We start from the raw sequence: 56239 nt of genomic DNA, 5'->3' as shown, positions 1-56239 counted from the left end.
GTTCGGCGGCCCATCGCACGATCAGCTCCCGATGCTCGGGGACCCACTGCAGGGTGGCGTTGCTGATGACGACGTCGGTGTCCGGCGCCGGGGTCCACTCCCGCACATCGCCGACCTCGGCGGCCACCCCGCGCTCACGCGCCGCGGCGACCATCTCCGGGGAAGAGTCCCAGGCCTCGATCGTCGCGCCCGGCCAGCGGGTGGCCAGCGTCTGCGTCAGGTTGCCCGGACCGCAGCCGAGGTCGACAACGCGGCGCGGCTCCGTGGCGGCCACGCGGGAGGTCAGGTCGTAGAACGGCCGTCCGCGGTGGTCGGCGTAGGCGAGGTACACCTCGGGATTCCACATGCGGCCAGTCTGGCAGGCGGTGGGCAGTTAAATTGGCAACCGTGGATTCACCCGTCGCGATCGAGGAACCCGACGAGTTGCCGCTGCCGGTTCCCGACGTTCCCGGCGCCGACGCCACCGCGCGTGGGCTGCCGCGCAGGGTGGATCTGACGCTGCGCCAGCGGGTCATCGTGGACTCCTCGGCAGTCGCCGATCTCGCCCTACGCACCTCGATCGCGTCGCTGCTCAGCGTGACCATGGCGCCGTCGGTGCTCGGCGCCCTGCGTCGGTCACGCTCGGCGGCCGAACAGCAGCAGCTGGAGTTCTACGCGGAGCTGGCAGCGATGAAGGATCCGGCCGTCGCGTTCCCGGCCCCCGAGTCACCGCCGCGCGTGTCGTCTCGGCCGGCCAACCCGGTGGCCGAGTGGGTGGCGCGCGGCAACGTGCGCAACATCCGGTTCGAGAGCAGCTTCACCGCGGTGAATCCGGCGATGCGCAAGCAGTGCGCCGGCTTCGTTCGCAACAACGTCGTGCACGCGCAGCACTGGCGCCATGACGACGGCCCCCGTCCCACGCTGTGCCTCATCCACGGGTTCATGGGCTCGGCCTACCTGTTCAACGGGCTGTTCTTCGCCCTCCCCTGGTTCTACCGGTCGGGGTACGACGTCGTGCTGTACACCCTGCCGTTCCACGGCCGCCGTGCCGAGCAGTACTCACCGTTTTCCGGGCACGGCTACTTCGCGCACGGGTTCTCCGGCTTCTGCGAGGCGATGGCGCAGGCGGTGCACGACTTCCGTTCTGTGCTGGACTATCTCGAGTACACCGGCGTGGATCGCATCGCGCTGACCGGCATGTCACTCGGCGGCTACACCTCGGCGCTGCTCGCCAGCGTCGACGACAGGATTCAGGCCGTGATCCCCAACGTTCCGGTCGTCACACCCGATCGCACGGTCGACGAATGGTTCCCGGCGAACAGGGTCGTGGCGCTCCGGAACTGGTTGTCCGGAGCGGACAACGAGTTGGTCGACGCGGCGACGATGTATTCCTCTCCGCTGAACTACCGGCCGCTGCCGGCCAAAGAGCGGCGCCTGATCATCGCCGGCCTCGGCGACCGTCTCGCACCGCCCCAGCAGGCCGAAATGCTCTGGAGACACTGGGATCGCTGCGATTTCCACTGGTTCCCCGGTAACCACGTGCTGCACGTCAGCCAGCCCGACTACCTGCGGCGGATGACCCGGTTCCTGGGCCCGGTCATGTTCGACTGAACCGCCTCAGACCAGGGGTCGCCCGGTGCGGATGCGCCGGTCGACGTCCTTGAGCAACACGTTGAACGGGAACTCCCGCACCACGCGGGGCGAGCAGGTGTTGACCGCCCGCAACACGCGGATGATCCGATCGAATCGTCTCTGCTGCTTGGCATTCCACTCCAACTGCATTTCGTCGCGGAAGCGTTGCGGCAGGAACCCGGTGGTGATCAGCAACGCGGTCTGTTCGGCTCGGCGTTGCAGCGGGCCTGGCAGTCGCACACCACGCACTCGCGACACCGCGATCGGGTACAGGTAGTCGCGAACGGTGTCGTCGATGTGCACCTTGTCAAGCGATTCCTGCCAGTAGCGGTCGAAGGCCGCCGGATCGGCCGGCCACATGTCCTCGGGCACCTGCAGCATGGTGCCGAGTTTGCGGCCCTGCTCGAACAGTCTGGCCTCGGTGTCGGCATCCACCTCGCCGACGAAGAGGCGATACACGTCGAGGACGCCCTTGTACAGACAGGCACCCACCCACAGTTGCAGGTCTTTGTCGAAGGCATTGTAGGAGACCGGACTGTCCTCCAACGAATACACCTGGGCGTGAGCACGATTCACCGCGCGGCGGAACGCGTCCTTCTGTGCGTCGGTGCCGCTGGTGGACACCGCCAGGTAGGTGAACGTGGTGCGGGCCCGTTTGATCGGGTGCAGATCGACCCGGCCGCTGTCGACACGGCTTTCGAGCACTCCGTAGCCGACGCCGGGTCGCGCCAGCTGCATGATCACGTTCGCCGGGCCGGCCAGCAGCCCGAGGCCCAGCATTCCCTCGTCGGGCTTCGCGCCTCCCGGCGCGCCTCCCTTCGCGCCTCCCGACGGCGATGTCGTCCTCGAGTCCTGTACCGCCACGAGCAGCTCCTCTCGCGCCGTCGCCCAAAGTTGCGAACGTGCGTTTCCTGATTGTGTTGCCGCGCCGCACGGGTGTCAAGATGGGGTATGGCCCAGGTCCGTCCGTATCGCGGCGTCGATGCGTCGCAGCGGATGGCCCAACGCCGCCGGAAGCTCCTCGAGGCGGGACTCGACCTTCTCGGCGGGGCGCCGGTCCCTGCAGAGCTCACCGTGCGCGCCCTGTGCGCCCGATCGGGCCTGGCGGCCCGGTACTTCTACGAGAGCTTCGCCGACAAGGACGCCTTCGTCGCCGCACTGTTCGACCAGGTTGTCTCCGACATCGCCACGACCACCCAGGCGGCGATGGCCGCCGCGCTCCCGACAGAGCAGACGCACGCCGCGATGCAGAACATCGTTCGGGTGGTGTCCGAGGATGCCCGGCTCGGACGCCTGCTGTTCAGCGCGCACCTGACCAACCCGGTGGTGGTGCGCAAGCGCGCGGAGTCCGGCGCGCTGTTCGCCCTGCTGTCCGGCCAGCACGCCCGGGCCGCGCTCCATCTGGACGAGAACGAGAGGATCGCCGCGGCGGCGCATTTCGTGGTCGGCGGGGTCGCTCAGACGTTGAGCGCATGGTTGTTCGGCGAATTGCGGCTGCGCCCCGCCGAGCTGGCCACACAGCTCGGCGCCCTGATCGATCAGCTCGGCGATCCGCGCCTGTACCGCACCGACGGCTGATCTTCCCGCTAGCGGTAACCATCGGAGGCGGCCAGCTTCCATGACAGGAGCCCGCCCATCGATGAGAGTAGGTGCCGAGGACACCCACGCAGGAGGACACCATGGGCATCACTTCCACATCGGCGCCGTTCACGACATCACTGCACGACGGCGAGATCGTCGAGGAGAACGACTTCGGCTCGATGCGGCGGGTCACCGCCGACAACCTGCCGACGCTGAAGAACCTGTCGATCAAGCGCGTGGTGCTCGCGCCGGGCGCGATGCGGACTCCGCATTGGCATGCCAACGCCAACGAACTCACCTACTGCGTGGCGGGAACCGCGCTCGTGTCGGTGCTCGACGACCACAGCCGGTTCGCCAACTTCATCGTGACCGCCGGCCAGATGTTCCACATCGATTCCGGCGCACTGCATCACATCGAGAACATCGGCAACGACACCGCGGAGTTCATCATCGCGTTCCGCAACGAACGGCCCGAGGACTTCGGCCTGGGGGCGACGTTCGGGGCGTTCACCGATGCCGTGCTGGGCAACACCTACGACCTGCCCGCCGCGGATTTCTCGACGATCCGGCGCAGCACCGTCGACCACAAGCTCGCCGGCCGCACCGGCGAACCGGAGATCCCCGCCTCGGCGCACTTCAGCGATCCGCACAAATTCGACATCGAGGCCCAGGCCCCCGGCCTGAACTACGCCAGCGGCAACGCCCGCTTCGCCCGCGATCAGTTCTGGCCCGCCCTGAAGGACATGTCGATGTACAGCCTGCGCGTCACCGAAGACGGTATGCGCGAACCACATTGGCATCCGGTGACGGCCGAGATGGGGTACGTGCGGCACGGGAAGGCCCGCATGACGATGATGACCCCCGACGGCCACCTCAACACGTGGACGATGACTGCCGGTGACATGTACTTCATCCCGCGGGCCTACCCGCACCACATCGAGAACATCGGCGCCGACCCGTGGCACTTCTTGATCTTCTTCGACCAGCCGTTCCCTGCCGACATCGGCTACAAGGCCTCCGCGAGCGCCTACAGCCGTGAGGTGCTGGCGGCGACGTTCCAGACGCACATCGACGATCTGCCGACGTTCCCCTTCACCCCGGCCGACCCGTTGATCGTCAGCCGAGTGAATCCCGTCGACGCCTGACGACCCACCCCACGACCCCGTAGGCTCGACGAATGCCTGAAACGAAGATCACGGTCATCTACGACAATCCGGCCGACCCGGCGGAGTTCGAATCGGCCTATCCGGAGCAGCAATTGGAGGCCGCCAAGCGCATTCCGGGCTGGGTCAGGATGGAGACTTCGCGCGTGTGGCCGAAAGAGGACGGCAGTCCGACACCGGCCTACCGGATGATCGATCTCTACTACACCGACTACGACGCCGCGAGCGCCGCCGTCGCGACACCCGAGGCCGGCGCGTTCTTCCAGGCGATGGCGCAGGTGTCCACCGGCGGTGTCCGGGTGTTGTTCTCCGACATCGAGATCGCGCAGCACTGACGGAGATCACCGTGCCGCCGATCAAGGTGCTGGCGCACTTCGTCCCGGGTGAGCGGGTCACGGCTTTCGTTGCCCCACACAGCGACTGGCTCGATGTCACGTTCTGTGCCGAGGACGACGACGCGACGTTCTATCGCCTGCTTCCTGAGGCCGAGGTGCTCTGGCATGTGCTGCGACCGCTGTCGGCCAGCGATATCGAGCTGGGCAGCCGGCTACGCCTGGTGCACAAGCTCGGCGCCGGCGTCAACACCATCGCCGTCGACACGGCCACGGAACGCGGCATCGCCGTCGCCAACATGCCCGGCGCCAATGCGCCCTCGGTCGCCGAGGGCACGCTGCTGCTGATGCTCGCGGCACTGCGCCGGCTGCCCGAGCTCGACGCCGCGACCCGCGCCGGCCGGGGGTGGCCACCGGACCCCGGCCTCGGCGACACCGTGCGCGACATCGGCGGCTGCACCGTCGGGCTGATCGGCTACGGCAACGTGGCGACCAGTGTGGAGCGCATCGTCACGGCGATGGGCGCCCAGGTGGTGCACACCAGTACCCGCGACGACGGCACGCGCGGTTGGCGGACACTCGCCGAGCTGCTGGCCGAGAGCGACATCGTGTCGCTGCACCTGCCGCTGACCGACGCCACCCACGGTCTGCTCGGCCGCGAGGCGCTGGCGGCGATGAAGCCGGGCGCAGTGCTGGTCAACACGTCGCGCGGGCCGATCGTCGACGAGTCGGCACTGGCGGACGCCCTGCGGTCCGGGCACCTCGCAGCAGCGGGTCTCGACGTCTTCGGGGTGGAACCGGTGCCGCCGGACAACCCACTGCTGGCGCTGCCGAACGTCGTGCTGACCCCGCACATCACCTGGTACACCGCCGACACCATGCGTCGCTACCTGGAGGTGGCGCTCGACAACTGTGAACGACTCCGTGACGGAAAAGACCTAGCGAACCTGGTGAACCAGGTCCCGGGGTAACCTCGACCCAACCAACCGGTTAGCCAGCCCAACGGAGGGTTCCCCCCATGCCCATCGCCATCCTCGAAGAGCACAACGACCTGGCCGATTCGGTGCGGTCCTTCGTCGCGCGCGTCGCGCCGTCGGAGGCACTGCACGAAGCGCTGGAAACTCCGATCCCCAACCCACCGTCCTTCTGGCGTGCCGCCGCCGAGCAGGGGCTGCAAGGCGTCCATCTCTCCGAGGACGTCGGCGGCCAGGGCTTCGGCATCCTCGAACTGGCGATCGTCGCGGCCGAGTTCGGCTACGGCGCGGTCCCCGGCCCGTTCGTGCCGTCGGCCATCGCGAGCGCGCTCATCGCCGCCCACGACCCCAAGGCCGAGGTGCTCGGCGGCCTGGCAGCCGGCGAGGTGATCGCCGCCTACGCCATCGATTCCGGCTTGACGGCCACCCGGCAGGGCAGCGGGCTCGTGGTCCGCGGCGAGGTACGGGCGGTACCGGCCGCCGGGCAGGCGTCCGTCCTCGTGCTGCCGGTGGCGATCGAATCCGGGGAGGAATGGGTCGTCCTCGACGCCGACGCCCTCGAGATCGAGGCGGTGCCCAGCGTCGACCCGCTGCGTCCCATCGCCCACGTGCGCGCCAATGCCGTCGAGGTCGGCGACGATCGGGTACTGAGCGGTGTGAGTCGCGACCTGGCCCGCGCGATCATCACCACGGTGCTGTCCGCCGAGTGCATCGGCGTTGCGCGCTGGGCCACCGACACCGCGTCGGCCTACGCCAAGATCCGGGAGCAGTTCGGCCGGCCGATCGGCCAGTTCCAGGCCATCAAGCACAAGTGTGCCGGGATGATCGTCGAGACCGAGCGAGCCACCAGTGCGGTGTGGGACGCTGCCCGCGCGATCGACGAAGAGCTGCAAGGCAATTCAGAGAAGGCGAGCTCGTACGAATTCGCGGCGGCCGTCGCGGCCACGCTGGCGCCCGTGGCCGCACAGCACTGCGCGCAGGACTGCATCCAGGTGCACGGTGGCATCGGCTTCACCTGGGAGCACGACACCAACGTCTACTACCGGCGAGCCATCGTGCTGGCGGCCTCGTTCGGCCGGCACGCCGACTACCCCCAGCAGGTCGTCGACACCGCGACCACGACGGGGATGCGCTCGATCGACATCGACCTGGACCCCGACACACAGAAGCTGCGCGAAGAGATTCGCGCCGAAGTCGCTGCGCTGAAAGCGATTCCGAGCGGAGCGGAGCGCAACACCGCGATCGCCGAGGGCGGCTGGGTGCAGCCGCACCTGCCGACGCCGTGGGGCCGCGCATCCAACCCGATCGAGCAGATCATCATCGCCCAGGAGTTCTCCACCGGCCGGGTCAAGCGCCCACAGATGGGCATCGCCGCCTGGATCATCCCGTCGATCGTCGCCTACGGCACAGACGCTCAGCAGCAGCAGTTCCTCCCGCCCACGTTCCGTGGCGAAATGATCTGGTGCCAGCTGTTTTCCGAGCCCGGTGCGGGATCGGATCTGGCCAGCCTGACCACCAAGGCCACCAAGGTCGACGGCGGCTGGCGGATCACCGGACAGAAGATCTGGACCACCGGCGCACAGTTCTCGGCGTGGGGCGCGCTGCTGGCGAGAACGGACCCGAGCGCTCCCAAGCATCAGGGCATCACGTACTTCCTCCTCGACATGAAGTCCGAGGGCGTGGAGGTCAAGCCGCTGCGTGAGCTGACCGGAAACGCGATGTTCAACACCGTCTTCATCGACGACGTGTTCGTCCCCGACGACATGGTGCTCGGCGAGGTCGACCGCGGCTGGGAGGTCAGCCGCAACACGCTGACCAACGAGCGCGTCTCGATCGGCAGCAGCGAGCCGCCGTTCCTGGCCAGCCTCGACCAGTTCGTCGAGTTCGTCCGCGACGGCCACTTCGACCAGATCGAACAGAACGAAGCGGGCCGGTTGATCGCCGAGGGCCACGCCGCCAAGCTGCTCAACATGCGGTCCACGCTGCTGACACTGGCCGGCGGCGATCCGATGCCCGCCGCCGCGATCTCCAAGCTGCTGTCGATGAAGACCGGCCAGGGGTACGCGGAGTTCGGGGTGAGCTCGTTCGGCACCGACGCCGCCATCGGCGACCAGGGTCAGCTCTCGGGCAAGTGGGCCGAATATCTGCTGGCCGGCCGCGCGACGACGATCTACGGCGGCACCTCGGAGGTGCAGCTCAACATCATCGCCGAGCGTCTGCTCGGACTGCCGCGCGATCCGTAACTGCCCGGACCGCGGTCCGGTGGCTCTCGAAGTGAGACGCTGCTAACACTGCGTGCTTTTGCAAGCGGCAGTGGGCACCCTGCTAGCAGGCCCGCCCCACACCCTCGCCGCACCGCAGATCGGGCCCGCTCGTGACCTCGACGGCGCGGCGGAACGAAAGGAACGACCATGGCAGACAGCACCAGCGGTCCCATCGCAGCACTTCGCGCGCTCGTCGACGGCAGCATCGGCCTGTCCAAGCAGGTGATCGGCATCCTGCTCGACAACGACCGGCTGCAGGAGCAGGGCGAGGCTCAGCAGCAGAAGGCCCGCGCCCTGAAGGACGTGGCGCAGAAGGAAGCCGAAGCCGAGGCGGCTCGTGCCGAGGCGAAGACCCAGGAGGCCCGCCAGAAGGCCGCCAGCAAGTCCTGATCCTCACGTGACGTCAGCGGCCCCCGATACAGATCGGGGGCCGCTGACGTTTTTGGCGGGCCCCGATACAGATCGGGGGCCGCTGACGTTTTTGGCGGGCCCCTGCGGGAACCCGCCTGACATGTCCAACGACCGTGACTTCGCAGAGAAGCGGTTCGACAAGCCGGGCACGGCGCGCGCGGCGGTCACCTATGCCGCCGTCGTCGTCGCCGTGGCCGCCTTGGCCTTCGCGTTCTACGCCTTCGGCGCACGCGACTCCGTCTATGCCGCGTCACTGGTGCCGCTGTTCCTGTTCCTGGGCGGAGTGGGCGCCTTCGTGCGCACCTATCGCGAGTGGAAGGCAGAACGCGGATGGGCGGCCTGGCAGGGTGCCGGCTGGTTCTTGATGCTGGTGATGCTGTTCACGCTCGCCGTGCCCGGGTCGGCGATCATGGCCGGCGCAGTGGAATAGCCGACTCAGGGCAGGATCGCGTCGACGTACCCGCCGTCGACCCGCAGCGCTCCGCCCGTCGTCGCCGACGCGAGCGGCGAGGCGAGGTAGACCACCATGTTGGCGATCTCCTCGGGTTCGATCAGCCGCTGGATCAGCGATTGCGGGCGGTGCAGTCGCATGAACTCTCGCTGCGCCTCATCCCACGGCAGCGACTTGTCGACGAGTTGGTAGACGAAGTCCTCGACGCCTGCGGTGTGCGTGGGGCCGGCGATCACCGAGTTGACCGTCACCCCGCTGCCCGCCGCGTCCTTGGCGAACCCGCGAGACAACGCCAGCAGCGCGGTCTTCGAGACGCCGTAGTGGATCATCTCCGCGGGCGTCACGATGGCGGAGTCGCTGGCGATCTGCAGCGCGCGCCCCCAGCCGCGGTCCACCATCCCGGGTAGATAGAGCCGAATCAGTCGGGCCGCGGCCAGGACGTTGACCTCGAAATAGGTACGCCACTGCTCGTCGGTGATCTCGCGGGCGGGCACGGCTCCGAAGATCCCGAGGTTGTTGACCAGGATGTCGACATCGGGCACCTCGTCGAGCAGCGCCTGAGCACCCGCGGCGTTTGACACATCGGCAGCGATACCGATGACATCACCGTCGATGCCGGCGACGGCCGCGTCGACGCGGTCCTGGCTCCTGCCGTTGACGATCACTCGCGCCCCCGCCGAGGCGAGGCCCTGCGCGATGGCCAACCCGATGCCCTGGGTCGAACCGGTGACGAGTGCGGACTTTCCGTGGAGATCGATGTTCACGCAGGGGTACTACCACCGGCGCGGCGCGACTATTCCACCGTGCTCACTCGACGTCCATCTCCCGCAGCTCACGCTTGAGGATCTTGCCGGTGGGGTTGCGCGGGAGTTCGTCGAGGAAGACCACCTCGCGTGGCACCTTGTAGCGGGCCAGGTTCTCCTTGACGTACGCCTTGATCGCATCCTCGTCGATCGCAGCACCTTCGGCCTTGACCACGAAGCAGCGCAGCCGGTGGCCCCACTCCTTGTCCTCGACGCCCAGCGCGGTGGCTTCGATGACCTCGGGGTGGCCGCTGACGAGATCCTCGACCTCGGCGGGGAAGACGTTCTCTCCACCCGAGACGATCATCTCGTCGTCGCGGCCGCTGACGTAGAGCAGGCCGTCCTCGTCGAAGTAGCCGACGTCGCCGGAGGACAGCAGCCCGTCGATGATCTGCTTGCCGCCACCACCGGTGTAGCCCTCGAACGGGAAGAAACTGCCGACGAAGATGCGGCCGACCTCACCTTGGGGCAGCTCGTTGCCGTTGTCGTCGAAGATCTTGACCTTCATCCCCTTGACGACGGGACCGACCGTCGACGGGTTCTTCGAAAGATGCTGCGGCCCAGCAATTGTCGCGAAGGACACCTCGGTCGAGCCGTAGAGGTTGTAGATCACCGGACCCAATGCCTTGAGCGCCCGGGTGGCCAGTTCGGCGCCGAGCTGGGAGCCGGAGACGAACACGATGCGCAGCGAGGACAGGTCGGGTTTGGGGGAGGTTTTGTCGAGCTCGTCGAGCATGCGGGACAGCATGACGGGGACCACCACGACGGCGGTGGCCTTGTGCTTCTCGATGTCGGCGAGCACGGTGGCCGGCTTGAAACGCCTGCGCAGCACCAATGTGGTGCCGAGCATCATCGCCACGGTGGCGTGCAGGAAGCCCAGCGCGTGGAACATCGGCGCGGGCAGCGAGGTGACCTCGCCGCCCTTGAACGGCACCGAGGACAGCACACCGCCGATGGGCGCCAGCGACGGCGGGGCACTGCGGTTGGCGCCCTTGGGCGTTCCGGTGGTGCCACTGGTCAAGATGATGATCGACGAGTGCTTGGTGACCTTCGGCGGCGGTGTCGACCCGGTGCGGGCGATCAATTCCTCGAGGGTCTCGTCGGTGCTGCCCGACGGCTCGTCCTTGTCCGGATTCACACCGAGCGCGCGCAGCTTGCCCAGCGCGGGTTCGGCCTGTGAGACCGCGGCGGTGTACTCGTCGTCGTAGATGACCAGCTTGGCGCCCTCACGCTCGGACACCTCCTTGATCTGCGGCCCGGAGAACTCGCTGTTGAGCAGGATGATGCGCGCACCCGTCTTCGCCACCCCGAACCACGACACCAGGAACCAGCGGTGGTTGCGGGCCAGGATCGCGACGCCGTCGCCCCCTTTGACACCCTTGGCGAGCAATCCGTTGGCCACCGCGTTGGCGGCATCGTCGAGCTCTTTGAACGTCATCTCACCGAAGTCGTCGATCACCGCGACGGCGTGCGGGGTGCGCCGGGCGTTGAGCGCCGGGATCATGCCGATCTCACCCCACCGGCGGATGTCGCCCAGGAACGCGGCGATGTCCTGCGGCGGTTCGAGTTTCAGCGCACCCGCTTCGAACATCTTGCGGGCGTAGTGCAGCTCCGCGGTGCCGCGATCCCAGTAGATCTCCGCGGACTGGGTGATTTTGCCGAGCGCCTGGGCGGCCAGGTCGGTGAGCGTGGACATGGGTCAACTTTATGTGACGCCGATCGCAGAACGGTCTGGAACCTACGATGAAGGAATGGCTGCTCGGGAGTCTTTCGAGATCGGCGGGCAGCAGGTGCCGATCACCCATCCGGACAAGATCGTCTTCCCGGATGCGGGGGTGACCAAGGGCGCGTTGATGGAGTACTACGCGGCCGTGGCCGACGGCGCGCTGCGCGGGGTCGCCGACCGCCCGATGATCCTCAAGCGATTCGTCAAGGGCATCACCGAGGAGGCGGTGTTCCAGAAGCGAGCTCCGCAGAAGCGTCCCGACTTCGTCGACGTCGCCGAGCTGAAGTACGCATCGGGGACGTCGGCCGCCGAAGCGGTGCTCAACAGTCCGGCCGGCCTGATCTGGGCGGTGAATCTCGGGTGCGTCGACCTCAATCCCCACCCGGTGCGGGCGGACGATCTGGACCACCCCGACGAACTGAGGGTCGACCTCGACCCGATGCCGGGTGTCGGCTGGCGGCAGATCCTCGACGTCGCGTTCGTGGCCCGGCAGGTCCTCGAGGACCACGGTCTGGTGGCGTGGCCGAAGACCTCCGGCTCCCGCGGTTTCCACATCTACGCGCGCATCCACCGTCGCTGGCCCTTCAAGCAGGTGCGGCTGGCCGCCGAGGCCGTGGCCCGCGAGGTGGAACAGCGCGCCCCCGAATCCGCGACCGCGCGGTGGTGGAAAGAAGAACGCCACGGCGTCTTCGTCGACTTCAACCAGAACGCCAAGGACCGCACGGTGGCCTCGGCCTACTCCGTGCGTGCCACGCCGGACGCCCGGGTCTCGACGCCGTTGTTCTGGGACGAGGTCGCCGACTGCCGCCCCGAGAGGTTCACGGTCGCGACCGTGCCGACCCGGTTCGCCGAGCAGGGGGATCCATGGGAGGGAATGAACGACACCCCGGGCGGACTCGAGTCTCTGCTGGAGTTGGCCGAGCGGCTCGGCCCCGCGGAGAAGGCTCCGCGCGGCACACACCGCGTCACCGACGGCCGGCGCCACTCGACGAAACCTCTGATCGAGATCGCCAGGACCAAGACCAAGGACGAGGCGATGGCCGCACTGGCGCGGTGGCAGGACATGCATCCTGCGGCGGCTGAAAAGCTCACTCCCACAGACATTCTGGTGGACGGAATGCGGGGGCCGAGTTCGATCTGGTACCGCATTCGCATCAACCTCGAGCACGTGCCCGAATCGGCCAGACCGGATCAGCAGGAGCTGCTGGCCGACTACAACCCCTGGGCCGGTTACACCGGTTCGCAACAGCAGCGCCGCGGCTAGAAGTTACCGGCGAGTTTGCTAGCGGGTCTGAAAGCAGTTCTTAGCGAAGTATTAGTCGTTACTCCCCACGGCCTTAAATTGGGCCCCTACCTTGAGACATGTCCGGTTCGAACGAACCCGACATCCAGCACATGATCGAGGGAGGCGGCAATGTACGGCAATCCGACGTTCGATTGCGGTGGCGCCGAGATTCGTGCGCACTGCCGCCAGTTGGCCACCGTGGTCACGGTCACGGGTGCGCTCGGCGACGCTGATATCGCCCGAGCCACCGAGTACACGCGCCGCTTCGTCCTCGCGGAGAAGCCGTTCGTGCTCGACCTCAGCGGCGTCACATCCTTTGACGCTGAGGCGCTTTCACTCCTGTTCGTCGTGGACGACGCATGCAGCGCGGCCGGCGTGGAATGGTCGATGGTGGCCAGCCGCCCGGTCGAGCAGACCCTGCGGGCCCACGGCATCGACTTCGACGCGGCCGGCTCTGTGCCCGAGGCCCTCAACCGCTTCGCCGATGCAATGGTCGCTCGGCGTCAGCTCCTTCCCCTGCTCACCAAGACTGCGTAAGGATCACTGTGTTAATCGATGTTCGGTGGCTCCGTTACCTCCTGCAGCGTCATCACCGGTCCGACCTGGACCGCCCCGCGCTCACCGCTGGCTAGACGGACAGCAGTCGCCGGTTAAGGTGCTCGTATGGGCACTGCCGTCGATGCTGACCGGGTAGCCGAGGCCGCGCACCGGGTGATGCGCGAGCACGATCCACGAGCGGTGCCCATTCCGGAATTCCTCGGAGCCTGCTTCGACGCGGGGCTGTCGTGGGTCCATTTCCCCGAAGGATTCGGCGGGCTCGGCGTGTCCCGTGGCATGCAGGCGGTCGCCGATCGCATCCTGCAGGGCGCCGGCGGACCTGTCCCCCTCGGCCTCAATCCGATGGGCTACGGCATGGCCGCGCCGACCATCCGTGAGCACGCCCAGACCGACGACGTGCGCCGTGAATTGCTCCGGCCGCTGGCCACCACCGAGCACATTTGGTGCCAGTTGTTCTCCGAGCCGGGCGCAGGCTCCGATGTCGCCGGGCTCGCGACATCCGCGGTGCGCGACGGCGACACCTGGGTGATCAACGGTCAGAAGGTGTGGACCAGCCTGGCGCACCGGGCCCGGTGGGGGCTGTTGCTCGCCCGCTCCGACCCGGATGCGCCCAAGCACAAGGGCCTGACCTACTTCGTCGTCGACATGCACGGTCCGGGCGTCGAGACCCGCCCGCTGCGACAGATGACCGGCCACGCCGAGTTCAACGAGGTCTACTTCAACGACGCTCGGATTCCCGACACCCACCGGCTCGGCGGAGTCGGTGACGGCTGGCGCGTGGCGATGACGACGCTGATGAACGAGCGCAGCGCACTGGGCGCCAGCGGGAGTCGGCGCGGCGCCGGGACGATCGCTGACGCGGTGAACCTGTGGTCGTCGCGGCCCGAACGGCAGACTGCCGTGCTCCGCGACCGCCTCACCAGTCTGTGGCTGCGGGCCGAGGCGCAACGGCTGACCTCGGAGCGGTCGCGCGCCTCGGCCACGGTGGGCGGTCCGGGCCCGGAGGGGTCGATCGGCAAGCTCGTCGGCGCGGAGCTCAATCAGCACATCTACGAGTTCTGTATGGACTTCCTCGGCCCCGAAGGCCTGCTCTACGGCGGGTACGGCGCGGGGGACGGCGATCCCGACGATCACCGCGGCCCCATTCAGCAGCGCTTCCTGCGCAGCCGGGCGAACACGATCGAAGGCGGCACATCAGAAGTGATGCGCAACATCCTCGGCGAGCGGGTGCTCGGCCTGCCCGGTGATCTGCGGGCGGATGCGGGAATGGCGTGGAAGGAGATCCCGCGTGGCTGAGGAGCTTGCGGATCAGCCCAAGGGCACAGCTGAGGAGCTTGCGGATCAGCCCAAGGGCACAGCTGATGCTGAGGTGTCGCCGGGTGATGAGTTCGTCTTCACCGACGAGCAGCAGCAGCTGCGCGCCGCGGTGCGGAAGTTCTGCGCCGAGCGCATCGACGAACGCGCGATCCGCGCTGTCATGGAGTCCGATCCGCCGTATGACCCGGCGGTGTGGACGCGGCTGGGCACCGAGCTCGGTGTGCTCGGGTTGGCAGTGCCCGAATCCGCCGGCGGCGCGGGCGGGACGCTGATCGATCAAGCGGTCGCCATCGAGGAACTCGGTGCGGCACTCGCGCCGGGCCCGCTGGTCGGCACCGTGTACCTCGCCATCCCGGCGCTCGTCGCGGCATCGGCGCCGTCTGCTCTGCTCGACTCCCTCGCCGATGGCACACGCACCGCCGCGTTCGCGATCGGCGATGTCACCGCTGCGCCCGCGGGTGAGGGATGGAGCCTCACCGGGACGGTGGACGGGGTGGTCGACGCCGGAGCCGCTGACCTCATCCTCGTCGCCGCCGACGGCCCGGACGGCACCGCACTGTTCGCCGTCGCCACGGATTCTGCTGATGTGCAGCGGGTTCCGCTGACGACGCTGGATCCCACCCGTCCGCAGGCCACCGTGACGCTGTCCGACGCGCCGGCACAGCTGATCGCCGACCCGGAGGACGCCGACCGGGTGATCGCCCATGCGCTGCACGTGGGTTCGGCACTGCTCGCGGTCGAACAGGTGGGGGCGGCACAGCATCTGCTGGATCTGAGCGTCGACTACGCGAAGAACCGTCTGCAGTTCGGCCGCCCGATCGGGTCGTTCCAGGCGGTCAAACACAAGCTGGCCGACGGCCTGGTCGCCGTCGAGCACGCTCGCTCGACCGCCTATCACGCGGTCTGGGCGCTGGCCCACGGCACCGACGACCCGGCGCTGGCCGTGAGCATCGCCCAGGCAGTGTGCTCGGCGGCCCTCACCCGGGTGGCCAACGACACCATCCAGGTGCACGGAGGTATCGGGTTCACCTGGGAGCACCAGGCCCATCTGTACTACAAACGGGCCTACACCAACGCCGCGCTGTTGGGCAGCGCAGAAGACCACCGGGCTCGGGTCGCCGAACTCGTGCTCGACGCCGTGACCGACACACCGGGACCACGCGTCGCCACCGGGAAGCCACGTTGAGAGGGGACGAGAATGGCTCGTAGACAACGACTTCTGGGAGCGGCGATGATCACCGCAGCCCTTGCCGTGCCGGTCGTGGCTCTCTCCGCGGCACCGAGCGCCGTCGCACAGCCCCCCGGCTCGTGCCCGCCCGGCCAGACCGGCGTCGTCTACGGATGCACGCCGTTCTGCCTTCCGGGCAAGGCACTCGACCTGAACACCGGTCTGTGCATGCCGGTGGCCCCGCCGCCGGCTCCGGCTGCAGCTGCGTCCCCGACATCGCAGTACTGAGCCGCCGATGAACCGAGTGGACCGCTTCTTCGAGATCACGGCCCGCCAGTCGACGCTGGACACCGAGATACGCGGTGGCGTGGTCACGTTCATCGCGATGGCCTACATCATCGTGCTGAACCCGATCATCCTGTCGAGCCCGAAGGACGTCAGCGGTCAGTCGCTGAACTTCGCGCAGGTGTCGGCCACCACCGCGCTGGCAGCGGGCGTGATGACGATCCTGTTCGGTCTGATCGCACGGTTGCCGTTCGCGTTCGCCGCAGGACTGGGCATCAACTCGTTCCTTGCCACCACCGTCGTCGGTGAACTGACCTGGGCCGAAGCGATGGGCCTGGTGGTCATCAACGGTGTGATCATCGTGTTGCTGGCGGTGACCGGATTGCGCCGGCTCATCTTCGATGCGGTCCCGATGCCGCTCAAACTGGCCATCACCGCCGGTATCGGGCTGTTCATCCTGTTCATCGGGCTGGTCGACTCGGGGTTCATCTCTTCCACCAAATTGCCCTCTCCCCCAGTCGGATTGGGTAGCGGCGGCCTGGGATCGCTGACGACCGTACCGACGCTGGTGTTCATCCTCACGCTGCTGCTGACGGGCATCCTGGTCTCCCGCCGGGTGCGGGGCGGCATCCTGATCGGCCTGGTTGCCGGCACGGTCCTGGCCGTCATCATCGAAGCCATCTGGCACCTCGGATCGGCCACCGACAAGCCCGGCGGGTGGTCACTGTCGGTGCCTGCACTGTCCGGATCTCCTTTTGCGATGCCCGATCTCGGGCTCGTCGGAGAGTTCAGCCTGGGCAGCTTCAGCCGTATCGGCGTGATCGCCGCGGTGGTCCTCATCTTCACGCTGGTGTTCGCGAACTTCTTCGACGCGATGGGGACGATGACCGGGCTGTCTCGCGAGGCCGAATTGTCCGACGCGCAGGGCAATTTCCCGCGTCTGCGGGCCGCGCTGGTGGTCGAGGGTGCCGGCGCGGTGGTCGGCGGCGCGACGTCGTCGTCGTCGAATACGGTGTTCATCGAGTCCGGAGCGGGCATCGAAGAAGGCGCTCGCACCGGACTGGCCAACCTGGTCACCGGCGTGCTGTTCTTGGCGGCCATGTTCGTGTCTCCGCTGGCATCCATCGTGCCGACGGAGGTGGCCGCGGCGGCACTGGTGATCGTCGGCGCGATGATGGTCTCGCATCTACGCCACATCGACCTCTCGGAGTTCTCGGTCGCGCTGCCCGTCGTCCTCACCGTGGCCGTGATGCCGTTCAGCTACTCCATCGCCAACGGCATCGGCGTCGGGTTCATCTCGTGGGTGGTGATGCGAACCGCCGCAGGCAAGGCACGCGAGATCAGCCCGCTCCTCTGGGTGGTCGCTGCCGGGTTCGCGATCTACTTCGCCCGCACGCCACTGGAATCGCTGCTCGGCGTCTGACGTGCCGCGCGCTCGGCCGCCACGCCCGTGATCACGGCGCGGATCTGGCGCTCGATGTCTTGCCGTGTCAGCACGTCGGGAGAATCGTTGGCCATGGCGAACGTCTGGCCGCCCAGGTAGGCCATCAGCACCGAAGTCTGCTCGTCGCACAGCGCGTGATCCACGTCGAGACCGTTGTCGTGGTGCAGGGCGAGCACCAACCGCTCGGCCAGTGCCCGATGGCTCTCCGAGATCTGCCGAAAGCCCGAAGCGATGCCAGGATCGCGGCGCGCCGACATCGTCAGTTCCAGACGGGCCCGCGTCCGTGACAGCTGCGGCTCATGTCTGACGGACAGAAGCTGATCGGCCAGCATTCCCGCGATGACTCGCCCGGTGCTGTTCGGGGTGTCCTTGAACAACTCTGTGAACGTCTCCGCGTCATAACGCGCCAATTGGTCGGCGACTCCGTGCAACAGCGCAGCGCGGGTGCGGTAGTAGAACGACGTGGTGCCGTCGGGCACGCCGGCCTGCCGGTCCACCTTGAGGTGGCTCAGCCCGCGTGGTCCCTGTTCGGCCAACAACGCGATGGCGGCGTCGCACAGCAGGCGACGTCGCTCGGCAGCATTGTGCTTTCGCCTGGTCTCGACATGGTCGATCGTACGCGGCGCCGCCATCCCGCAATGGCGTCACCGGTACTTCTCCACGTACTCGGCCATCGTTTTCAGCTGGTAGCGCGACACCTCGTGGGCCGTTTCGTCTTCGGCGAACACACTCGACACCATCACGGAGTCGTCTCTGTCGTAGAAGCCGAGCCGGCCGAGGCCGCTGAAGAATCCGTCCCAGTCGACGTCGCCGTCACCGATCCTGAGGTGCTGATGCACTCGGACGGGGTTTCCTGGCGGATTCGTGATGTAGCGCAGACCGTGCGAGCGGTGGTGGTCCATGGTGTCGGCGACATGCACCAGCCGCAGCAGGTTTCCCGCTTCCGACATGATCTCCGCCATATTGCCGCCCATATGGAACGAGTGGCATGCGACGTAGACCATCCCGACGTGCGATGAGTTGACACCCCGGATGATGCGTATCGCCTCCAGGCCGTCCTCCACGAAATCGTCGGGGTGGGGATCGATTCGCACGTCGATGCCCTCCCGCTCGAAGAGCGGCAGCAGTTCCTCCATCGAGCGGAAGAACGCCCGCTCGGATTCCTCGGCCTTCTCCGGGCGTCCGGAGAACTCGGTGTTGATCACGTTGACACCGAGATCCACGGTGATCTGCACGACGCGTTTCCAGTTCCGCACCGCCGCCTCACGGGCGTCCTCATCGGGGCCTGACCACCGCAGAACCGGCAGGACCGAGGCGATGCCCACCCCGGCATCCGCGCAGGCCTTCCGGAACTTCGCCACCAATCCGTCATCGGCGCGCGGGTGGTTGAAGAACGGGATGAAGTCACGATGCGGGGTCAGCTGTAGGTGTTCGTAACCCAATTCGGCGACGAGCGCGGGAAACTCGAGCAGCGAGTAATCGTGATGGAACGGGGTGGGGTCCAGCGCGATCTTCATCGGTGCCACGCTTCCTGGATCGACGCGCGCTCGACCATGCTCACCGCGACGGGTTGTCCGGACTGCAGAGCCTGCACTCCGGCTTCGCAGACGGCGGTCGCGGCATAGCCGTCCCAGGCGCCTGGGCCGTCGACGTAGGTTCCCGTGGTGCCGCCACGGTGGACGGCATCGACCCAACGCTGGAGCTCGACGTCGTAGGCGCGGCCGAAACGCTCTGTGAAGCTCGGGCTGATGGTTCCACCCCAATGACCGGGGGCACTCTTGCGCACCAGACCGACATCGAGACCGATCATCGCGCTGCCCTTTTCGGCGACCAGCTCGGTGCGCACCTCGTACGCCACTCCGGTGGTGACGAACAGCTCGACGTCGACGTGTTTGCCGCCGGCGGTGCGCAGAATCGCGATCTGCGGATCGAACAATCCCTGGCGCGCGGCGGGATTCGGTGTCGGTGTGACGATCTGGATCGAGGTGACCTCCTCGCCGAGGAGGAATCTGGTGACATCCACCTCGTGGACGAGCGAATCGCGCACGGTCATCGCCGAGTCGAAGTTGTCAGGCACGGCGGGGTTGCGGTGCACACAGTGCAGGAGAAGGGGATCGCCGAGCTCGCCACCGTCGATGAGCGCTTTCAGTTCGACGTACTCGTCGTCGAAACGTCGCATGAAGCCGACCTGGATCAGCTGTACGCCGAGTTCGGCTTCGCGGCGCACCACTGCCAGTGAGGTCTCGACGTCGGTGGTGAGGGGCTTTTCGCACAGCACCGGCTTGCGATGCTCGAGGCAAGCGAGCAATTGTTTCTCGTGCGTCGGGCCCGGGGTCGCGAGCAGTACCGCGTCGACGTCGGGATCGGCGATCGCATCGAGCGGATCGACGATCGCGCGACAGCCGGGGATGCCGGCGGCGAGCTGCTCGGCCTTGTCGGTCACATAGTCGTTGACCACGGCCACCCTCGCTCCGGAGATGCGGGATTGGATACGGGCGACGTGGTCAGCGCCCATCAGGCCGACGCCGAGGACGGCGATTCTCAAGTCGGACATTGCAGGCGCTCCTAACGGAAGGTGACGGACGGGATGCCGCAGGACCCGAGGTATGTGCGGGTGCGCTGGGCGATGGGCAGCGGGGCGTCGACCTCGCACGGGTACATGTCCTGCTCGACGATCGCGAACACGTCGATGCCGAGACGCTCGATCTCGGCCAGCAGGGGCGGCATGTCCGGAATCCCCAGCGGTGGCTCGATCATCGCGCCGAGTTTGACGGCCTCGCCGAACGGCAGGTCCTCGGCCTCGACTTTGGCTCGCACTTCGGGATCGACCTGCTTGAGGTGCAGATACCCGATGCGTTCGGGCGCGCGGCGGATGATCGCGATGTTGTCGCCGCCGCAGTAGGAGATGTGACCGGTGTCCAGGCAGAGATTCACATAGCGACTGTCCGTCCCATCGAGGAATCGGTACACGTTGTCCTCGGTGTCGACATGGGAGTCGGCATGCGGATGGTATTGCGCACGGACACCGTAGGTTTCGAACATCGCCTTGCCGAGTGCGTTCATGCCCTCGGTCTTCTTACGCCACTGCTCGTGGGTGAGCACCCGGTCTTCGAGCACCGCCCCGGTCGACGGATCACGCCACATCTCGGGGATGACAACGACGTGCGTGCCACCCACTGCGGCAGTCAACCGCGCGACGTCCTCGATCTGCGTCCACACCGCTTCCCATGCATCGTCTTTGTGCAGATGTTCGAAAACCGTTCCGGCGGAGAGCTTCAGCCCCCGTGAGTCGAGCTCCTCGCGCAGCGTGGCCGGATCGGTCGGCAGGTAGCCGTAGGGGCCGAGTTCGATCCACTCGTAGCCCGATGCGGCGACCTCGTCGAGGAAACGGCGATACGGCGTCTGCTGCGGATCGTCGGGGAACCAGACTCCCCATGAATCCGGCGCGGAACCGACGCGAATGCTGCTCATACGGATGCCCCTCTCATCGGTTCTCTCTGCCACTTCGCCTAACGCGCGTTAGTAACGCGCGTGAGGTCTACTATGGGCGTCAGCCCGCAACTGTGTCAACCGTCACTCCCCCGAAGGATCTCGCCTGTGAGCACCGCGCGTCAGCGTCGCCCCACGATGGCTGACGTCGCCGAACGCGCCGGGGTGTCCCGCACGCTGGTCTCCTTCATCCTCGACGGCAAACCAGGCGCCAGTGACGAGACCCGCCAGCGTGTTCTCGCGATCGCCGAAGAAATCGGCTACCGGCCCGATTCTGCGGCCCGACTGTTGGCGCAGGGGCGCAGTCGCACCCTCGGCGTCATGATCGACGTCCGCCAACTCTTCCAAGCCGAAATGGTCACGTCGATCTATCCCGCCGCGGAACGCCTCGGTTACGAGGTGCTGCTCTCGGCCAATCTCCCGGACCGCACCGAAGGGGCTGTCGTGGAGTCGCTGCTCAGCCATCGTTGCGGCGCGCTGCTCCTGTTGGGTCCGTACGCCGCCCAGTCCGACTTGGTGCGGATGGCCGAGCGGGTACCGGTGGTGGTGGCGTGTCGCCGGCTGCCGGGGCTGACCGACGATGTTCCGCTCGCGACGGTACGCACCAACGACGGCAGGGGAATTCGGCAGGCGATCGACTATCTGGCGAGCCTTGGCCACCGCCGCATCCACCACGTCGACGGCGGCTCCGATCCGGGCTCGGCCGACCGCTCCCGCGCCTACCGGTCCGCGATGCGCGCCCACGGCCTGGCCGCGGAGACCGCCGTGATCGCAGGCGCTCACAACGAAGAAGCGGGTGCAGCAGCAGCCCACGCCATGCTGGCCGCGTCCGAACTCCCGACGGCGGTGCTGGCAGGCAACGATCGTTGCGCCCTGGGCATCCTCGACGTGTTCACGCGTTCAGGCATCTCTGTGCCGGAACATGTTTCGCTTGTCGGCTACGACGACAACCGGATCTCGGAGAACCCTCGCATCGATCTGACCACGATCCACCAGGATGCGCCCGACATCGCCTGCCGGTCAGTGGAACTCGCGGTGGCGATGCTCACCGACGCGCCGGTGCCCAGCAGGGACGTCGTGCTGGAGCCCACACTGGTGGTCCGCGGCACGACGGGCCCACCACGCACCTGATCGAATCCGGGTCACCCCGTCGCGTCCGAGCCGGCAAGGTAGGCCACGATCGCGCTCGTCAAACCATCCCGCGCGACATCGAGATCGTTGAAGCTGCCCAACTGCTTCTCCGAGACCAGCCCGCGCATCGCACCCGGGATGAACATCGCGACCTTGTGCACCCGATCGGGATCCACGTTCAGATCGGCGAACGCCCTCTGGCACATGTCCGCCCAGGTCTGCCCCCACGAACGCAATTCGGCCGCCGTCGCCGGGTACAGCCGGTCGAGCTCGGTGGGGTCACGAGGCAGCGCGGCCCGAAGATTCTCGATGGCGCGGGAGTCGGGAGACTCCAGCCCGTCGTAGAGCGTGTCGACGATGCCCGCGACGCGAGCGCGCAGCGAGGCGCCGCTGTCGGACGCCGTGACGGTGTCGCCGCGGCGTTCCGCGGTGTGGTGCAGCACCGCGGCCCAGAATCCGTCGGCATCCCCGAACTGATACTGGATGGTCCCCCACGTCACCCCGATCGCCTTGGCGATCCGATTGGCCGACACCGCCGCGGGATCGCCGGTGGCCAGGGCGTCCACCGCCGCGCTCAACAGCGCTCGGCGCGTTGCTCTTCCACGCCGGTTCGCCGTGCGGCCCGCGCTGTCAGGTAGCGGCATCGAGCCATCTTATCGCCGGATCACCAAGATTCATTGACACCTCTATGAACTTTTTCTAGAGTCATCGCCGAGGAGCGGAAGGGGATCGCCGTGGCCAAGCCGCCGTTGTCGATGACGCCGACCGGATGGTTCCAAGTGGCGTGGTCCGACGAGATCGGTGCCGGCAACGTCCACCGCATGCACTACTTCGGCCAGGATCTGATCGGATGGCGCACCGAATCCGGTGAGCTGTCGGTGATGCATGCGTACTGCGAACACCTCGGTGCACACCTGGGTTTCGGCGGTCGCGTGACCGGGGAGGTGATCCAATGCCCGTTTCACGGATGGCAGTGGAACACCGAGGGTCGCAATGTCTGCATTCCCTACGAGAAGCGACCCAACCGAGGCCGGCGGATCCCGTCGTTCCCCGTCGTCGAACGCAATGCCTCCGTCTACATCTGGCATGACGTACACGGCCGTGAGCCGTTCTTCGACGCGCCCGACGTGTTCGCGAGTTTCGACGACGGCTCCAGCGTCGACGATTACTACCCCCAGCAACGGCTCTTCGAACAGGGCCACGAGATGCATCCGCAGTACGTGCTGGAGAACGGCGTCGACGTCGAACACTTCCGCTATGTGCACGAGACACCGATCAACCCGGTCTTCACCCGACACGACTTCGACCAACCGATCTCCTACGTCGACTTCACGATCACCTTCGACGGAGACGAAGAGCAGGTGATCGACGACGTCCGCAGCGGCGTACAGGCGATCAACGGTGGTCTCGGCATCGCGGTAACCAAGAGCTGGGGGATGATCGACAACCGGACGATCTCCTGCGTCACCCCGGTCGACGACCGCACCTCCGATGTCCGGTTCATGACCTACATCGGCAAGCCGAAGCGAGCGCCCCGCGACCCGGAGAAGGCACGCATCAAGGCCGAGCAGTTCGGCAACGAGGTCATCAGACAATTCACCCAGGACATCTTCATCTGGTCGCACCAGCGGTACTCGGACCCGCCCGCCTTGGCGACCTCAGAAGTGCAGGGCTTCACCGCGATTCGCGAGTGGGCACGCCAGTTCTATCCAGACGGCATCGGCGGCAGTGCCGCTGAAGTCAATGCGGCACGACAGAAGGGCTGAATGAGCAGATGACGAACGCCACCCCCATCCGGGTCTTCCAAGTCGCCACCGGCAACGTCGGCTCGGAGATGATCAAGCGCATCGCCACCCAGCCGGATCTCGAACTCATCGGCGTGCACTGCTACACACCCGAGAAGGTGGGCAAGGACACCGGTGAACTCGCCGGGTTGGCGCCCAACGGAGTCATCGCCACCGGCACTGTCGAGGAGATCATCGCTGCCGCACCCGATGTCGTGACCTTCCACGGCGTCTTCCCCGACGAAGACCTCTACGTGCGGGTGCTCGAAGCCGGCATCGACATCGTCACCACAGCGGACTGGATCACCGGCTACCACCGCGACACCAACCATCCGCACCATTCCGGCAAGAAGGTGACCGAGCTACTCGCCGAAGCCTGCCGGAGAGGCGGATCGACCTTCTACGGCACCGGCATGAACCCCGGCGTGAATCAGATTCTCGGCGTCGTCGCCTCGGCCGACGTCGCGGAGATCGAGCACATCGTCACGCTCGAATCCGTCGACGTGTCATGCCATCACAGCAGGGACACCTGGATCGAGGTCGGCTACGGCCTGCCGGTCGACGATCCGAGCATCCCGGGCAAGTTGCGCAAGTACACGGAGGTGTTCGCCGACTCGGTCTACATGATGGCGGACTGCTTCGGCGTGACGCTCGACGAGGTCAGGTTCGAATTCGAGCTGGGCGCATGCACCAAGGACGTCGATCTGGGGTGGTACCAGCTGCCCAAAGGCTCGCTGGGCGGTAGCTACATCCGCTACGTCGGCACGGTCGACGGAATCCCCCGTGTCGAAACACATCTCGAATGGCAGATGACACCCCACACCGATCCGAGCTGGGACATCAAGGGCTGCTACATCACCCAGATCAAGGGCGATCCGTGCATCTACAACAAGCACATGATCTTCCCGAAACCCGGTGTCGACCTGTCGAACCCCGACAACTTCGCGTCCATCGGCATGACGGTGACGGGCATGCCCGCGATCAACGCCATCAAGTCCGTCGTCGCCGCGCCCCCCGGAATCCTGACCAGCGCCGACCTGCCTCTGCGCGGCTTCGCCGGCCGGTTCGCCCTCGGCTGATCACCGCTGAGCAGCGGCCGCGATCATCCGGTCGATCACCGAGAGCAGATCCTCGTCCGCATCGGAGGCGACGAGATGCCCGCCGAGGGCCCGGTGCAGCGCGTTGTAGTAGAGGCCGTCACCGATCAGCTTGACCGCCCGCGCCGTGTCGAGGTCACCGATCGCCTCGTGCAGGATCGACAGCCACTCGGCGGCGGCGGACTCGATGGCGGCACGCGCGCGGGGATCCCCGGCCTGCCGCAGTCGGGACGCCGCGACCAGGATCCGGTCGAGCGGGGTGCCGGCGTAGTGGGACGACCTCACGTAGTAGCGGGCCGGCCCCTCCTCGGCGACGCGCATCTGGAGTGCGTCCTCGGCGGCAAGCGTCTCCAGCCGCTCGCAGACCGCGCCGGCCAGGTGATCCTTCGAGGGGAAGTGGTAGAGGACCCCGCCCTTGGACACCCCGGCGCGCGCCGCCACCGCGTCCACGGTGGCGAACCGCTCGCCCTCTTCTGCCAGCAGTTGTGCGTAGGCATCGAGGATGCGATCACGCGAGGACATGGGGCCAGCCTAAAACCCGGTGGTTTACTACACCGTCTGGACGGTACAGTCCGCGCATGGGGATCTACCGGGAACTGTTCCGCGTGCCCCGCGTCCCGAACATCACCGCGGCACAGCTGTTCGCGCGGCTGCCGCTCGGCATGCTCTCTTTGGCGATCCTCGTGCACGTCGAGCACCGCACCGGCTCCTACGCCACCGCAGGAGTGGTGGTCGCCTGCCTGACTGTCGGCGAAGCGATCGCCATGCCGCTCACGTCACGTATGGCCGGTCGGGGTGACCGCACCACGGCAACGCTGGCGATCTGCGCCGCGGTCAACGGCGCCAGCATGCTCGGACTCGCGCTCGCAACCTTCTCGGGTCCGCCGTTGATGGCGCTCGGCCTGCTGGTCGGGGCGTCGGTGCCGCCCCTGATGCCCGTCGTCCGCGCGTTGTACCCGCAGATGCTGCCCCGCGACGGCGTGCGCGCGCTCTTCGCGCTCGACACCACCGCCCAGGAGATGATCTGGGTCATCGGTCCCGTGGCGGCCATGGCCCTCTCGACACTGGTGTCCACGGCGATGCCACTGATCGCCTCGGCCGCCATCACGGTGGTGGGCACGGCATGGTTCCTGGCCAGCGCCCGCGGGCTGCGTCCCCGCTCGGGTCCGCGCGCCCGTGGTCGTCGCCGGGTCCTGGGCCGCCGCAGCGTGCTGCTGGCCATGGTCGCCGGGTGCGCGCTCGTGGGCTCGTTCACCGCGCTGGAAGTCGGAGTGGTGGCCGAGCACGGCAACAGTGGCCTCACCGCGGGCGTTGCCATCGCGCTGGCCAGTGTCGGATCCGTGCTGGGCGGCCTCACCTTCGGGCACCGCCGCCTCGGCCTGGGCGGCGTCGTCACTGCCCTGTCCGTCGTGGCGGTGGGAACTGCGGCGTTCGGGCTCACCCACGTCCTGGCGCTGCAGATGTGTGCCCTGTTCGTCTCCGGCATGGGCTTCGCACCGGCGATGTCGGCGCTGTACTTCATGGTGTCGCAGGACGTCGACGAGGACGTGGCCACCGAGGCGTTCGGGTGGCTGCACAGCGGCGCGCTGATCGGCGCCGCGCTGGGCACATCAGCCGCCGGTGCGGCCACCGACGCGCACGGTCCCGCCGGTGCGGTCGCGGCGGCGACACTGTTCGCGGTCGCCGCGGCGCTGAGCCCGCTGGTGGCTCGCGCGACAGGACGCGTCGGGGGCCTGGAGGAACCAGCGGCGCCGGAGCCCTGTCCTACACTTCGGGTCGATGGATGACGACCGGGCAGTTCAGTTCGTCGGTGCCGGCCCGGGTGCCGCCGATCTGCTGACGGTGCGGGCCACACGCATGCTGGCCGACGCCGAGGTCGTGCTCTATCCCGGCAGCTATCTCGATCCCGAGGTCCTCGCGCACTGCTCCCCTGCCGCCGAACTCGTCGACACCGCCGAACTCGACCTCGACGACATCGTCGAGCGCATCGTCACCGCCCACCGGGCCGGGCGCCGCGTGGTGCGACTGGTGTCGGGCGATCCGTCGGTGTACTCGGCGCTGTCCGAGCAGACCCGGCGGCTCGATGCGGCCGCCGTGCCGTGGGCGGTCACTCCGGGCGTCCCCGCCTACGCGGCCGCCGCCGCACGCGTGGGACGCGAGCTCACCGTGCCGCTGGTCGCGCAGTCGGTGGTCCTGACGCGCACCCAGCAGCGCTCCACCGCGATGCCCGAGACCGAAACGCTCGCCGCGTTCGCCACCACCCGCGCCACACTGGTGCTGCATCTGGCGATCACCCGGATACGGGAACTGATGGCCGAACTGACTCCCCACTACGGAGCGGACTGCCCCGTGGTCGTCGTGTACCGCGCCTCCCAACCACAGGAGGTCGTGCTGCGGGGGACGGTGTCCGACATCGCCGACGCCGTACAGGACGCTGGATTTCGTTACGCCGCAGTCATTCTGGTGGGTCGAGCGCTGGCTGAACGCAGCGATCCGTGCGCCGGCGAGAGCCATCTGTACGACCCGGCGCGGGATCGGTCCATCCGACCGTGACCGACCTGTACGACGTCATCCGGCGGCGCCGCGACACGCGCCGTGAGTTCACCGGCGAATCCGTACCGGACGACGTCCTCGAGCGCGTACTGCTGGCCGCCCACGCCGCTCCGTCGGTCGGCATGAGCCAGCCGTGGGATTTCGTCCTGGTGCGCTCACCGGAGACGCTCCGAGCGTTCCGCGACCATGTCGCGACCGAACGTGAGGTCTTCGCCTCGACGCTGACCGGCGAACGCGCCGAGACGTTCTCGCGCATCACGATCGAGGGGATCTGTGAATCCGGACTCGGCATCGTCGTCGGTTACGACCCCACCCGCGGGGGTTCGCAGGTCCTCGGCCGCCACGCCATCCCCGACGCCGGGCTCTACTCCGTCGTGTGCGCGATCGAGAACCTCTGGCTCGCAGCCACTGTCGAGGATCTCGGCGTCGGCTGGGTGTCGTTCTTTCGCGAGGACTTCCTGCGGACCCTGGTCGGTATGCCTGCCCACGTCCGGCCGGTCGCCTGGTTGTGCGTCGGTCCGGTCGTCGACGTTCCCGAGGTGCCCGACCTCGAACGCTTCGGCTGGCGGGCCCGCAGCCAACTCTCCTCCGTCGTGCACGAGGAGCGTTACCGCGCGCGGTGACACTCTCTAGAGCCGTAAGACCCGGCCCGCGATCACGAGGTGCACCTCGTCGCACACGGCCGCGACGCGCTGGTTCACCGTGCCCAGCAGATCCCGGAACAACACGCCGGAGCGGTGGGCAGGCACGACGCCCAGACCGACCTCGTTCGTCACCACCACAGCGTCAGAGGTGCGCTGCAGCGCCTCGCACAGCGCGTCGGTGCGGGCGCCGACAACAGCGTGCACATGCGCCGAATCTGCCTCCCACAGGGCGGCTTCGTCGACGACGGCGACCACCCAGGTGCTCACACAATCGAGCAGCACGGCACCCTCCGTGCTCCCGAGGGCGGTGACCACGTCAGCGGTCTCGACGGTCGACCAGCGCGCCGGCCGGCGCGCGCGATGGGCGGCCACCCGCGCATCCCAGTCGGGATCCTGGCCGTCGGCGGGCCGGCCCGGGGCGACGTAGGTGACCGCGTCGGCGTCGGCGAGCAACTCTTCGGCGTGCCGGGACTTGCCCGAGCGGACACCGCCGGTGACGAGGATCCTCACCGGCTCATCGTAGAGAGAGCCCGCACCCAGGCGACGGCGTCGTCGATGTCGGAGACGGTGGGCACGCCCGCGGTGCGGGCGGGGCGGGCGACCACGACGACCGGGACGCCGAGCTGCTCTGCGGCTTCCATTTTGGGCCAGGTGAACTCGCCACCGGAGTCCTTGGTGATGAGCACGTCGGCGGCATGGTCGCGCATCAGCGCCAGTTCGCCGGCCAGCGCATAGGGGCCGCGACTGGTCACCAACCGCCACGCCGGCGGCAGCGTCTCGTCAGGGGCCTGCACCACCCGTGCGAGCGTGGCGTGATCGCGCAGGGCGGGAATGAACCGGGCGATCTCCTGCCGCCCCACCGTGAGAAACGGTCGCCGGCCGAGGCGTGCGGCCACCGTCGCCGCATCGTCGTGCGATGCGGTCCAGTGCCACGAATCGCGGGAGCGGTCGGCCCAGCCCGGCCTCTCGAACCGCAGCAGCGGCACCCCGCGTTGCGCACACGCCGCTGCCGCATTGCTCGAGATCGTCTTGGCGAACGGGTGCGTCGCATCCACGACGACCTCGAAATGTGCCAGCGCAGAACACAACCCGTCGACACCCCCGAATCCGCCGATGCGCACCTCACCGACCGGCAGACGAGGATCGGCGACCCGACCCGCCAACGAGGTGGTGACATGGTCGGTGGCGGTGAGAATGCCGGCCAGTGCCCGAGCTTCCGCGGTGCCACCCAACAGCAGGATTCTCACGGCGCCCCCGGCGGGAGAAACGGCACATCCGCCGGTGCACCTCGCAGCGCCAGGGCGAGAAGCGCGTCGACGTCGAGATGCTGCTCGGCGAGGTCACCCAGGCGGTCCAGCCGGCTTTCCCGCGCCGCGGTGAACGAGACACCCGACGGCGCGACCCCCAACGTCTCGTGGAGGAATCGACTGCGCAGCGCGTCGCCCTCGAGGGCTCCGTGCCACATCGTGCCGAAGATGCGGCCGCGGCGCGCACCGGCGAGGAAATCGTCATCCGTGCTCCCCACCGCCACCCGCCCATGGTGGATCTCATAGCCCGATGCCGGTGTACCGAGCCAGGTTCCGCGAGGAAGGCGCAGCGTCTTCTCGGCGACGAAGTCGGTCTCGACGTCGAGCAGCCCGAGACCGGGTACTTCGGTGGGCTCGCCTTCGACGCCGGCAGGGTCACGCACCACGCCGCCGAGCATCTGGAAGCCGCCGCAGATGCCCAGCAGCGGCCGGCCGGTGGCGGCGTGGGCGATCACCGCGTCGGCCAGTCCGCGTGCGCGTAACCAGGCCATGTCGGCGATCGTGGACCGGGTACCCGGCAGCACGATCAGGTCGGCGTCGGCCAGCGCGCTGGGGTGCGAGGCGAACACCACGTCGAGCTCCGGCTCCAGCCGCAGCGCGTCGACGTCGGTGAAGTTGCTGATCCGCGGCAGGCGGATCACCGCCACGCGGCGTGCACCCGGCCGGGGGCGGCGGACGCCCCCCAGGTCCAGGGCGTCCTCCGAATCCAGCCACACATCGGGCTGCCAGGGCAGTGTTCCGTAAACCCTTCTGCCCGTGGCCTTTTCGAGAGAGTCCAGGCCGGGCTGCAGCAGAGTCGCATCACCGCGGAACTTGTTCACGACGAAGCCGGCGATCAGGGCTTGATCCTCTGACGAGAGGAAGGCCACCGTGCCGAGAAATGCGGCGAAGACTCCGCCGCGGTCGATGTCGCCGACCACCACGGTGGCCATTCCAGCGTGGCGCGCCAACCCCATGTTCACGTAATCGCCTGCGCGCAAATTGATCTCGGTAGGGCTCCCGGCACCCTCGGCGACGACGACGTCGTAGCGGGAGGCCAGCTCGTCGTATGCGGCGTGGGCGGCAGTGGCGAGTGCGCGCCGGCCCTGGAGCCAATCCGCCGACGACACCTCTCCCCACGGCCGGCCCATCAGCACGACGTGGCTGCGCCGGTCACTGCCCGGTTTGAGCAGCACCGGGTTCATCGCCGGCTCGGGTGTCACACCGGCCGCCAGCGCTTGAATCCATTGCGCCCGGCCGATTTCCACGCCGGGGTCGGCGACCATCGAATTGTTGGACATGTTCTGCGCCTTGTACGGGGCAACGCTGACCCCGCGGCGCGCGAGTGCCCTGCACAACCCGGTGGTGACCAGGGTCTTGCCCGCGTCACTGGTGGTACCGGCGATCAGCAGGCCTGCCATCAGGTGCGCCTCAGCAGAAAGAGATCCATCACCCAGCCGTCGGTATCCGCAGCGGCAGCGCGCGCGGCGGGCAGCAGCGGTTCGACGTCACCGAGCCGGCCCGACAGCAGCTGCTCCCCCGGTGCGCCGAGATTGGCGCCCCACCAGATGGTCCACTCGTGCAGCCCGGTGAAGTCGAGGCGGTGCGGCGGAGGGTTGAGCATCGCGACGATGTTGTCGAGCCCCGCCGCGACCGCTTCCTGCAGTCGCCGTCCGGTGGTGACGTGCACGGACCGGCCGACCTCATGCAGCACGATGCGGTGCCGCGCGGCCAGCAGTGCCGGTGCGCTCACGCCGGGCAGCACGTCGTAGTCGAGGTCGACGCCGAGAGCCCGCACGTGTTCGACGATGCGGATCGTCGAGTCGTACAGCGATGGATCGCCCCACACCAGGAACGCGGCCGTCCCGCCGCGGCGGCGCAGGACGTCGGCATAGCGGGCGGCGCGGGCCGCATGCCAGTCCGCGACGGCGGATTCGTACTGCGCAGCGGTCAGCCCGGCGGAGCGATCGCGCGGCGGATCGGTGATCGCGACGACCTCGGCGGGTCCGTCCGGTCCGGGGAAGGCACTGACAACGGCGCGGCGCAGCTCGAGCAGGGGGTCCTCGTCGGTTCTGAGGTCGGCCTCGGGGTCGGTCTTGTCGGCCGCCAGCACGTAGTCGACGGACCTCAGCGCGTCGGCGACCTCGCGTGTCACGTGGGCAGGCCCCATCCCGACGCCGAGGATTCTGACCCTGACCGGCGCATCCATGGCCACGATTGTCCCCGGCCGGTCTCACCGCGGCGGCAGCAGGCCCGTCGCCGCCGACTTCACCGCGTCGGTCACCAGCGCCACGGTGGCGCTGTCGAGTTTCCAGCACTGCCAGTACAGCGGGACGTCGAGGTGCTCGTCGCTGATGAGCGTGAACGACGCGTCGATCAACTGCTCGGGGTACATCCCCCAGCCCAGCCCGGCATGGACGGCCGCACCGAACCCCGCTGCAGTCGCCACGTAGTGCACGGGTCGGCGCACGTCTGCGCCGAACACCTGACGCACCAGCTGATCCTGCAGGGCGTCGTCGCGGTTCCAGGCCAACGACGGCGCCGCGGCGGCGGCCTCGGCGGTGAACCCGTCCGACAGGTGCCGCTCGACGAACGCCCGGGTGGCCACCGGCCGATAGCGCATGATGCCGAGAGGCTGCACACGACACCCGGGCACCGCGGCGCTCTCGGTGGTCACCGCACCCATCACCACCCCTTCGCGGAGCAGCCGCGCCGACAGGTCCTGGTCCTCGATGCGGATGTCGAGCAGCGCATCGGTCAGGTGGGCGAAGACGCCGGTGAACCACGTCGCCATCGAATCGGCATTGACGGCCAACGCGATCCGCGGGCGGGCGGCCGGCCCGCCGCGTATCTCCGCCAGCGCCTCGGTCTGCAACAGTGCTGTCTGCGCCGCCAACCGGAGCAGCGGTGCGGCCACAGGGGTTGCAGCGCAGGGCTTCTCGCGGATCACGAGGACCTGCCCGGTGCGCTGTTCGAGGGCTTTGATGCGCTGACTGATCGCCGACGGCGTGACGTGCAGGTGGGCCGCGGCCGCGTCGAAGCTGCCGTATTCGACCACCGCCGCCAGGGCCGCCAACTGACCGGTGTCCACGTGGTCCACCTGAGCAATGCTAATGAGACAGGCGTCCTATCCCGTGGAGCTTTCCTCCGTTCAACCCGTCCGGTCGGGGTACCCGCCCCAGATGTACTCGATCCGTACCGGCTCAGGTAAACCCCTTCTGCTCGTCCACGGCATCTCGAACCTGCACAACTGGGACCTCGTCGTCCCCGCTCTGGCCCGCGAACGCTCGGTGATCGCCATCGACCTTCCCGGCTTCGGGGAAAGCCCACCGCTGACCGGCGAGGTCTCCGTCTCTTCGCTCACCGATGCCGTCGAGAACTTCATCAGCGAGCAGGAACTCGGCGACGTCGACGTAGTCGGTAGCTCGATGGGTGCGCGAATGGTGCTCGAACTGGCCCGCCGCGGTCACGGCGGTAACGCGGTGGCGCTCGCCCCGGGAGGGTTCTGGTCCGACCGACAGGTCAAGATCTTCGGCTGCACCGTCGGTCCGTCGATCGCTCTGGTCAAGCGCATTCAACCGCTTCTGCCCGCCCTGACGAACAGCGCAGTCGGGCGTACCGCACTGTTGCTGCAGTTCTCTGCCAAACCGTGGCAGCTGCCCGCGGAACTGGTGCTCGGCGAACTACGCAACTTCGCTGGCTCTCCGAGTCTGGACGACGCAGTGCGAGCACTGGTGCACGGACCCAAACAGCAAGGCGCACCGGCCGGTTCATTGAGGGGCCGAGTCACGATCGGCTGGGGGCGTAACGACCGCGTGACCCCACCGAGCGAGGCCCAACCGGCGAAGCGCGCCTTCCCCGACGCTTCTCTGCACTGGTTCTCGCACTGCGGCCACTTCCCTCATTGGGACCAGCCCGAAGAGACGGTGAAACTCATTCTGGACGCCACCAGCTGATGGGATAGGAGTTGTGTTCAGTGACTCTGCAGCAGGTTCCAGTCGGCCTGTTCGCGGTCGGTGAACTCCGGCGACTCAATTGCTCCGAAGGCAGCTGCGGCACGGGCGAATTCCTCGGCGGCATCGGGCAGGGCGTCAGGTCCGTCCAGGCGGAAACAGCTCGGCGCGAGCGGACCGAACAGCAGTGCACGCCGCAGCTCGGGCCATCGGTCGAGCAGCGGTTCACAGCCCGCGGCGCGCGCGAAACCGATGGCGGCGAGGTTCATTCGGGTCTTCTGCGGCAGTCCGCGGCGGGCCCGGTACGCCTCGACGGCGGCGCGCTGGGCCCCGAGGTCGGCTGCGGGCACCCGGCCCGACCAGGTGTAGGCGAGCCAACGGGCCTGCAGTTCCAGGGGCACGAAGTAGCCGCCCGACTGATCCCACATCCCGACGAACGCCAACCCCGGCAGGTCGGGGTGGAAGGTGTACCGGTCCGCCTCCAGGTGGACGTCGTCCAGGCCGAGCGTCTCTCGGATCTCGTCGGCGAGGAACGGCAAATCCAGGCGGAAGCCCGTGCCGAACAGGATTCCGTCGAACTGCTGAGTGCCTTCGTCGGCGAACGTCACGTCGCGGCCGGACACCGACAGCGGCCACGGCCGCACATCGATGCGTCCCTCCGCGACCAGAGGGAGATAGTCCTGGCTGAGGGTGACCCCCGCGGCGAACAGCGATGGATCGGGCGTCGGAGCCCCGTACTGCTCGGGACTGCCACCGGCGTCGGTGACGATCGCCCTGAGTTGACGATCGACCTCGGCCGCCGGAAGACGTTCGGCGGCCAGGGCGCCGTACCGGGTGAAGATGCGGTGGTCGGACGGCACCCCGGCGGCGAACTTCGGCAGCACGTAGCGCTGCCGGCGCTGTGTCACCGTCACCGCGGCCGCGCCACCGTGCACGAGTTCGACCGCCACCTCCAGAGCGCTGACAGCGCAGCCGCCGACGAGAACGCGCTTACCTCGGTACGGTTCGACGCCGCGGTAGTCGAAGGTGGACCGCACTCCCTCGGGTCCGCTGAACGTCGACAGACCGGGCACCGGCGGCAGCGCAGGAGTCTGGAAGCGCCCACTGGCGATCACGACGCGGTCGAAGGTCTCGGCTCCGTCCGCTGTCTCGACAGACCACCGACCACCGCCATGTTTCACGTGAATCACTCTGGTGTGCAACCTGATTCGATCTTTCAGGCGGAACATCTCGGCATAGCGATGCAGATAGCGCAGGATCTCCTGCGCGGACAGGAACGTCTGGCGTCCGTCGTGGGGCAGGTCGCTGAACGCGGTCAGGATGCGGCTGGTGTTCGTGTAGAGCGTGGGCCACACACCGCTGGCGCCGATCTCTCCGGTCCACTGCCCACCCAGATCAGGCCCCTGCTCGAACAGGTGTGTGTCGAAGCCCTCGGCGAGAAGCCAACGCGCCGCGACCAGTCCGCCGGGTCCAGCCCCGATGACCGCCACCTTGGTGTGCACAGTGCACTGTGACACGGTGCATGCCCCGGCGGGCCGAAATGTCAGCCGACGGTGCCCGAGGCGTTGACGAGCGTGCCGGCCGGCGCGTGACTCGCCACCCGTCCGGCGACGAAATCAGCCGCCTGCGAGACCAAACCGGACTGCACGTAGGCGCTGTGCGCGGGCCGGTCGTCACCGTTCGAGCACACGGGATCGGCGCCGTTGCACAGGTCGATGGTCTTGGCGCCGTAGAGCGGGCTGGACGTGGTCAGGGTGCGACCGATCCGTCCGGCGGGATTGCCGAGCACCGCGACGGCTGCCACATGGTCGGCGACGTCAGCCGGCATCGGCCGGCCGAAACCGAAGGTGGCGGCGGGATCGCCGGTGATCAGATCCACCACCGCCGCGCCCTGCGAATACCCGCCCACCACGATGCGGGTATCGGGGCAGCGGGCGGCGGTGGCCTGGATCTGGGCGCTGGCGTCGTCGGCGCCGGCCGGCGCGGACTGCAGGAAGTCGTAGGACGCCGGGTAGTTCACGGCCGCCACACCGACGCTGCGCCCGCCGAGTTCACCACGGAGGTCGTCGACGAACGCCTGCCCGACCCGGCCCAGGCCGGCCGGCTCCGCGGTCCCGCGAGCGAACACCACAGACACGTCCGGACAGGATTCGGCGTGTGCGCTCGCGGTGCCGGGACCGAGAAGTCCGGCGGCGGCGACCGCGCCGATCCCGCCCAGGAGGAGTGCCCGTCGAACGGTGCGCTGATCGGTCATCTCGGTCTCCTCCGTCGTGATCGCCCCGCTGGCGACACTTGGATGAATGCCGCTGACCGCGCGAAAAATTCCGGACGTGACCCGAGGTGTGATGGGGACCGCTCGAGGAGTCCCTCAGCGCACGGTCTGGCGCAGCTCAGCCGCCGCGTCGTCGGCGGTGTCGTAGACGCGCACGATCGCGTCGTCGCCGGATTTGAGGAACGTGCTCTCGCCGAGCTCGGTGTAGCGGGTGGCTCCGATCCCGATCAACACGTTCTCGGGGTGACCGCTGGCGACCATCAGAGCGCCGACGTCCTCGAGCGGGGTGTCCTCCGAACCCTTTTGGTTCGCGAGGCGTTCGACGATCCAGTCGAGCAGCACCTCGCCGTAGTAGGAGTAGCCGATCACCGGGCTGTCGACGCCGTAGGCGTGCTCCTCCCCGTCGGAGTGGAGCAGACACACCAGCCGCAGCGTGGCGGTCGGCCCGTCCGGGGTGAGGTCGCTGATCTCGAAGAACGAGCGAGACACCCCCTTCGACGCAGGTCCCCAGTTCTTCTTGTGGCTGATCTTCTTCGCGCCCGGCCGGCGGATCGAACAATCGTTGAACGCGCCGAGCGCGAACGGTTCCAGTGTCACCACGGTGTCGCCGCGCCACACCACCCGGCACGCCAGCCCGACCTCGGGCTCGATCTGCAGGTTCAGCGGACCGTCTGTTTCGGGGGGCAGGCGGGTCTCGTCATTGGACAGCGGAAACTCGCCGAGAAACGTCTCGGAGCCCGGCGCGTACCACGGGAAGATGCCCTTGGGCGCCTCACCGTCGCTGGCCACGTTGACGAAATCCACCGCTTCGCCGGCCTGCTCGAGATGACCGGCGAAATTGCCCGCCACGCCGAAGCCGAACCAGTCCCGCATGTCGCTCAGCGCGATGTCGATCACGGTCGGTAAGCGTACGCGGGCCGATAGCCTGGAACGGTCAGGAGGGGACGTGATGGCAAGAGATCAGAACGAGCATGCCGAAGTCGGCGCAGAGGACAGCCCAGCAGGCAAGGACCGGCCGGGGCCGGCCGACCACGGCAAGGAAGGCGGCATGGCCACCCGCGAGATCGCCCCGCAGCTGACCGAGGAGGACTGACTCGTCAGTGTCGGCGACGCAACCAGATCAGCACACCGACCGTCGCTACGAGCGCGACCAGAATGCCGGGCTTGGCCTTCACGGTCTCGATGGCCTCGTGACTGCGTTGCGACACAGCGTATTTCGTCTCGGTCACCTTCTGCTGGGTCCGCCCCTTGACGTCCAACTTCTCGGTCAGCGCACCGACGGTCTCCCCGAGTTCGGCGCGGGTGCGCTCGATGTCGGCCTGGAGTTCGTCGATGCCGGCGTCGGGGCCCGGTTCGGGTCCCCGATCAGGCTGTGCTGCCATGGCGATTGCCTCTCGTGTGGGCCTTCAACTCGGTGATGTCCGCCTTCACGCTGTCCACCGCGACGGCCGCGGGCGGCGGCACCTGGTCGACCTGTTTCTTGCCGACCAGCGCGATGACGCCCGCGACGGCGAACACCACCGCCGCCACGATCAGCGCCGCCGCCCACACCGGCAGCACCAGAGCCAGTGCGGCGACCGCCGCAGCGATCACCGTGGCCACACCGAGGATCGCGAGGACCCCCGCCGCGCCGGCCAGACCGGCGCCCATTCCGGCGTGCTTGGCCGACTCCTGCATTTCCTTCTGCGCCAACCGCAACTCGTCACGGATCAGCCGTGACGTCTGAGCAGACAGTTGACCCAACAACTCCCCGGTGGAGGGTTCGGTCTTCGGTTCCGTCATTTTCGCCGAGTGCCCACTGCGAGCCCGCACAAACCAGGAACCCGCGCGTCCCGACGGTCGTTGTCTCTCGGTGAACCGCCGGACCCCCGAAGCCCTTGCCGGCCGGCTGCTCGACGTCAAACGCATCTACCACGAACCTGACATCGAACGCTTTCCCCGCGCGCGTCAGGTGCTCGACCGTTACCCCGCGGCCGAACGCATCGAGGTGCTGTCGCATCAGGCGATCCCCGGCATGTACGGCAACGAGGGGAACGTCGAGGACTGGGTGCGCAACAAACGCGAGGTGCTCGTGCTCGGCGAGAAGAAGAGCCTCAGCGCGCGTCGCAACGAGCGCTCCAGCGACTGGATCGCGCCGTCGACGTCCAACGGCTGTGCGATGGCGTGCTCGTACTGCTACGTGCCGCGGCGCAAGGGGTACGCCAATCCGATCACGGTGTTCGCCAACATCGAGAAGATCACCGGCTACCTCGAGCGGCATGCGGCTCGTCAAGGCGTCAAAGCCGTTCCCAATCAATGCGATCCGGTCGACTGGGTGTACGACATCGGGGAGAACAGCGACTGTTCGGTCGACGCGATGGTCTCGGACAACGTGCACGACCTCGTCGACCTGTTCGCGCGCCTACCTCACGCGAAGGCCAGCTTCGCCACGAAGCTGGTCAACCGCGATCTGCTGACCTACGACGCGCGGGGCGGAACCCGGATCCGCTTCAGCCTGATGCCGGCCGACACGTCGCGCATCGTCGACGTCCGTACGTCGAAGATCGCTGACCGCATCGCTGCACTCGACGATTTCGTCGACGCCGGCTACGAGGTTCACCTGAACTTCAGCCCGGTGATCGTGCACGAGAACTGGTTGGCGGACTGGACCGAACTGCTGACCCAGGTGGCGGACGGCACCAGCGCACGGACCCGCGCCCAGCTGGCGGCCGAGATCATCTTCCTGACCCACAACGAGGGCCTGCACGAGGTCAACCTCGGCTGGCACCCCCGCGGCGAGGACCTGCTGTGGCGCCCGGATCTGCAACAGGTCAAACGCAGCGAGAGCGGGCAGTGGAACGTGCGCTACAAGACAGGGTGGAAAGGCCGGTGGGTGGACCAGTTGACCGACCTGATCGCCACCACGCTGCCGGAGTGCCGCATCCGCTACGCGTTCTAATCGCACGTTTGCCGCCGCGGAGGCGGGGCAAATCTGGCCAATGCAGCAGCAGCTCCAGGCTCGACCCCGTCCCCGCCGCAGCCCCGTCGCACTGGCCGGGGCGTTCCTGGCCGGGCTGGCGACCGGGGCATTGACCAAGGGAGCGCGGTCCGGGCGCACGCCCAGTCCCCCGCCCCGCCCGACGCCTGATCACACGCGGGCGGTCGACGCTCCGGCGTCGGACGGGCCCGGGACGAACGGGCCCGGAACGGACGACGAGAACCGCCCTGCTCCAGACGACCCGAGCAAGCCCGAGTCACCGACCGAGCTGACGCGGCCGTCGCTGCGGTACGTGCTCCGGCAGACCGTCGGCGAGTTCACCCGCGACCAATGCATGGATCTCGCTGCGGCGTTGACCTACTACGCGGTGCTGTCGCTGTTTCCCGCCCTGCTGGTGGTGATGTCACTGCTCGGCGTATTCGGTCAGGGTGAGCGCACCGCCGACACGATCCTCGGGATCGTCGACGACGTCAGTCCCGGTGCTGCCGTCGACGTGCTGCGGCAACCACTCGAACAACTCGTCAACGCACCGTCGGCCGGCTTCACCCTGATCGCCGGCATTCTCGGCGCGCTGTGGTCGGCGTCCGGATACGTCGGCGCGTTCGGCAGGGCGATGAACCGCATCTACGAGGTCGAAGAGGGCCGGCCGGCGTGGAAGCTGCGCCTACAGCAGCTGGGGCTGACCTTCGCGGGGCTCATCGTCGTGGCCGTAGCCGCCTTCCTCCTCGCGGTCAGCGGACCGGTTGCCGAGACCATCGGCGCCCGGCTGGGCATCGGCGAGACCGGCCTGACGGTCTGGAACATCGCGCGGTGGCCGGTGCTCCTGTTCCTCGTCGTCGTCGGGGTCGCGACGCTGTACTACACCGGCCCCAACGTCAAACAGCCCAAATTCCGGTGGATCAGCGTGGGCGCGGCGATCGCGATCCTCACGTGGATCGTCGCGTCCCTGCTCTTCGGCCTCTACGTCGCCAACTTCGGCAGCTACAACAAGACGTTCGGCACGCTGGCCGGCGTCATCGTCTTCCTGCTGTGGCTGTGGCTGACCAACCTCGCCCTGCTGTTCGGTGCGGAGGTCGATGCCGAGCTCGAGCGAGGTCGCCAACTGCAGGCGGGAATCGCCGCCGAGGACGACCTGCAGCTGCCCCTGCGCGACACCACGGTGATCGACAAGAACATCGCCAGCGAGGACCAGCAGCGGCGCCGCGGCCGCACCCTGCGCCGCTCGCGTGGGCAACGTGAGTGAATCAGCAGGTGAGCGGGTATCCCCGCAGCGGCGCAGGGCCGTAGGCGTGGGAGGTCACGATGGTCAAGTGGCTGGATCGTCTGCAGCAGCGCAGCCGAGCGGCCGGGTTCACGATCGCTGTCGTCTACAAATATGTCGACGATCAGGCCGGGTATCTGGCCGCGTTGATCACCTATTACGCGTTCGTCTCGCTGTTTCCCCTGCTTCTTCTGCTGACCACGGTGCTGGGCGTCGTGCTGTCCGGCCGGCCGGAGTGGCGCGAGCAGATCGTCAACGCCGCCATCGACCAGTTCCCGGTCATCAGTGATCAGCTGAGCCAACCTGAGGCGCTCAGCGGCGGAACCACCGCGGTGATCATCGGTATCGCCGGCGCCCTGTACGGCGGGCTCGGCGTCGGCAACGCCCTGCAGAACGCGATGAACATCGTGTGGGCCGTGCCCCGGTACACGCGTCCGGACCCGATTCGTGCGCGCCTGTACAGCCTGCTGCTGTTGTTCGTACTGGGCTCGGCGGTCATCGCCACGACCGTGTTGACCGCAGTCGGCCGGGCCTGGGCCGGTCTGGGTTTCCTGGGCACCACCGGGGTGGTACTCGCGTCGCTGGCCTTGAACACCGCGGTCATCGTCGCCGCGTTCCGGGTCACCACCGTGCGGCCGCTGAGCTACCGCGACGTGCTGCCCGGAGCGATCACCGCCGCCGTGCTCTGGCAGCTGCTGCAGTGGTTCGGCGCCGCCTACGTCGCGCACGTGCTGAGCTCGGCCAGCGCGACCAACAGCGTGTTCGCCATCGTGCTCGGGCTCCTCGCCTTCCTGTACCTGGTGTCGACGACGCTGCTGATCTGCGCCGAGATCAACGCGGTGCGCGTCGACCGACTGCACCCGCGCGCACTGCTGACCCCGTTCACCGACAACGTCGAACTCACCGAAGCCGACCGCAAGATGTATGCCGGTCAGGCAGAAGCCCAGCAAGCCAAGGGCTTCCAGCGTGTGGATGTGAGGTTCGACCCGCCCGAGCCTGACGACGGCGTTTGCGAGAGCGACGACTCGGGTATGGCCGACGCACACTCACGAACCGGAGGAAGTCATGAGCGTCACCAGCAAGACCCGGTCCGCGGCCCGTACGGGCCTGAAAATCCAGCGTAGGGTCGCGCTCGCACAGTTCCTGTTCGTGCCCACGCTGCTCACCGCGACGCTGCTGACCGGAGCACTGATCATCGCGCGTAAACGCGACCGTCCGGCATCGAACGTCGAGACGCTGCCGGTCCCGGACAGTCCCGCCGCGACGGCGTGACACCGTGCGCGTCGTCATCACCGGCGCGTCCGGCAATGTCGGCACCGCGCTGCTGCGCCGGTTCGCCGACGAAGCACCCGAGTGGGACATCGTCGGCGTCGTGCGCCGTCCACCCGAACCCGAGGGCGTCTATCGCCACGTCGAGTGGCAGGAACTGGATCTCACCGAACCCGATGTCACGCAACGCCTGACACAGATCGTCAAGGGTGCCGACGCGGTCGTACACCTCGCGTGGGGATTCCAGCCGACCCGTAACACCGAGTATCTGACCCGGCTCGGCGTCGGCGGCACCTCGGCGATTCTGCAAGCAGCGCATCAGGTGTCGGTGCCTCACCTGATCCACATGTCGTCGGTGGGTACCTATGCCGCAGGGCGCTACACCGAGCGCGTCGACGAGTCGTGGGTCACCTCGGGCATTCCCTCCTCGCCGTACAGTCGCGACAAGTCGGCCGCCGAGGAGCTGCTCAACGATTACGAGCGTGAACACGGTGACAACGGGATCCCGATCGCGCGCATGCGTCCCGGATTCATCGTCCAACGCGCGGCCGCCAGCGGCTTGATGCGTTACGCGCTGCCGGGGTGGCTGCCGATGCTCGCCGTTCCCATGCTGCCGGTGCTGCCCCTGGATCGACGACTGTGCATCCCGCTGATCCACGCCGACGACGTCGCCGCGGCGATCCTGCGCGCCCTCGAACGGCGAGCCACCGGGGCATTCAACCTGGCCGCGGACCCTCCGATCACCCGTGCAGAGGTGGCACAGGTACTGGGTTCCTTCCAGATTCATGTGCCCTCGCGGGTGCTCAGCACATTGGTGGATCTGAGCTGGCGGGCCGGGCTTCAGCCGATCGACCGCGGCTGGCTGGACCTGGCGTTCAGCGTCCCGCTGCTGGACTGTTCCCGCGCCCGCAGTGAACTGGGCTGGGAGCCGCAGTGGTCATCGGTGGCAGCACTGGCCGACGTCGTCACCGGCGTTGCGCTGCAATCACATTCGGACAGCCCGCCGTTACGCGCCCGGTCGATGATCGAGCAGCTGCGCCGCGACTTCACCGAGGGAATGCTGACGACGCGGCAGCTGCCGTAGTCATCGTGGCTCGCCGAGTGCACGGTTTCTGATGAAAAACGTCGGTTTTCCATCAGAAACCGTACGTTCGACGCGTCATCGTGGGACGAAGTCGATCCGGACACTCTCGCTGACCGGCTCGAAACCGATGCGGCGGTAGATCGCATTGGACACCGGGTTCGCCAGGTCGGCGAACAGCACCACGTCAGGCACGCCGTCCTCACGTGCCATGTGTGCCGCCGCGGCCGTCACCGCTGACCCGAATCCGTGCCCGCGGGCCACCGCCGGAGTGTGGACGGGACCGATCCGCGAAACCCCCGATGCAGGGGCGCGCAGCATCGCCAGGCTCACCGGCTCGTCGTCGACGGTCCACAGCACGAACCGATTACCCACGGCGACAGCGTCTCTGACGAAACGCAACCCCGCTTCCTCGTCACGGGCGTCGTGAAACGCCTCCACGAAGAAATCCTCCACCCGCTCGGCGAGCACCGGGTGATCGGACTCGGTCGCAAGGCGCTGTTCTCCGGGCACGTCGACCGGGGGCTGCAGGGTGCCCAACCGGTACAGCATCTCCTCGACGTTGACCCGACCATCCCTCGACACGCTCGACTGCCATGCAGTGGCGAACCGCTGAGCACGATCGCGCAGACCGCGCACCCCGCACAAGTCGGGGCAGACCTCGGCGACGAATGTGACTGCAACATCGACTGTTTCGACGGGGAGTCCGTTGACCAGCAGCGGGTAGGGCGGAGTTTGCATCGCGGCACCCACCACGCCGCCGCCGTCGTGCACCGTCATCAGGAACGCCTCGGCGCCGACACCGGCGGCCAGCGCCGTCAGTTCGACGGTGTGGAGGATCGGATCACGTGCGTACAGCGGACCCGCGAAGGCGAGGAAGCTCTCGACATCGTCGTGTTCACGGACCTCCATCATGCGACGATAGAGTGCCCAAAGAACCGGCGGAAAGCGATTTTTCGCCGCACCGCTGAGCACCGACCGTTTCGTGCGTGAAACATCGGCCACACACGGCGGTTACCGCAACTCCCTAGCGTCTCGGCATGAGCACCACGATCGAACCGCCACACAGCGAGATGGTCCGACTGGCCACCAAGCCGCCCTGGTACACGTCGCTGTTCATCCAACTGCTGGTCGCGATCGTCGCGGGCGTGATCGTCGGCTGGCTGTGGCCCGACATCGGCGGCTCACTCAAACCGCTGGCCGACGGTTTCATCAAGCTCATCAAGATGCTCATCGCCCCGATCATCTTCTGCACGGTGGTGCTCGGTATCGCGCATGTAGGCGACCTGAAATCGGTGGGCCGTATCGGGGTGAAAGCGCTCATCTACTTCGAGGCGGTGACCACCTTCGCACTGATCTTCGGTCTGGTGGTCGGCAACATCGTCAAGCCCGGCAGTGGATTCAGCATCGATCCGCAGACACTGGCCAGCGGCGCCGAGGCTGTCGCGAAGAAGACCAGCAACGGCGAGCTGCCCCACACGGTGGAGTTCCTGCTCAACATCATTCCCACCTCAGTGGTCTCCGCATTCGCGGAGAACGCTCTGCTGCAGGTGTTGTTCTTCGCGGTGCTCTTCGGGTTGGCCCTGGCCAAGTTCGGCGAATCCGGGCCACCGCTGATCTTCGACGTCGTCGATCACCTCAGCCACATCTTCTTCACGGTGATCGGGTGGGTGATGCGGCTGGCCCCGCTGGGCGCGTTCGGCGCGATGGCCTACATCATCGGGCAGTACGGCATCGGGTCGCTGGCCAGTTACGGGAAGTTGATCGCCGCCTGTTATCTGGCGGCGGTGCTGTTCATCCTCATCCTGGCGGTGATCGTGAAGGTCTTCGCCGGGGTGAACCTGTGGAAGTTCCTGGTGTACATCAAGGATGAGATGTTCCTGGCGCTCGGCACCGCGTCCACCGAGGTGGTGTTGCCGCGCATCATGGCCAAGCTGGCCAACGCCGGATGCTCCCGCACGACCACGGGTTTGGTTGTGCCGACCGGGTATTCGTTCAACCTGGACGGCGCCACCCTCTATCTGTCGATCTGCGTGCTCTTCTTGGCCCAGGCGCTCGGGGTGGATCTGAGCCTGGGCGAGCAGATCACCGCGGTGCTGGTGCTGATGCTCACCTCGAAGGGGATGGCCGGCGTGCCCGGCTCCTCCTTCCTGGCCTTGTCTGCGACGGTCGCCGCCATCGGGCACGGAGCGATCCCCGTCGCCGCGGTCGCGCTGCTCCTCGGCGCCGACCGGATCATGGATTCGATGCGGGTCTCGGTGAACCTGCTCGGCAACTGCGTGGCGACCTTCGTCGTCGCGAATTGGGAGGGTCAGCTCGACAAGGACCGGATGCAGAAGGTGCTCGCCGGCGAGGAGGTCGAACCGCTGGCTGACGCACCCGAGCAGGATGCGGTGACCGTCGGCCCGCGCGACTGACAGGTCTGAGAGCTCGCTTGTGCAGCGGCGTCTTGGACTGTGATCCAAGTAGTCGTCGCGCACAGTCTCTACTCTGGCGGTATGACGGTCCGGCAGCGCCTGCACTGGATGACCCTGCACGGCGTGATCCGCGCCCTGACCACGGTCGGGGCGCGCCGCGGCGATCTGCAGGGCCGGCTGATCGCCGATCCCGCAGCTCGCGCGAACCCCGGCGAGTTCGCCGACGAGATCCGCGCCCAGGGCAGGCTCGCGCGCGCCCGCGCGGCCTGGCTCACGGCTGATCACGCCGTCGTCCACCAGGTTCTACGCTCCGACGACTTCGCCGTGACGTCGAGCGGCAACTCGCTGCCGGCGTTCCTCGGACTGATCGAGGAGCGCTTGCGTCCCCGCGGCCGAATCCACCCACTCCTGCCGCCCTCGCTGTTGTCGGTGGAACCGCCCGACCACACCCGCTACCGCCGAACCGTCTCCTCGGTCTTCACCGCCAGGGCGGTGACGGCGCTCGAAGAACGCATCGAGTCCGCGGCGGTGGCGCTGGTCGACGAGCTCGACAGCGAGGCAGGCGTCGTGGACATCGTCGACCGGTACTGCTCACGGCTGCCGGTGACGGTGATCGGCGACATCCTCGGTGTGCCTGAACGGGATCGCTCCAAGATCCTGCAGTTCGGCGAACTCGCCGCGCCGAGCCTCGACGTCGGGTTGTCCTGGCCGCAATACCTTCGCGTCGAGGAGGGCCTCACCAGCTTCACACAGTGGTTGACAGACCATATCCGGGAGTTGAGAGCGTCGCCCGGAGACGATCTGATGAGTCAGCTGATCGACGCCACCGACGAGGGCACCCGGCTCGACGACTCCGAGCTGCTCGCCACAGCAGGTCTGGTGTTGGCTGCGGGTTTCGAGACCACGGTGAACCTGCTCGGCAGCGGCATCGAATTGCTGCTCCGCCACCCAGATCAACTGGACCTGCTGCGGGAACGGCCCGACCTGTGGCCGAACGCCGTCGAAGAGATCCTGCGGCTCGAATCGCCCGTGCAACTCACCGCACGCATCGCGGTGAAAGACAACAACGTTGCGGGACACACGATCCGGGCCGGCGAGGCGGTCGTGCTGTACCTGGCCGGCGCCAACCGTGACCCCGGGGTCTTCCCGAACCCCCACCTCTTCGACGTGACCCGCGACAATGCCGGGCGACACCTGTCGTTCTCCGGGGGCCGGCATTTCTGTCTGGGTGCAGCTCTGGCGCGGACGGAGGGTGCGGTGGGCCTACGCACGTTCTTCGATCGATATCCGAACCCGGTCCTGGCCGGCGAAGGCCGGCGGCGGGACACCCGCGTCCTGCGCGGATGGGCGACACTGCCGATCAAAATTGCCTAGAGAGGGTCCGACAGCGCGAATCACACCCTGGTTCGCCGAACTGGAACCGCGGACCCCGGGGGCCTTTCCGGACAGCTCCGTCCTGCCCGAGCGTGCTCAGCTGCTCGCGGAAGCGCTGGGCCCGGGCCCCGCCGGCTGGGCTGTCGAACTGGGTGCGCTCATGGCGGCGCGTGTCACTGCGGAGATACCCGAACTGGCGGTGGACGTGGTCGCCGATGAGGTCGCCAAGGGGTGCGAAGCTGTCGCGCTCGGCGCCCTGTCCCTGGTCGCCCTCGACGACGACGTGTCCTTCGCGCAGATGCCAGAGGTGCTCGCCGGGCCGATGGAGGTGGTGGCGCGCGGCATCGGCATCGAACACATGCTGCGGAGCATCCACCTCGCCCACTCGACAGCAGTCGGCTTTCTGCTCGACGCCGCCGAACGTGTCGTTCCGGAGGCGCAGCGATTCACCGAGATGCGGCGGATCAACGAGGTGCTGTTCGGCATCGTCGACGTCCTCACCACGCAGATGGCCGCGGAATACACACGCGCACACGAGGAGTGGGTGGCGGGTTCGGTGGCGCTGCGCGCCCAGATCGTCGAGGACCTGCTGGCGGGTACGCCCGTGCCGACGGACCGGGCGGTCCGGGTTCTCGGCTACGACCTGAACCGCTGGCATCTCGGGATCATCGTCTGGACCGGTCCAGCGGTGTCCGTTGAACCGGCGCAGCTGAAAATCGTTGCAGCACAGGCGCTCGCCGCGGCAGGGTGCGCGTCGACGCTCGTGCATCCCATCGGTGCGCAGCGGGTGTGGGCCTGGGGTTCACGGACGACGACGCCGCCCGAAGCTGTGATGCCCACGGTCTCACCACCGCCGGGCGTCCGCATCGCGATCGGTACGGCGGGCGCCGGGGTGGAGGGCTTTCGCCAGAGTCACCGGCGGGCAGCAGAGGTGGCGCGGATCGGCTCGATGTCCACGCGACCGGGTTGCGTGTTCCGCTACGAAGACCTCGACATCGTGGCGATGCTCAGCACCGACCTCCCCGCGGCCCGAGAGTTCGTCACACGCGAACTCGGCGATCTGGCCGGCAGCGCCGAGGCGGTGAGAACCGTGCGTCACACCCTGAAGTGCTACCTCGACCGGGACAGGAGCCTGGCCGCCACGGCCGCCGATCTGCAGGTCGCCCGGAACACCGTCGCGTACCGGGTTCAGCGTGCGGAGCAGCTGCGGGGCCGGCCCACGACGATCCGCCGCCTCCACTTGCACGCAGCGCTCACCCTCGTCGAGGAGCTCGGCGACGTCGTGCTGGAACCGAGCTCCCGCCCCTTGGACTGAGCGCTCACGTCGGCGCGTCGATCCTGGACTCGAGGCCAGGTGCCGCGGGTCCGCCTCGCAGTTGACTGGTCATCGAGCCGGTCGCGGGAACCGGCAGACGGGAGTCGTCGATGGTCGTCCATCTCGTCCGATACTCACGCACCGAGCGCGCCTCGTGGGGTGTACTCACCGGTGAGCGCATCTCGCCACTGAGCGGGGACTACCCGCGGACCGCGGACCTGATCGAGCGCGGCCGGGCCGACTGGACCGCTGCCGCAGCAGAGCCTGCGGAGGTCGGGCTCGACGATGTCGATCTGCTCTCCCCGGTCACGGTTCCGTGCCGGGTGATGTGCCAGGGGGCGAACTATCGTCAGCACGCCATCGAATCGGGGATGGACCCCGACGCGCGCGAGTTCAACCTGTTCTTCGACAAGACCGACGCGGCCGTCACCGGACCCAACGACCCGGTCGTCCGCCCTGCGCACGTGACCCTGCTCGACTACGAGATCGAACTCGCGCTGGTGCTGCGCGGCACGGTCGATGCACCGGTCACGATCACCGCTGAGAACCTGCCCGAGTACGTCTTCGGCGTGACCATCGCCAACGACCTCTCGGCCCGAGACATCCAGCTCCCGCAGGGACAGTTCCTCAAAGGCAAGAGCTATCGCGGATTCTGCCCCCTCGGACCGGTGCTCGCGGTCCTCGAGCCCGACGACTTCGGCCTCCTCGACGACCTGGAGCTGCGACTCGAGGTCAACGGGTCGCCGCGGCAGGCCGACAACACCGCGAACATGCTCTACAAACCCGCCGAAACACTCACCGAGATGAGTGAATTCTGCAACTCCGATCCCGGGGACGTCCTGCTGACCGGCACGCCGCACGGCATCGTGGCGGGCTCTCCGCCGGCCGTCATCCGTCGACTCGCCACAGCGCTGCTGCCCGAGAACCGGCTGTGGGCCGCCTTCATCAGGATGAACCAGCGCAAGCCCTATCTGAAGCCCGGTGACGTCGTCACGGCGTCCATCCGCAACGCCGCCGGGACCCTGGACCTCGGCACACAGCGCACCACCATCACCATCGACGGGAGCTCGAACCCATGAGTGCCACACCCAATCCCTTGCAACCGGACCACTCAGACGATGCCGATACCGCCGCCACCGCACCGGATCTCGACGATCTCCCGGATCGTCTGGTACCGGACTTCATCGCGCACTGGGTCGTCAAGACGGCGCGCAGCGCCGAGATGATCGAGTGGTACGGCCATGTCTTCGGGGCACGCGTGGTCCACGAAGACGGCCAGATCGCTTTTCTCACATGGGATCACGAGAGTCACCGGCTGGCCCTGGTCAAACTCCCGCCACCACTGCGCTACGCCTTCCCTCTGTCGCGGTGGCGCCGCAAGACCTACGGCATCGACCATCTGGCCTTCACGTTCGTCTCCGTGGAGAAGCTGCTGCTGACCTACGAACGACTCAAAGGCGTCGGCATCACCCCGGTGTGGGCCATCAACCACGGGCCGACTACCAGCCTCTACTACGAGGACCCCGAGGGCATTCGGCTGGAGTTCCAGACCGAGAATTTCCCCACCGCACAGCAGACCGCGGACTACTTCAACAGCCGCGAATTCGACGACAACCCCATCGGTGTCGACATAGATCCCGACTACCTGCTCGAGCGACTGCGCGCCGGTGCCGACTCCGAGCAGCTCCTCGCCAGGGGCGCCGGCACGCGGCCCGGCACGAAGCCGCGATCCAACAAGCGCGCGATCACGTGGAAGACGCTGTGACACATGCCCACTGAACCGATCGTCATCGTCGGTGCCGGCGCCGCGGGATCGACCATGGCGCTGCTGCTCGCGCGCTATGGCATCGCCAGCACCCTTGTCGAGGAGCGTCGGGACCCGCGCATGCACCCGGCGGCGCACGTCATCAATGCGCGGACGCTGGAGATCTGGCAGCAGGCTTCCCCGGACCTGGGCGCCGCGCTGGACGCGATCACACCGCCGATCGACACCGTCAACATCATCCGCTGGTGCACCGATGTCCGTTCCGATCCGATCGGTGAGATCGACCTGCTGTCCCAGCCGGACCGGCTCGCGGAGGTCCGCACACACAGTCGTCACCTCATCTCCCACATCGGTCAGCATCTGCTCATGCCGGTGCTGTGGAACGCCGTGGAGAACGAGCCCCTCGTCGACTTCCGCCGCGGCTGCCACGCCGAGATCCTGGGCAGCAAAGTGGTTCTGCGGTCCGACGATCACGACCCCGATGTCGTCGTCCCGCGGTTCGTCATCGCTGCCGATGGCGCGAACAGTGGTCTGCGGGATGCCGCCGGAATCACCATGAGCGGCCCTGTGCTCGCCAACATGGGCAGTGTCTTCTTCCACGCCCCCAGGCTGTACCCGGAAGGTGCGAGCCGACCGCTGCTGAGCTGGATCTACCACCCGCGCTTCAGCGGCGTGATGATCGCCCACGCCGACGACGACTACGTGCTGATGACGCCGTATCTGCATACCGCGCAGACGATCGCGCGTGACAGTCGGCGCTACTGGAATGCGATCCTGCCCGAGGTCATCGGGTCCACCGAGTACCGGATCCGCTCGACCGGCACCTGGACCATGACCCGGCAGATCGCCGACCGATTTCGGCAGGGTCGGCTGCTTCTCGTCGGCGATGCCGCGCATCGGTTTCCGCATACCGGCGGGTTCGGTCTGAACAGCGGGGTGCAGGACGCCCACAACCTCGCCTGGAAGCTCGCAGCGGTGCTGCGGGACGGCGCATCGGAGTCACTGCTGGACACCTACGAGATCGAGCGGCGGCCGGTCATCGAGCGGTTCGCCGCGCAGAGCACCCACAACCATTTCGCCCTCGACCACGTCACCGCGCCGCTGGGCATCACCAACCGGTCCCTGCACCTGGCCACCGAGCTCTTCGGCACGCTGCCGCTGCACTGGCTTCCCGACCGGATCGTCGCGGCCGTCGCGGACGCGCTGACCACCGCACAGACATCGCGAACCCGGCGCCTGCTGCGGAAGAACGCGCGCAGCGTGCGACTGCGTCGGCGCATGGCCGAGGCCATCCCGGGACAGGAGGAACACTTCGTCGCCAGCGGCCTGGAGTTCGGCTACGCCTACCAGAGCCCGCTGATCGACGACTCCGAGGGACCCTGCCCCGCGGGAGACGTCGCACTCTATCGCCCGACCACCCACCCTGGCGCACGCCTCCCGCATGCGACCATCACGTCACCCGCCGGTGTCGAGGTATCGACCCACGAGGCCATCCGCCGACGGGGGCTCACCCTCTTGACCGCCGATCCGCGGCAATGGACCGAAGCCCTTGCCGAACATCCGATTCTCGCGCCGCTCACCGTCGTCGCAGTGACCGGCACAGACGCGGTCGACCTGCTCCAGGTGGGTGACCACGGCGCGGTCGTGGTGAGACCCGACGGCCATGTGGTGTGGCGCAACCGTACCGGTCCGGCGTCAGTCGACCGGCTCGTGACGTTCATCGAACGCGCATGGCGCGATGTCCATGGTTGCGCGAACGCGTGCCCCGGCGAACACTCCGCCTAGACCGGAAGGACAGCTGACGTCATGACGATTGCCCACTCTCCCGAACCCGTGTCCCGGCCCGACGATGCGGCGACCGTCTCGGATCTCGACGCGATCGCTTCCCGCGTGCTCTGGCTGTCGACGGCGATGGTGCACCACGCCAACCGGATACGCCCCAACACCAGCGGCCTCAAAGTCGGCGGACATCAGGCGTCGTCGGCATCGATCGCGGGGATCATGACCGCGTTGTACTTCGGACGGCTCCGCGCCGGCGACAGGGTTTCGGTCAAGCCCCACGCCTCCCCGGTGCTGCACAGCATCAACTATCTGCTGGGGTCTCTGGACGAGCAGTACATGACGAGCCTGCGGGAATTCGGTGGCCTGCAGAGCTACCCCAGTCGGACGAAGGACCCCGATCCGGTCGACTACTCGACGGGATCGGTGGGCATCGGCGCGACGGCGCCGATCTGGGCCACCTTCGCTCGCCGCTACGTCGACACCGTCTTCGGTGGCAGTGGGTCCGGCCGTCAGTACTCGCTCGTCGGCGACGCTGAACTCGACGAGGGCGCCATCTGGGAAGCGGTGCTCGATCCGGTGGTGCCCGAGCTCGGGGAGATCGTCTGGATCGTCGACATGAACCGGCAGTCGCTGGACCGCGTCGTCCCCCACATCGCCTCCGGGCGGCTGGAGGCCATGTTCGCGGCCGCAGGATGGCAAGTGCTCACCGTGAAATTCGGCACCGTGCTCGAAGGGCTGTTCCGCCGCCCCGGTGGTGACGACTTGCGCACCCGCATCGTGACCATGGCCAACGCCGAATACCAACGGCTGCTGCGCTGTTCGGCCGAGGAACTGCGCGCCAGGCTGCCCGGTGACGGTCGGGAGTCGGCCGGGGTGGCCGCGTTGATCGCCGACCTCGACGACGCCACCCTGGTCCGGGCGATCGCCAATCTCGGCGGGCACGATGTCGCCACCCTGCTGGATGCCTACGACCGGATCGACGACACCCGGCCCACGGTGATCCTCGCGTACACCATCAAGGGGTACGGCCTGCCCACTCAGGGGCACCCGCAGAACCATTCGTCTCTGTTGACCGACGAGCAATTCGCTGATCTGGCTGTCACTCTCGGCGAGGACGCCGGTCAACCGTTCCATCGATTCGACCCCGGATCGTCCCCCGGTCGACTCTGCCGCCGCGTCGCCGAACGGCTGCATCGAGACGCCATCCAGCCCGTCGAACCCCCGCGGGTTCCGACCGACATCGGGCGCAACCCGCCCGCGGTGTCCACCACCCAGAGCGCACTGGGGCGCACCCTGCTCGACCTGACACGGGAAGCGCCCGAGGTGGCGCAGCGCATCGTGACGGTGAGCCCGGACGTCAGCTCCAGCACCAATTTGGCCGGGTGGCTCAACAAAGTGGGTGTGTGGTCACCGTCGGAACGGCCCGACTGGTTCGCCGACGACTCGGACACGATCATGCACTGGCGGGAACGCCCGACCGGTCAGCACATGGAACTCGGCATCGCCGAGGTCAACCTCGTCGGCCTGCTGGGCGAACTGGGTGCGACCTGGAGTCGCTGGGGCCAGCCGCTGTTGCCGATCGGCGTGCTGTACGACCCCTTCGTCGAACGTGCGCTGGAACCGTGGTCCTTCGGTATCTATGCGGGCGGACAATCGATACTCGTCGGCACCCCGTCCGGGGTCACGCTGGCCGCCGAAGGCGGTGCGCACCAGTCGATCACCACCCCGTCCATCGGTCTCGAGCAACCCGGTTGCACCAGCTACGAACCAGCGTTCGCCGCCGAGGTCGAGTGGATCCTGCTCGAGTGTCTCAGCCGACTGGGCAAACCCGATGGGTCGTCGTCCTACCTGCGGCTGTCGACCCGCCCGGTGCGTCAGGAGCTGGCCGGCATCCCGACGGATCCGGCGGCACGGGACCGACGTCGTCGGCACGTTCTCGCCGGTGCCTACACCCTGCGTCCGGCCGTTGCGCCCTCGGTGTCCATCGTGGCGATGGGTGCGCTGGTCACCGAGGCTCTCGCAGCGGCGGACCGGCTCACCGGCGCGGGTGTGGAGGCTGAGGTCATCTGCGTGACGAGCCCCGACCTGCTGTACCGCGCGATCCGTGCCCGCGACGGGCTCGTCGAGGGACCATCGTGGATTCTCGACCAGATCTTCCCGGCCGATCGAGCCGCGCCCATGGTCACCGTGCTCGACGGGCATCCCCACACCCTGGCGTTCCTTGCGACCATCAACCGTGTGCGGTGTAAGTCGTTGGGAGTGAGCATGTTCGGTCAGGTCGGTGACCTTGAGTCGGTGTATCGCCTCCACGGCATCGACACCGACAGCATCGTCGGAGCTGCATTGGACGTGTCGGCTCACGGCTGATACATCCGGCGATCGAGTGCGGCGCAGCGGTACGGCGAGCCAACTACTCGTAATCGGTTGGCCTCCACGGCAACACCTTCGGCAGATCGTCGACCCGACCCCACCCGCTACGGCCGGCACACACCATGGAACGGTGTGGGCTGTCAGCCTTGGGCTACCACTCGGGTCGGGGTGAGTCGTAGGACCACGCGATGGTCTCGCGGCGCCGGGAACGTTTCGGGATCTTGACCGTAATGGCGGACGACGCGGTCGAACAGGGCCAGTTCCGGATCGGGCTCGATCGTCGCGCTCGCACGGATCTCCAGCGTCCGGAATGGATTCGCGGGATCGATGATGAACAACGTCGCTTTCGGATGGGAAACTACGTTTTTGTACTTCTGTCGGGTGGTCTCCAGCGAGGCCGCGATGGTATCGCCCTCGGCCAGGTACCACAGGGCAGTGACTTGCGGCGTGCCGTCAGCGCCGACGGTACTCAGCGCCGCGATGTTGGCTCCGTCGAGGAGGTCGCGATGGCTGTCAGGAATGGTGGTCATGGATTCCTCTCGTGTACAACAGATCTGGTCGGTTGATCATGGTAAGCGTCCTGCGATGGAGCGTGCGTCGGTGAGCTCGCACGACCACGGCAACAACGAACGCGACGCCGCGCACCAATGGCCCGGATCACCGCATCGTGCGCTCCGCGGGTCCCTGCGCCCGCCGATCTTCGGCGGTTGTTCGCTGTAACATTCTGCTATGCATGGTCAGGATTCTCTCGGCGACACCGCCGTCGCCGGTTGCGTGCTAGCTCATGCGCAGGACGGCTTCCAAGTCCTGAAGGGACGATGGAAGCTGGAGATTGTGCATCAGCTGTTCCTGCACTCGAGTCTGCGATTCTCCCAGCTGGAGAGGCAGATTCCCGAGGTGACGCAGAAGGTGTTGATCCAGCAACTACGCTCTCTCGAGGCGGACGGGGTGATCGCTCGCGTCACCCGTCCTGTGGTGCCACCACACGTCGAATACAGGCTCACCGATGACGGCCGGCGCTTGCGGGAGACACTGGAAGCATTGGACCGATGGACACGCGCTCGTAGCCAGGGATGAAGGCACTTACTTTTTAGTCGGTACTTCCCGGCGTTCGCATGGTTGCCTACGGTGAGACGGCCAAGTCAACCGGTTTGGTGATCGACGGTTCCAAGGATGAAAAGTGCCCACCACGCGGTTCGTATCGCTGCAACGCTATGCTCCGACGGGGCTGATCACCCCCGATCATTTTGCCCTATCCGAAGGTGAGATCGGACATCTCGAACCCGGAGAGGTGCTGCTGCGCCCGCTCGCCTTCTCGGTCGATCCGGCACTGCGCACGGCGCTCTACGGTACTGACAATGTGCTGGCTCCCGCAGTTCCGCTCGGGGCTCCGATCACCGGTTTCGCGGCTGCCGAGGTGGTGCAATCTGAGAATCCGTCAGTGAAGCCGGGTGACATTGTGTCGGCGTACGGCATCGAATGGGCCGACCTGGCAATCTGGCCGCCGCGGCAGGCCGAGGCAGTCTTCCCCCAACTCGATCGCATACCGACGTCGGTGCGGGAGATCTCGCACGCGGTCGGAGTGTTCTCCTCGATCGGCGGGCTGACTGCCTATGCAGGGATGATCGGTGCCGGGCGGGTACAGCCTGGGGAGGTGGTCGTCGTCTCTGCGGCAGCGGGCAACGTGGGCTCAGTGGCGGGTCAGATCGCCGCCCTGCGAGGCGCAACGGTGATCGGCTTGGCGGGGACCGAATCGAAACGCCGAATACTCACCGAGCGACTGGGTTTTGCGGCAGCTCTCGACTACCGCGCCGCCGACCTCGCGGCGCAGATCTTGACATACGCGCCCGCCGGTCCAGACCTGTATTTCGACAACGTCGGCGGTCACGTCAGTCAAATCGTGATGGGTCTGATGCGCCACCCTGGCCGCATCGTCGAATGTGGGCAGATCGCCAGCCTGGGTGACCCTGATTCCTTGATGGTGGACACGAAACCCATCGTCCTCAATGGACTCACACTGCACGGCTTCACGGTGCAGCACTATGCCGACCTTCTCCCCGCCGCACTCGACGACCTCATCGGCTGGGTCAATTCCGGGCGTCTCATCCCACTGGAGACGCGATGGCACGGTCTCGAGCAGCTTCCGGCCGCCTTCGCCGGGCTGTTCCTCGGCGAAAACGTCGGAAAGATGGTGGTTCTCACGCAGTAGGACCCTGTGATGCCGTACGAATCATGACCGGGTTCACGGTGGTCGCGGGCAGTTCGGATCGGCACGAAAGGGGCTATTGACGCGGACTCACTTCGCTCAGCGCAATCAATTGCGCGCGTCCCTCGGCCGACAGACCGGCGAGGCGTCGGCCCACCAACTCGTTGATGCCTGACTGGATCTCCTCCCCCAGAGCCACACCCCTTTCGGTCAGGGTCAACCGCACGACCCTGCGATCGTGCGGATCCACCTCGCGACGCACCAGGGTGCGCCGAGACAGCCGATCGACCATGCCAGTGATGTTGGATTTGTCGCAGCCCAACGCGCGTGCCAACTCGCCGAAGGACGGCGAATCACCGTTGAGCTGACACAGCAACTCCACCTGCTGCCACGTCAGATCGACGTCGCGTGCCACCTGCGCGTAGATCGCACTCATCTCGCGGTGCAGCTTCCCCAGTGCGATCGCCAATTCTCCGTCGCCTTCGGTCATGCCGTAAAGCATAGATCCTCAACAGTTGACATATTCAACTTTATTTGTTTAGCATGTCAACCATATTGCCGGCGCCGTCACCCAGTCGGATCACGTCGGACGATCACGACGTAGCAAGAGGGGTCAGGACAATGGGAATTCTGGACGGACGCACAGCGATCATCACCGGTGCGGCCGGGGGAATCGGTCGCGCGTGCGCGCGACGCTTCGCAGAAGAGGGCGCCTCTCTTGTGCTCGCGGACATCTCCGCTGACGGTCTCGCGAAAGTCGAGGAGGAGCTCGCCTCTGCAGGTGGCAGTGTGGTCACGATCGTGTGCGATGTCGCCCACGAGGACCAGATCGACGAGGTC

60 protein-coding genes (2 of these 60 cut by a window edge) are annotated in these 56239 nt (G+C 67.4%); 37 read left to right on the top strand and 23 right to left on the bottom strand.

Annotation, left to right across the window (positions count from 1 at the left end; genetic code table 11):
• On the bottom strand, positions 1 to 346 hold the start of the coding sequence (locus DMB80_RS07080; protein ID WP_111509194.1) for a trans-aconitate 2-methyltransferase. Its footprint begins 428 nt before the window's first position; only the first 346 of its 774 coding nucleotides appear in the window; the start codon lies at positions 344 to 346; its stop codon lies beyond the left edge, outside the window.
• A 41-nt stretch (positions 347 to 387) separates the two neighbouring features.
• Here DMB80_RS07080 and DMB80_RS07075 point away from each other — a divergent pair, with 41 nt between their 5' ends.
• On the top strand, positions 388 to 1590 hold the full coding sequence (locus DMB80_RS07075) for an alpha/beta hydrolase family protein (protein WP_420812138.1): 1203 nt from the start codon (positions 388 to 390) through the stop codon (positions 1588 to 1590).
• A gap of 6 nt (positions 1591 to 1596) precedes the next feature.
• Here the strand turns inward: DMB80_RS07075 and DMB80_RS07070 are convergent, their stop codons facing one another.
• Complete coding sequence (locus DMB80_RS07070) at positions 1597 to 2475, bottom strand: oxygenase MpaB family protein (protein WP_240431043.1); 879 nt, start codon at positions 2473 to 2475, stop codon at positions 1597 to 1599.
• Between the two features lie 87 nt (positions 2476 to 2562).
• On the opposite strand from DMB80_RS07070, the gene DMB80_RS07065 reads away from it, so the two are divergent.
• The 7 genes from DMB80_RS07065 to DMB80_RS07035 all read left to right on the top strand — a co-directional run bounded on the left by DMB80_RS07065 (position 2563) and on the right by DMB80_RS07035 (position 8766).
• Complete coding sequence (locus DMB80_RS07065; RefSeq protein WP_111509191.1) at positions 2563 to 3189, top strand: TetR/AcrR family transcriptional regulator; 627 nt, start codon at positions 2563 to 2565, stop codon at positions 3187 to 3189.
• A 101-nt stretch (positions 3190 to 3290) separates the two neighbouring features.
• Entirely contained in the window at positions 3291 to 4337 is a 1047-nt protein-coding gene (locus DMB80_RS07060; RefSeq protein WP_111509190.1) for a cupin domain-containing protein, read from the top strand.
• 32 nt (positions 4338 to 4369) lie between these two features.
• The gene (locus tag DMB80_RS07055; protein ID WP_048421637.1) at positions 4370 to 4690 is read left to right on the top strand and encodes an EthD family reductase; all 321 of its coding nucleotides are present in this window, start codon (positions 4370 to 4372) and stop codon (positions 4688 to 4690) included.
• A 20-nt stretch (positions 4691 to 4710) separates the two neighbouring features.
• Positions 4711 to 5658, top strand: a complete 948-nt coding sequence (locus tag DMB80_RS07050; protein ID WP_111509234.1) for a 2-hydroxyacid dehydrogenase — start codon at positions 4711 to 4713, stop codon at positions 5656 to 5658.
• 47 nt (positions 5659 to 5705) lie between these two features.
• Positions 5706 to 7904 carry an acyl-CoA dehydrogenase family protein gene (locus tag DMB80_RS07045; RefSeq protein ID WP_111509189.1) on the top strand — a complete coding sequence of 733 codons (2199 nt, stop codon included), beginning with the start codon at positions 5706 to 5708 and terminating at the stop codon, positions 7902 to 7904.
• Positions 7905 to 8072: 168 nt separating this feature from the next.
• Positions 8073 to 8315 carry a microaggregate-binding protein 1 gene (gene mbp1, locus DMB80_RS07040; protein WP_046366806.1) on the top strand — a complete coding sequence of 81 codons (243 nt, stop codon included), beginning with the start codon at positions 8073 to 8075 and terminating at the stop codon, positions 8313 to 8315.
• A 121-nt stretch (positions 8316 to 8436) separates the two neighbouring features.
• A complete protein-coding gene (locus DMB80_RS07035) occupies positions 8437 to 8766 on the top strand; it encodes a hypothetical protein (protein ID WP_111509188.1) in 330 nt (109 codons plus the stop codon).
• A gap of 5 nt (positions 8767 to 8771) precedes the next feature.
• On the opposite strand, the gene DMB80_RS07030 is transcribed toward DMB80_RS07035, so the two are convergent.
• On the bottom strand, positions 8772 to 9551 hold the full coding sequence (locus DMB80_RS07030; protein ID WP_111509187.1) for an SDR family NAD(P)-dependent oxidoreductase: 780 nt from the start codon (positions 9549 to 9551) through the stop codon (positions 8772 to 8774).
• Between the two features lie 43 nt (positions 9552 to 9594).
• Positions 9595 to 11286, bottom strand: coding sequence for a long-chain-fatty-acid--CoA ligase FadD2 (fadD2, locus tag DMB80_RS07025; RefSeq protein WP_111509186.1), 1692 nt, complete (start codon positions 11284 to 11286; stop codon positions 9595 to 9597).
• A gap of 55 nt (positions 11287 to 11341) precedes the next feature.
• Between fadD2 and ligD the strand changes: the two genes are divergently transcribed.
• The 6 genes from ligD to DMB80_RS06995 all read left to right on the top strand — a co-directional run bounded on the left by ligD (position 11342) and on the right by DMB80_RS06995 (position 17352).
• Positions 11342 to 12580, top strand: a complete 1239-nt coding sequence (gene ligD, locus DMB80_RS07020; protein ID WP_111509185.1) for a non-homologous end-joining DNA ligase — start codon at positions 11342 to 11344, stop codon at positions 12578 to 12580.
• A 150-nt stretch (positions 12581 to 12730) separates the two neighbouring features.
• Positions 12731 to 13138 carry an STAS domain-containing protein gene (locus DMB80_RS07015; RefSeq protein ID WP_111509184.1) on the top strand — a complete coding sequence of 136 codons (408 nt, stop codon included), beginning with the start codon at positions 12731 to 12733 and terminating at the stop codon, positions 13136 to 13138.
• A gap of 126 nt (positions 13139 to 13264) precedes the next feature.
• Entirely contained in the window at positions 13265 to 14455 is a 1191-nt protein-coding gene (locus DMB80_RS07010; RefSeq protein ID WP_111509183.1) for an acyl-CoA dehydrogenase family protein, read from the top strand.
• Positions 14448 to 15662, top strand: a complete 1215-nt coding sequence (locus DMB80_RS07005) for an acyl-CoA dehydrogenase family protein (protein WP_240431042.1) — start codon at positions 14448 to 14450, stop codon at positions 15660 to 15662. Before DMB80_RS07010 ends, DMB80_RS07005 begins: the two co-directional genes overlap by 8 nt.
• 45 nt (positions 15663 to 15707) lie before the next feature.
• Positions 15708 to 15932: a hypothetical protein gene (locus DMB80_RS07000; RefSeq protein WP_240431041.1), complete on the top strand. Its 225-nt coding sequence runs from the start codon at positions 15708 to 15710 to the stop codon at positions 15930 to 15932.
• Between the two features lie 7 nt (positions 15933 to 15939).
• Complete coding sequence (locus DMB80_RS06995) at positions 15940 to 17352, top strand: NCS2 family permease (RefSeq protein WP_111509180.1); 1413 nt, start codon at positions 15940 to 15942, stop codon at positions 17350 to 17352.
• Here DMB80_RS06995 and DMB80_RS06990 read toward each other — a convergent pair.
• The 4 genes from DMB80_RS06990 to DMB80_RS06975 are packed head-to-tail and all read right to left on the bottom strand — an operon-like array spanning position 17310 to position 20844.
• Positions 17310 to 18005 (bottom strand): TetR/AcrR family transcriptional regulator, encoded by a 696-nt coding sequence (locus DMB80_RS06990; RefSeq protein WP_240431040.1) that lies wholly within the window; start codon positions 18003 to 18005, stop codon positions 17310 to 17312. The two genes, DMB80_RS06995 and DMB80_RS06990, sit on opposite strands and share 43 nt — an antisense overlap.
• A 12-nt stretch (positions 18006 to 18017) precedes the next feature.
• Positions 18018 to 18890, bottom strand: a complete 873-nt coding sequence (locus DMB80_RS06985) for a sugar phosphate isomerase/epimerase family protein (RefSeq protein WP_111509232.1) — start codon at positions 18888 to 18890, stop codon at positions 18018 to 18020.
• A complete protein-coding gene (locus DMB80_RS06980) occupies positions 18887 to 19927 on the bottom strand; it encodes a Gfo/Idh/MocA family protein (protein WP_111509179.1) in 1041 nt (346 codons plus the stop codon). The genes DMB80_RS06985 and DMB80_RS06980 overlap by 4 nt, the downstream gene beginning before the upstream one ends.
• Positions 19928 to 19938: 11 nt before the next feature.
• A complete protein-coding gene (locus DMB80_RS06975) occupies positions 19939 to 20844 on the bottom strand; it encodes a sugar phosphate isomerase/epimerase family protein (RefSeq protein ID WP_111509178.1) in 906 nt (301 codons plus the stop codon).
• Positions 20845 to 21000: 156 nt separating this feature from the next.
• On the opposite strand from DMB80_RS06975, the gene DMB80_RS06970 reads away from it, so the two are divergent.
• A complete protein-coding gene (locus tag DMB80_RS06970) occupies positions 21001 to 21993 on the top strand; it encodes a LacI family DNA-binding transcriptional regulator (RefSeq protein ID WP_111509177.1) in 993 nt (330 codons plus the stop codon).
• Positions 21994 to 22004: 11 nt separating this feature from the next.
• On the opposite strand, the gene DMB80_RS06965 is transcribed toward DMB80_RS06970, so the two are convergent.
• The gene (locus tag DMB80_RS06965) at positions 22005 to 22637 is read right to left on the bottom strand and encodes a TetR/AcrR family transcriptional regulator (RefSeq protein ID WP_111509176.1); all 633 of its coding nucleotides are present in this window, start codon (positions 22635 to 22637) and stop codon (positions 22005 to 22007) included.
• Positions 22638 to 22727: 90 nt separating this feature from the next.
• On the opposite strand from DMB80_RS06965, the gene DMB80_RS06960 reads away from it, so the two are divergent.
• On the top strand, positions 22728 to 23759 hold the full coding sequence (locus tag DMB80_RS06960; protein ID WP_162938437.1) for an aromatic ring-hydroxylating dioxygenase subunit alpha: 1032 nt from the start codon (positions 22728 to 22730) through the stop codon (positions 23757 to 23759).
• Between the two features lie 8 nt (positions 23760 to 23767).
• Positions 23768 to 24856 (top strand): NAD(P)H-dependent amine dehydrogenase family protein, encoded by a 1089-nt coding sequence (locus tag DMB80_RS06955; protein ID WP_111509175.1) that lies wholly within the window; start codon positions 23768 to 23770, stop codon positions 24854 to 24856.
• Here the strand turns inward: DMB80_RS06955 and DMB80_RS06950 are convergent, their stop codons facing one another.
• The gene (locus tag DMB80_RS06950) at positions 24857 to 25396 is read right to left on the bottom strand and encodes a TetR/AcrR family transcriptional regulator (protein WP_111509174.1); all 540 of its coding nucleotides are present in this window, start codon (positions 25394 to 25396) and stop codon (positions 24857 to 24859) included.
• Between the two features lie 56 nt (positions 25397 to 25452).
• Between DMB80_RS06950 and DMB80_RS06945 the strand changes: the two genes are divergently transcribed.
• Genes DMB80_RS06945 through bluB form a run of 3 tightly spaced genes read left to right on the top strand, consistent with a single transcriptional unit; the run spans position 25453 to position 28050 of the window.
• Positions 25453 to 26661 (top strand): MFS transporter, encoded by a 1209-nt coding sequence (locus DMB80_RS06945; protein WP_111509173.1) that lies wholly within the window; start codon positions 25453 to 25455, stop codon positions 26659 to 26661.
• Positions 26654 to 27427: a precorrin-4 C(11)-methyltransferase gene (gene cobM, locus DMB80_RS06940; protein WP_048421651.1), complete on the top strand. Its 774-nt coding sequence runs from the start codon at positions 26654 to 26656 to the stop codon at positions 27425 to 27427. Before DMB80_RS06945 ends, cobM begins: the two co-directional genes overlap by 8 nt.
• Positions 27424 to 28050, top strand: a complete 627-nt coding sequence (gene bluB / locus DMB80_RS06935; RefSeq protein WP_111509172.1) for a 5,6-dimethylbenzimidazole synthase — start codon at positions 27424 to 27426, stop codon at positions 28048 to 28050. Before cobM ends, bluB begins: the two co-directional genes overlap by 4 nt.
• Before the next feature lie 6 nt (positions 28051 to 28056).
• Here the strand turns inward: bluB and DMB80_RS06930 are convergent, their stop codons facing one another.
• Genes DMB80_RS06930 through DMB80_RS06910 form a run of 5 tightly spaced genes read right to left on the bottom strand, consistent with a single transcriptional unit; the run spans position 28057 to position 32457 of the window.
• Positions 28057 to 28581: a bifunctional adenosylcobinamide kinase/adenosylcobinamide-phosphate guanylyltransferase gene (locus DMB80_RS06930; protein ID WP_111509171.1), complete on the bottom strand. Its 525-nt coding sequence runs from the start codon at positions 28579 to 28581 to the stop codon at positions 28057 to 28059.
• Entirely contained in the window at positions 28578 to 29318 is a 741-nt protein-coding gene (locus tag DMB80_RS06925; protein WP_111509170.1) for a cobalt-precorrin-6A reductase, read from the bottom strand. Before DMB80_RS06925 ends, DMB80_RS06930 begins: the two co-directional genes overlap by 4 nt.
• Positions 29315 to 30778 (bottom strand): cobyric acid synthase, encoded by a 1464-nt coding sequence (locus DMB80_RS06920; protein WP_111509169.1) that lies wholly within the window; start codon positions 30776 to 30778, stop codon positions 29315 to 29317. The genes DMB80_RS06925 and DMB80_RS06920 overlap by 4 nt, the downstream gene beginning before the upstream one ends.
• Positions 30778 to 31566 (bottom strand): precorrin-6A synthase (deacetylating), encoded by a 789-nt coding sequence (cobF, locus tag DMB80_RS06915; RefSeq protein WP_111509168.1) that lies wholly within the window; start codon positions 31564 to 31566, stop codon positions 30778 to 30780. Before cobF ends, DMB80_RS06920 begins: the two co-directional genes overlap by 1 nt.
• A gap of 24 nt (positions 31567 to 31590) precedes the next feature.
• Positions 31591 to 32457, bottom strand: coding sequence for a LysR family transcriptional regulator ArgP (locus DMB80_RS06910; RefSeq protein WP_111509167.1), 867 nt, complete (start codon positions 32455 to 32457; stop codon positions 31591 to 31593).
• 82 nt (positions 32458 to 32539) lie between these two features.
• Here DMB80_RS06910 and DMB80_RS06905 point away from each other — a divergent pair, with 82 nt between their 5' ends.
• On the top strand, positions 32540 to 33313 hold the full coding sequence (locus DMB80_RS06905; protein WP_111509166.1) for an alpha/beta fold hydrolase: 774 nt from the start codon (positions 32540 to 32542) through the stop codon (positions 33311 to 33313).
• 17 nt (positions 33314 to 33330) lie between these two features.
• Here the strand turns inward: DMB80_RS06905 and DMB80_RS06900 are convergent, their stop codons facing one another.
• The 3 genes from DMB80_RS06900 to DMB80_RS06890 all read right to left on the bottom strand — a co-directional run bounded on the left by DMB80_RS06900 (position 33331) and on the right by DMB80_RS06890 (position 36479).
• Positions 33331 to 34827, bottom strand: a complete 1497-nt coding sequence (locus DMB80_RS06900) for a flavin-containing monooxygenase (protein ID WP_240431039.1) — start codon at positions 34825 to 34827, stop codon at positions 33331 to 33333.
• Positions 34828 to 34853: 26 nt separating this feature from the next.
• Positions 34854 to 35564, bottom strand: a complete 711-nt coding sequence (locus tag DMB80_RS06895; RefSeq protein ID WP_048421659.1) for a cutinase family protein — start codon at positions 35562 to 35564, stop codon at positions 34854 to 34856.
• A gap of 114 nt (positions 35565 to 35678) precedes the next feature.
• Positions 35679 to 36479, bottom strand: a complete 801-nt coding sequence (locus DMB80_RS06890; RefSeq protein ID WP_048421660.1) for a DUF5718 family protein — start codon at positions 36477 to 36479, stop codon at positions 35679 to 35681.
• A 49-nt stretch (positions 36480 to 36528) separates the two neighbouring features.
• Between DMB80_RS06890 and DMB80_RS28015 the strand changes: the two genes are divergently transcribed.
• Positions 36529 to 36675, top strand: coding sequence for a hypothetical protein (locus tag DMB80_RS28015; protein ID WP_162938427.1), 147 nt, complete (start codon positions 36529 to 36531; stop codon positions 36673 to 36675).
• A 4-nt stretch (positions 36676 to 36679) separates the two neighbouring features.
• On the opposite strand, the gene DMB80_RS06885 is transcribed toward DMB80_RS28015, so the two are convergent.
• Together DMB80_RS06885 and DMB80_RS06880 are read right to left on the bottom strand one after the other, a co-directional pair.
• Positions 36680 to 36964, bottom strand: a complete 285-nt coding sequence (locus DMB80_RS06885) for a DUF3618 domain-containing protein (RefSeq protein ID WP_111509165.1) — start codon at positions 36962 to 36964, stop codon at positions 36680 to 36682.
• On the bottom strand, positions 36948 to 37364 hold the full coding sequence (locus tag DMB80_RS06880) for a phage holin family protein (RefSeq protein WP_111509164.1): 417 nt from the start codon (positions 37362 to 37364) through the stop codon (positions 36948 to 36950). The genes DMB80_RS06885 and DMB80_RS06880 overlap by 17 nt, the downstream gene beginning before the upstream one ends.
• Before the next feature lie 70 nt (positions 37365 to 37434).
• On the opposite strand from DMB80_RS06880, the gene DMB80_RS06875 reads away from it, so the two are divergent.
• Genes DMB80_RS06875 through DMB80_RS06855 form a run of 5 tightly spaced genes read left to right on the top strand, consistent with a single transcriptional unit; the run spans position 37435 to position 42173 of the window.
• On the top strand, positions 37435 to 38520 hold the full coding sequence (locus DMB80_RS06875; protein ID WP_111509163.1) for a spore photoproduct lyase family protein: 1086 nt from the start codon (positions 37435 to 37437) through the stop codon (positions 38518 to 38520).
• Between the two features lie 40 nt (positions 38521 to 38560).
• Positions 38561 to 39802, top strand: a complete 1242-nt coding sequence (locus DMB80_RS06870) for a YihY/virulence factor BrkB family protein (protein WP_111509162.1) — start codon at positions 38561 to 38563, stop codon at positions 39800 to 39802.
• Positions 39803 to 39861: 59 nt separating this feature from the next.
• Positions 39862 to 40944, top strand: coding sequence for a YihY/virulence factor BrkB family protein (locus tag DMB80_RS06865; RefSeq protein WP_111509161.1), 1083 nt, complete (start codon positions 39862 to 39864; stop codon positions 40942 to 40944).
• Positions 40945 to 40969: 25 nt separating this feature from the next.
• Entirely contained in the window at positions 40970 to 41092 is a 123-nt protein-coding gene (locus DMB80_RS28790; RefSeq protein WP_276131524.1) for a hypothetical protein, read from the top strand.
• 4 nt (positions 41093 to 41096) lie between these two features.
• A complete protein-coding gene (locus DMB80_RS06855; protein WP_111509159.1) occupies positions 41097 to 42173 on the top strand; it encodes an NAD-dependent epimerase/dehydratase family protein in 1077 nt (358 codons plus the stop codon).
• 75 nt (positions 42174 to 42248) lie between these two features.
• On the opposite strand, the gene DMB80_RS06850 is transcribed toward DMB80_RS06855, so the two are convergent.
• A complete protein-coding gene (locus DMB80_RS06850) occupies positions 42249 to 43082 on the bottom strand; it encodes a GNAT family N-acetyltransferase (RefSeq protein ID WP_111509229.1) in 834 nt (277 codons plus the stop codon).
• 128 nt (positions 43083 to 43210) lie between these two features.
• Here DMB80_RS06850 and dctA point away from each other — a divergent pair, with 128 nt between their 5' ends.
• From dctA to DMB80_RS06815, 7 genes are all read left to right on the top strand, one after another.
• Entirely contained in the window at positions 43211 to 44587 is a 1377-nt protein-coding gene (dctA, locus tag DMB80_RS06845; protein ID WP_205538561.1) for a C4-dicarboxylate transporter DctA, read from the top strand.
• An 81-nt stretch (positions 44588 to 44668) separates the two neighbouring features.
• On the top strand, positions 44669 to 45961 hold the full coding sequence (locus DMB80_RS06840) for a cytochrome P450 (RefSeq protein ID WP_111509158.1): 1293 nt from the start codon (positions 44669 to 44671) through the stop codon (positions 45959 to 45961).
• Between the two features lie 160 nt (positions 45962 to 46121).
• Entirely contained in the window at positions 46122 to 47276 is a 1155-nt protein-coding gene (locus DMB80_RS06835) for a PucR family transcriptional regulator (protein ID WP_240431038.1), read from the top strand.
• A gap of 110 nt (positions 47277 to 47386) precedes the next feature.
• Complete coding sequence (locus DMB80_RS06830; protein WP_111509157.1) at positions 47387 to 48355, top strand: fumarylacetoacetate hydrolase family protein; 969 nt, start codon at positions 47387 to 47389, stop codon at positions 48353 to 48355.
• Positions 48352 to 49041: a VOC family protein gene (locus DMB80_RS06825; RefSeq protein WP_111509156.1), complete on the top strand. Its 690-nt coding sequence runs from the start codon at positions 48352 to 48354 to the stop codon at positions 49039 to 49041. The genes DMB80_RS06830 and DMB80_RS06825 overlap by 4 nt, the downstream gene beginning before the upstream one ends.
• Positions 49042 to 49044: 3 nt before the next feature.
• Positions 49045 to 50826 (top strand): FAD-dependent monooxygenase, encoded by a 1782-nt coding sequence (locus tag DMB80_RS06820; protein WP_111509155.1) that lies wholly within the window; start codon positions 49045 to 49047, stop codon positions 50824 to 50826.
• 21 nt (positions 50827 to 50847) lie between these two features.
• Positions 50848 to 53190: a transketolase-like TK C-terminal-containing protein gene (locus DMB80_RS06815; RefSeq protein ID WP_111509154.1), complete on the top strand. Its 2343-nt coding sequence runs from the start codon at positions 50848 to 50850 to the stop codon at positions 53188 to 53190.
• Positions 53191 to 53333: 143 nt separating this feature from the next.
• Here the strand turns inward: DMB80_RS06815 and DMB80_RS06810 are convergent, their stop codons facing one another.
• Positions 53334 to 53723, bottom strand: a complete 390-nt coding sequence (locus DMB80_RS06810) for a PPOX class F420-dependent oxidoreductase (RefSeq protein ID WP_111509153.1) — start codon at positions 53721 to 53723, stop codon at positions 53334 to 53336.
• A gap of 199 nt (positions 53724 to 53922) precedes the next feature.
• On the opposite strand from DMB80_RS06810, the gene DMB80_RS06805 reads away from it, so the two are divergent.
• Entirely contained in the window at positions 53923 to 54270 is a 348-nt protein-coding gene (locus DMB80_RS06805; protein ID WP_111509152.1) for a winged helix-turn-helix transcriptional regulator, read from the top strand.
• 103 nt (positions 54271 to 54373) lie between these two features.
• Positions 54374 to 55402: an MDR family NADP-dependent oxidoreductase gene (locus tag DMB80_RS06800; RefSeq protein ID WP_111509151.1), complete on the top strand. Its 1029-nt coding sequence runs from the start codon at positions 54374 to 54376 to the stop codon at positions 55400 to 55402.
• A 73-nt stretch (positions 55403 to 55475) separates the two neighbouring features.
• On the opposite strand, the gene DMB80_RS06795 is transcribed toward DMB80_RS06800, so the two are convergent.
• Positions 55476 to 55889 (bottom strand): MarR family winged helix-turn-helix transcriptional regulator, encoded by a 414-nt coding sequence (locus DMB80_RS06795; RefSeq protein WP_111509150.1) that lies wholly within the window; start codon positions 55887 to 55889, stop codon positions 55476 to 55478.
• Between the two features lie 53 nt (positions 55890 to 55942).
• Here DMB80_RS06795 and DMB80_RS06790 point away from each other — a divergent pair, with 53 nt between their 5' ends.
• On the top strand, positions 55943 to 56239 hold the beginning of the coding sequence (locus DMB80_RS06790) for an SDR family oxidoreductase (protein ID WP_111509149.1). 543 nt of this gene lie beyond the right edge of the window; only the first 297 of its 840 coding nucleotides appear in the window; it begins with the start codon at positions 55943 to 55945; its stop codon lies off the right edge, out of view.

This window comes from Mycobacterium kyogaense (assembly GCF_003254575.1).
Taxonomy (GTDB): domain Bacteria; phylum Actinomycetota; class Actinomycetes; order Mycobacteriales; family Mycobacteriaceae; genus Mycobacterium; species Mycobacterium kyogaense.
Note: the sequence above shows the minus strand (reverse complement) of the source record. Positions and strands in the feature narration are given on the sequence as shown.

Coding starts and splice junctions, on each gene's coding strand:
- DMB80_RS07065 (WP_111509191.1), top strand. CDS start 2,563: ATGGCCCAGGTCCGTCCGTATCGCGGCGTCGATGCGTCGCAGCGGATG.
- DMB80_RS07060 (WP_111509190.1), top strand. CDS start 3,291: ATGGGCATCACTTCCACATCGGCGCCGTTCACGACATCACTGCACGAC.
- DMB80_RS07055 (WP_048421637.1), top strand. CDS start 4,370: ATGCCTGAAACGAAGATCACGGTCATCTACGACAATCCGGCCGACCCG.
- DMB80_RS07045 (WP_111509189.1), top strand. CDS start 5,706: ATGCCCATCGCCATCCTCGAAGAGCACAACGACCTGGCCGATTCGGTG.
- mbp1 (WP_046366806.1), top strand. CDS start 8,073: ATGGCAGACAGCACCAGCGGTCCCATCGCAGCACTTCGCGCGCTCGTC.
- DMB80_RS07035 (WP_111509188.1), top strand. CDS start 8,437: ATGTCCAACGACCGTGACTTCGCAGAGAAGCGGTTCGACAAGCCGGGC.
- fadD2 (WP_111509186.1), bottom strand. CDS start 11,286: ATGTCCACGCTCACCGACCTGGCCGCCCAGGCGCTCGGCAAAATCACC.
- ligD (WP_111509185.1), top strand. CDS start 11,342: ATGGCTGCTCGGGAGTCTTTCGAGATCGGCGGGCAGCAGGTGCCGATC.
- DMB80_RS07015 (WP_111509184.1), top strand. CDS start 12,731: ATGTACGGCAATCCGACGTTCGATTGCGGTGGCGCCGAGATTCGTGCG.
- DMB80_RS07010 (WP_111509183.1), top strand. CDS start 13,265: ATGGGCACTGCCGTCGATGCTGACCGGGTAGCCGAGGCCGCGCACCGG.
- DMB80_RS07000 (WP_240431041.1), top strand. CDS start 15,708: ATGATCACCGCAGCCCTTGCCGTGCCGGTCGTGGCTCTCTCCGCGGCA.
- DMB80_RS06995 (WP_111509180.1), top strand. CDS start 15,940: ATGAACCGAGTGGACCGCTTCTTCGAGATCACGGCCCGCCAGTCGACG.
- DMB80_RS06990 (WP_240431040.1), bottom strand. CDS start 18,005: ATGGCGGCGCCGCGTACGATCGACCATGTCGAGACCAGGCGAAAGCAC.
- DMB80_RS06985 (WP_111509232.1), bottom strand. CDS start 18,890: ATGAAGATCGCGCTGGACCCCACCCCGTTCCATCACGATTACTCGCTG.
- DMB80_RS06980 (WP_111509179.1), bottom strand. CDS start 19,927: ATGTCCGACTTGAGAATCGCCGTCCTCGGCGTCGGCCTGATGGGCGCT.
- DMB80_RS06975 (WP_111509178.1), bottom strand. CDS start 20,844: ATGAGCAGCATTCGCGTCGGTTCCGCGCCGGATTCATGGGGAGTCTGG.
- DMB80_RS06970 (WP_111509177.1), top strand. CDS start 21,001: ATGGCTGACGTCGCCGAACGCGCCGGGGTGTCCCGCACGCTGGTCTCC.
- DMB80_RS06965 (WP_111509176.1), bottom strand. CDS start 22,637: ATGCCGCTACCTGACAGCGCGGGCCGCACGGCGAACCGGCGTGGAAGA.
- DMB80_RS06955 (WP_111509175.1), top strand. CDS start 23,768: ATGACGAACGCCACCCCCATCCGGGTCTTCCAAGTCGCCACCGGCAAC.
- DMB80_RS06950 (WP_111509174.1), bottom strand. CDS start 25,396: ATGTCCTCGCGTGATCGCATCCTCGATGCCTACGCACAACTGCTGGCA.
- DMB80_RS06945 (WP_111509173.1), top strand. CDS start 25,453: ATGGGGATCTACCGGGAACTGTTCCGCGTGCCCCGCGTCCCGAACATC.
- cobM (WP_048421651.1), top strand. CDS start 26,654: ATGGATGACGACCGGGCAGTTCAGTTCGTCGGTGCCGGCCCGGGTGCC.
- DMB80_RS06920 (WP_111509169.1), bottom strand. CDS start 30,778: ATGGCAGGCCTGCTGATCGCCGGTACCACCAGTGACGCGGGCAAGACC.
- cobF (WP_111509168.1), bottom strand. CDS start 31,566: ATGGATGCGCCGGTCAGGGTCAGAATCCTCGGCGTCGGGATGGGGCCT.
- DMB80_RS06905 (WP_111509166.1), top strand. CDS start 32,540: ATGTACTCGATCCGTACCGGCTCAGGTAAACCCCTTCTGCTCGTCCAC.
- DMB80_RS06895 (WP_048421659.1), bottom strand. CDS start 35,564: ATGACCGATCAGCGCACCGTTCGACGGGCACTCCTCCTGGGCGGGATC.
- DMB80_RS06885 (WP_111509165.1), bottom strand. CDS start 36,964: ATGGCAGCACAGCCTGATCGGGGACCCGAACCGGGCCCCGACGCCGGC.
- DMB80_RS06880 (WP_111509164.1), bottom strand. CDS start 37,364: ATGACGGAACCGAAGACCGAACCCTCCACCGGGGAGTTGTTGGGTCAA.
- DMB80_RS06870 (WP_111509162.1), top strand. CDS start 38,561: ATGCAGCAGCAGCTCCAGGCTCGACCCCGTCCCCGCCGCAGCCCCGTC.
- DMB80_RS06865 (WP_111509161.1), top strand. CDS start 39,862: ATGGTCAAGTGGCTGGATCGTCTGCAGCAGCGCAGCCGAGCGGCCGGG.
- DMB80_RS06850 (WP_111509229.1), bottom strand. CDS start 43,082: ATGGAGGTCCGTGAACACGACGATGTCGAGAGCTTCCTCGCCTTCGCG.
- dctA (WP_205538561.1), top strand. CDS start 43,211: ATGAGCACCACGATCGAACCGCCACACAGCGAGATGGTCCGACTGGCC.
- DMB80_RS06840 (WP_111509158.1), top strand. CDS start 44,669: ATGACGGTCCGGCAGCGCCTGCACTGGATGACCCTGCACGGCGTGATC.
- DMB80_RS06835 (WP_240431038.1), top strand. CDS start 46,122: ATGGCGGCGCGTGTCACTGCGGAGATACCCGAACTGGCGGTGGACGTG.
- DMB80_RS06830 (WP_111509157.1), top strand. CDS start 47,387: ATGGTCGTCCATCTCGTCCGATACTCACGCACCGAGCGCGCCTCGTGG.
- DMB80_RS06825 (WP_111509156.1), top strand. CDS start 48,352: ATGAGTGCCACACCCAATCCCTTGCAACCGGACCACTCAGACGATGCC.
- DMB80_RS06820 (WP_111509155.1), top strand. CDS start 49,045: ATGCCCACTGAACCGATCGTCATCGTCGGTGCCGGCGCCGCGGGATCG.
- DMB80_RS06815 (WP_111509154.1), top strand. CDS start 50,848: ATGACGATTGCCCACTCTCCCGAACCCGTGTCCCGGCCCGACGATGCG.
- DMB80_RS06810 (WP_111509153.1), bottom strand. CDS start 53,723: ATGACCACCATTCCTGACAGCCATCGCGACCTCCTCGACGGAGCCAAC.
- DMB80_RS06805 (WP_111509152.1), top strand. CDS start 53,923: ATGCATGGTCAGGATTCTCTCGGCGACACCGCCGTCGCCGGTTGCGTG.
- DMB80_RS06795 (WP_111509150.1), bottom strand. CDS start 55,889: ATGACCGAAGGCGACGGAGAATTGGCGATCGCACTGGGGAAGCTGCAC.